The organism is Gemmatimonadota bacterium, from assembly GCA_021295815.1.
Taxonomy (GTDB): Bacteria; Gemmatimonadota; Gemmatimonadetes; order Longimicrobiales; family Gaopeijiaceae; genus JAGWBQ01.
This window is the reverse complement of the sequence record JAGWBQ010000002.1, coordinates 57672-115342: the sequence shown is the minus strand read 5'-3', so window position 1 is coordinate 115342 and position 57671 is coordinate 57672. Positions and strand designations below refer to the sequence as shown.

General features: G+C 66.1%; 49 protein-coding genes, 1 tRNA gene and 1 pseudogene (2 of these 51 cut by a window edge). 18 read left to right on the top strand and 33 right to left on the bottom strand.

All coding sequences use genetic code 11. The annotated features are described in order from the left end of the window. The 8 genes from J4G12_01120 to J4G12_01085 all read left to right on the top strand — a co-directional run. Nucleotides 1-435 carry the end of a hypothetical protein gene (locus tag J4G12_01120; GenBank protein MCE2454409.1) on the top strand. 690 nt of this gene lie to the left of the window's left edge, so the window shows 435 of its 1125 coding nt (coding positions 691-1125); the start codon falls outside the window, past its left edge; its stop codon occupies nt 433-435. 153 nt (nt 436-588) lie between these two features. Continuing rightward, the gene (locus tag J4G12_01115) at nt 589-1389 is read left to right on the top strand and encodes an enoyl-CoA hydratase/isomerase family protein (protein MCE2454408.1); all 801 of its coding nucleotides are present in this window, start codon (nt 589-591) and stop codon (nt 1387-1389) included. A 7-nt stretch (nt 1390-1396) separates the two neighbouring features. Beyond that, nucleotides 1397-2869, top strand: coding sequence for an aldehyde dehydrogenase family protein (locus J4G12_01110; GenBank protein MCE2454407.1), 1473 nt, complete (start codon nt 1397-1399; stop codon nt 2867-2869). 2 nt (nt 2870-2871) lie between these two features. Next, complete coding sequence (locus J4G12_01105; protein MCE2454406.1) at nt 2872-4074, top strand: thiolase family protein; 1203 nt, start codon at nt 2872-2874, stop codon at nt 4072-4074. Next, nucleotides 4071-4964, top strand: coding sequence for a 3-hydroxyacyl-CoA dehydrogenase family protein (locus J4G12_01100; protein MCE2454405.1), 894 nt, complete (start codon nt 4071-4073; stop codon nt 4962-4964). The genes J4G12_01105 and J4G12_01100 overlap by 4 nt, the downstream gene beginning before the upstream one ends. Then, the gene (locus tag J4G12_01095) at nt 4961-5743 is read left to right on the top strand and encodes an enoyl-CoA hydratase/isomerase family protein (protein ID MCE2454404.1); all 783 of its coding nucleotides are present in this window, start codon (nt 4961-4963) and stop codon (nt 5741-5743) included. Before J4G12_01100 ends, J4G12_01095 begins: the two co-directional genes overlap by 4 nt. Before the next feature lie 41 nt (nt 5744-5784). Then, complete coding sequence (locus J4G12_01090) at nt 5785-6069, top strand: hypothetical protein (protein ID MCE2454403.1); 285 nt, start codon at nt 5785-5787, stop codon at nt 6067-6069. 407 nt (nt 6070-6476) lie between these two features. Next, nucleotides 6477-7463: a hypothetical protein gene (locus tag J4G12_01085; GenBank protein MCE2454402.1), complete on the top strand. Its 987-nt coding sequence runs from the start codon at nt 6477-6479 to the stop codon at nt 7461-7463. Between the two features lie 131 nt (nt 7464-7594). Here the strand turns inward: J4G12_01085 and J4G12_01080 are convergent, their stop codons facing one another. The 7 genes from J4G12_01080 to J4G12_01050 all read right to left on the bottom strand — a co-directional run bounded on the left by J4G12_01080 (nt 7595) and on the right by J4G12_01050 (nt 16335). Further along, nucleotides 7595-8515, bottom strand: coding sequence for a squalene/phytoene synthase family protein (locus J4G12_01080; protein MCE2454401.1), 921 nt, complete (start codon nt 8513-8515; stop codon nt 7595-7597). Between the two features lie 102 nt (nt 8516-8617). Then, nucleotides 8618-9436, bottom strand: coding sequence for an ABC transporter permease (locus J4G12_01075; protein MCE2454400.1), 819 nt, complete (start codon nt 9434-9436; stop codon nt 8618-8620). An 80-nt stretch (nt 9437-9516) separates the two neighbouring features. Then, nucleotides 9517-10734, bottom strand: a complete 1218-nt coding sequence (locus J4G12_01070; protein MCE2454399.1) for an ABC transporter permease — start codon at nt 10732-10734, stop codon at nt 9517-9519. Next, nucleotides 10731-11789: an ABC transporter substrate-binding protein gene (locus J4G12_01065; protein ID MCE2454398.1), complete on the bottom strand. Its 1059-nt coding sequence runs from the start codon at nt 11787-11789 to the stop codon at nt 10731-10733. The genes J4G12_01070 and J4G12_01065 overlap by 4 nt, the downstream gene beginning before the upstream one ends. A gap of 55 nt (nt 11790-11844) precedes the next feature. After that, the gene (locus tag J4G12_01060) at nt 11845-12954 is read right to left on the bottom strand and encodes an ABC transporter ATP-binding protein (GenBank protein MCE2454397.1); all 1110 of its coding nucleotides are present in this window, start codon (nt 12952-12954) and stop codon (nt 11845-11847) included. Between the two features lie 40 nt (nt 12955-12994). After that, the gene (locus J4G12_01055; GenBank protein MCE2454396.1) at nt 12995-13459 is read right to left on the bottom strand and encodes an ATP-binding protein; all 465 of its coding nucleotides are present in this window, start codon (nt 13457-13459) and stop codon (nt 12995-12997) included. Then, a complete protein-coding gene (locus J4G12_01050) occupies nt 13459-16335 on the bottom strand; it encodes a S9 family peptidase (GenBank protein ID MCE2454395.1) in 2877 nt (958 codons plus the stop codon). Before J4G12_01050 ends, J4G12_01055 begins: the two co-directional genes overlap by 1 nt. Nucleotides 16336-16626: 291 nt before the next feature. On the opposite strand from J4G12_01050, the gene J4G12_01045 reads away from it, so the two are divergent. The 3 genes from J4G12_01045 to J4G12_01035 are packed head-to-tail and all read left to right on the top strand — an operon-like array spanning nt 16627 to nt 18682. Continuing rightward, entirely contained in the window at nt 16627-16866 is a 240-nt protein-coding gene (locus J4G12_01045) for a hypothetical protein (protein ID MCE2454394.1), read from the top strand. Continuing rightward, nucleotides 16866-18344 (top strand): sodium:solute symporter family protein, encoded by a 1479-nt coding sequence (locus tag J4G12_01040; protein ID MCE2454393.1) that lies wholly within the window; start codon nt 16866-16868, stop codon nt 18342-18344. The genes J4G12_01045 and J4G12_01040 overlap by 1 nt, the downstream gene beginning before the upstream one ends. Continuing rightward, nucleotides 18341-18682, top strand: coding sequence for a chorismate mutase (locus tag J4G12_01035; protein MCE2454392.1), 342 nt, complete (start codon nt 18341-18343; stop codon nt 18680-18682). Before J4G12_01040 ends, J4G12_01035 begins: the two co-directional genes overlap by 4 nt. Before the next feature lie 12 nt (nt 18683-18694). On the opposite strand, the gene J4G12_01030 is transcribed toward J4G12_01035, so the two are convergent. The 4 genes from J4G12_01030 to rplU all read right to left on the bottom strand — a co-directional run bounded on the left by J4G12_01030 (nt 18695) and on the right by rplU (nt 21731). Beyond that, on the bottom strand, nt 18695-19849 hold the full coding sequence (locus J4G12_01030) for a glycosyltransferase family 4 protein (protein MCE2454391.1): 1155 nt from the start codon (nt 19847-19849) through the stop codon (nt 18695-18697). Nucleotides 19850-19855: 6 nt separating this feature from the next. Then, a complete protein-coding gene (gene wecB / locus J4G12_01025; protein ID MCE2454390.1) occupies nt 19856-20989 on the bottom strand; it encodes a UDP-N-acetylglucosamine 2-epimerase (non-hydrolyzing) in 1134 nt (377 codons plus the stop codon). A gap of 133 nt (nt 20990-21122) precedes the next feature. Further along, the gene (rpmA, locus tag J4G12_01020) at nt 21123-21377 is read right to left on the bottom strand and encodes a 50S ribosomal protein L27 (protein MCE2454389.1); all 255 of its coding nucleotides are present in this window, start codon (nt 21375-21377) and stop codon (nt 21123-21125) included. Between the two features lie 21 nt (nt 21378-21398). Then, entirely contained in the window at nt 21399-21731 is a 333-nt protein-coding gene (gene rplU, locus J4G12_01015; GenBank protein MCE2454388.1) for a 50S ribosomal protein L21, read from the bottom strand. A 248-nt stretch (nt 21732-21979) separates the two neighbouring features. On the opposite strand from rplU, the gene J4G12_01010 reads away from it, so the two are divergent. Next, nucleotides 21980-23404: a Gfo/Idh/MocA family oxidoreductase gene (locus J4G12_01010; protein MCE2454387.1), complete on the top strand. Its 1425-nt coding sequence runs from the start codon at nt 21980-21982 to the stop codon at nt 23402-23404. Then, complete coding sequence (locus J4G12_01005) at nt 23404-24726, top strand: DUF1080 domain-containing protein (GenBank protein MCE2454386.1); 1323 nt, start codon at nt 23404-23406, stop codon at nt 24724-24726. Before J4G12_01010 ends, J4G12_01005 begins: the two co-directional genes overlap by 1 nt. Nucleotides 24727-24790: 64 nt before the next feature. Here J4G12_01005 and J4G12_01000 read toward each other — a convergent pair whose 3' ends face one another. Both J4G12_01000 and J4G12_00995 read right to left on the bottom strand, forming a co-directional pair. Further along, nucleotides 24791-26185: a hypothetical protein gene (locus J4G12_01000; protein ID MCE2454385.1), complete on the bottom strand. Its 1395-nt coding sequence runs from the start codon at nt 26183-26185 to the stop codon at nt 24791-24793. 144 nt (nt 26186-26329) lie between these two features. Continuing rightward, nucleotides 26330-26755, bottom strand: a complete 426-nt coding sequence (locus tag J4G12_00995; protein ID MCE2454384.1) for a hypothetical protein — start codon at nt 26753-26755, stop codon at nt 26330-26332. A gap of 533 nt (nt 26756-27288) precedes the next feature. Between J4G12_00995 and J4G12_00990 the strand changes: the two genes are divergently transcribed. Continuing rightward, complete coding sequence (locus J4G12_00990; GenBank protein MCE2454383.1) at nt 27289-29817, top strand: hypothetical protein; 2529 nt, start codon at nt 27289-27291, stop codon at nt 29815-29817. Between the two features lie 101 nt (nt 29818-29918). Here J4G12_00990 and murB read toward each other — a convergent pair whose 3' ends face one another. The 6 genes and pseudogenes from murB to J4G12_00960 all read right to left on the bottom strand — a co-directional run bounded on the left by murB (nt 29919) and on the right by J4G12_00960 (nt 37831). Then, complete coding sequence (gene murB / locus J4G12_00985) at nt 29919-30860, bottom strand: UDP-N-acetylmuramate dehydrogenase (protein ID MCE2454382.1); 942 nt, start codon at nt 30858-30860, stop codon at nt 29919-29921. Between the two features lie 78 nt (nt 30861-30938). After that, nucleotides 30939-31523: pseudogene (locus J4G12_00980) on the bottom strand (N-acetyltransferase). Next, a complete protein-coding gene (locus J4G12_00975; protein MCE2454381.1) occupies nt 31520-31777 on the bottom strand; it encodes a hypothetical protein in 258 nt (85 codons plus the stop codon). Before J4G12_00975 ends, J4G12_00980 begins: the two are co-directional and overlap by 4 nt. After that, nucleotides 31774-35220 carry an efflux RND transporter permease subunit gene (locus J4G12_00970; GenBank protein ID MCE2454380.1) on the bottom strand — a complete coding sequence of 1149 codons (3447 nt, stop codon included), beginning with the start codon at nt 35218-35220 and terminating at the stop codon, nt 31774-31776. The genes J4G12_00975 and J4G12_00970 overlap by 4 nt, the downstream gene beginning before the upstream one ends. A 2-nt stretch (nt 35221-35222) precedes the next feature. Then, on the bottom strand, nt 35223-36353 hold the full coding sequence (locus J4G12_00965; protein MCE2454379.1) for an efflux RND transporter periplasmic adaptor subunit: 1131 nt from the start codon (nt 36351-36353) through the stop codon (nt 35223-35225). Then, nucleotides 36350-37831 (bottom strand): TolC family protein, encoded by a 1482-nt coding sequence (locus J4G12_00960; GenBank protein MCE2454378.1) that lies wholly within the window; start codon nt 37829-37831, stop codon nt 36350-36352. Before J4G12_00960 ends, J4G12_00965 begins: the two co-directional genes overlap by 4 nt. Nucleotides 37832-38093: 262 nt before the next feature. Here J4G12_00960 and J4G12_00955 point away from each other — a divergent pair, with 262 nt between their 5' ends. Beyond that, nucleotides 38094-38300: a cold shock domain-containing protein gene (locus tag J4G12_00955; GenBank protein MCE2454377.1), complete on the top strand. Its 207-nt coding sequence runs from the start codon at nt 38094-38096 to the stop codon at nt 38298-38300. A 95-nt stretch (nt 38301-38395) separates the two neighbouring features. On the opposite strand, the gene J4G12_00950 is transcribed toward J4G12_00955, so the two are convergent. The 11 genes from J4G12_00950 to trxA form a co-directional block, all read right to left on the bottom strand. Next, the gene (locus J4G12_00950; GenBank protein ID MCE2454376.1) at nt 38396-38920 is read right to left on the bottom strand and encodes a hypothetical protein; all 525 of its coding nucleotides are present in this window, start codon (nt 38918-38920) and stop codon (nt 38396-38398) included. Between the two features lie 8 nt (nt 38921-38928). Beyond that, nucleotides 38929-40233, bottom strand: a complete 1305-nt coding sequence (locus tag J4G12_00945; GenBank protein MCE2454375.1) for an AI-2E family transporter — start codon at nt 40231-40233, stop codon at nt 38929-38931. Nucleotides 40234-40304: 71 nt separating this feature from the next. Further along, a tRNA-Ile gene (locus tag J4G12_00940) sits at nt 40305-40378 on the bottom strand. Between the two features lie 63 nt (nt 40379-40441). Next, a complete protein-coding gene (locus tag J4G12_00935) occupies nt 40442-41236 on the bottom strand; it encodes a fumarylacetoacetate hydrolase family protein (protein ID MCE2454374.1) in 795 nt (264 codons plus the stop codon). 138 nt (nt 41237-41374) lie between these two features. Continuing rightward, nucleotides 41375-43663, bottom strand: a complete 2289-nt coding sequence (locus J4G12_00930) for a hypothetical protein (protein MCE2454373.1) — start codon at nt 43661-43663, stop codon at nt 41375-41377. Continuing rightward, nucleotides 43663-44922, bottom strand: coding sequence for an asparagine synthetase B (locus J4G12_00925; protein MCE2454372.1), 1260 nt, complete (start codon nt 44920-44922; stop codon nt 43663-43665). The genes J4G12_00930 and J4G12_00925 overlap by 1 nt, the downstream gene beginning before the upstream one ends. Before the next feature lie 17 nt (nt 44923-44939). Beyond that, nucleotides 44940-45590, bottom strand: coding sequence for a hypothetical protein (locus J4G12_00920; GenBank protein ID MCE2454371.1), 651 nt, complete (start codon nt 45588-45590; stop codon nt 44940-44942). After that, nucleotides 45587-48916: a hypothetical protein gene (locus J4G12_00915; protein MCE2454370.1), complete on the bottom strand. Its 3330-nt coding sequence runs from the start codon at nt 48914-48916 to the stop codon at nt 45587-45589. Before J4G12_00915 ends, J4G12_00920 begins: the two co-directional genes overlap by 4 nt. Before the next feature lie 13 nt (nt 48917-48929). Beyond that, nucleotides 48930-49739 (bottom strand): DUF4159 domain-containing protein, encoded by an 810-nt coding sequence (locus J4G12_00910; protein MCE2454369.1) that lies wholly within the window; start codon nt 49737-49739, stop codon nt 48930-48932. Then, nucleotides 49736-50590, bottom strand: a complete 855-nt coding sequence (gene rsmI / locus J4G12_00905) for a 16S rRNA (cytidine(1402)-2'-O)-methyltransferase (protein MCE2454368.1) — start codon at nt 50588-50590, stop codon at nt 49736-49738. The genes J4G12_00910 and rsmI overlap by 4 nt, the downstream gene beginning before the upstream one ends. Nucleotides 50591-50774: 184 nt before the next feature. Then, entirely contained in the window at nt 50775-51110 is a 336-nt protein-coding gene (gene trxA / locus J4G12_00900; GenBank protein ID MCE2454367.1) for a thioredoxin, read from the bottom strand. Nucleotides 51111-51174: 64 nt separating this feature from the next. Here trxA and mce point away from each other — a divergent pair, with 64 nt between their 5' ends. Beyond that, nucleotides 51175-51648 carry a methylmalonyl-CoA epimerase gene (gene mce / locus J4G12_00895; protein ID MCE2454366.1) on the top strand — a complete coding sequence of 158 codons (474 nt, stop codon included), beginning with the start codon at nt 51175-51177 and terminating at the stop codon, nt 51646-51648. Here the strand turns inward: mce and J4G12_00890 are convergent. Together J4G12_00890 and J4G12_00885 are read right to left on the bottom strand one after the other, a co-directional pair. Beyond that, on the bottom strand, nt 51645-52178 hold the full coding sequence (locus tag J4G12_00890) for a hypothetical protein (GenBank protein MCE2454365.1): 534 nt from the start codon (nt 52176-52178) through the stop codon (nt 51645-51647). The genes mce and J4G12_00890 overlap by 4 nt on opposite strands. Further along, the gene (locus J4G12_00885; GenBank protein ID MCE2454364.1) at nt 52175-54784 is read right to left on the bottom strand and encodes an AAA family ATPase; all 2610 of its coding nucleotides are present in this window, start codon (nt 54782-54784) and stop codon (nt 52175-52177) included. Before J4G12_00885 ends, J4G12_00890 begins: the two co-directional genes overlap by 4 nt. A gap of 372 nt (nt 54785-55156) precedes the next feature. Between J4G12_00885 and J4G12_00880 the strand changes: the two genes are divergently transcribed. Continuing rightward, nucleotides 55157-55516: a hypothetical protein gene (locus J4G12_00880; protein MCE2454363.1), complete on the top strand. Its 360-nt coding sequence runs from the start codon at nt 55157-55159 to the stop codon at nt 55514-55516. A gap of 18 nt (nt 55517-55534) precedes the next feature. Here J4G12_00880 and J4G12_00875 read toward each other — a convergent pair whose 3' ends face one another. Further along, nucleotides 55535-56182, bottom strand: a complete 648-nt coding sequence (locus J4G12_00875; GenBank protein ID MCE2454362.1) for a hypothetical protein — start codon at nt 56180-56182, stop codon at nt 55535-55537. Between the two features lie 380 nt (nt 56183-56562). Between J4G12_00875 and J4G12_00870 the strand changes: the two genes are divergently transcribed. Then, nucleotides 56563-57671: the beginning of a prolyl oligopeptidase family serine peptidase gene (locus J4G12_00870; protein MCE2454361.1), read on the top strand. Its footprint extends 1123 nt past the window's final position; the window shows 1109 of its 2232 coding nt (coding positions 1-1109); the start codon lies at nt 56563-56565; its stop codon lies beyond the right edge, outside the window.

Genomic DNA, 57671 nt, shown 5'->3' with positions numbered 1-57671 from the left:
GCGGGATTGGCTCACGGGGTGGGGTTGAGCCGCAGTCAGGCGCGCGCGGTCAGCTTGGTCGGAGTGCTCGGAGGCGCGGTCGGTTTGGGTGTAACCCTCATCGCGCGACCGGAGGCCGACAGATCGTGGTTGGCACTCCCGCTTGCCGGCAGCGTGGCCGGCCTTGTAGGCGGCGCGGTTTTCAGCAGGTCCGATTCGGAGATCCTGCCGGAGGCGACGGTCCGGGCTTCCCTACTGTTGGATAGATCGAACCCGAGGGCGGCGCCACCCGCCTCCGGTGTCCTGGCCGCCGGCTCTCTCATCGCATGGCACGAAAACGAACTCTCCCTTGGGCTGCCGATTCCGACGCCGGTACGTCTGGAGAGCGACCCTCCACCCCACCTCGACGACGCAGGCGTTTCCTGGCGGATCTCGTTGGTGAACATCCGCTTCTGACGGTCCGTGGACGATCCGCGCGTGGAGTCGAGAACGGCTGAGAGGTTCGTCGACCTCATGGAGTCTTGACATCGATCAGGTGAACCAGCCGGGAACAGGTGTGTAAGGCTTCCCGACTCGCCGTCGGCGACCTCTCACCGCTACCCACGGACCATGGCCGAAAACACCCTAGTTCACCTCGATGTGAAGGACAGGATCGCCCTTCTGACGCTCGACGATCCTCCTGCGAACACCTACACCCACGAGATGATGCGTCAGCTCGACGAGCACATCGTGAGCGTGCGCTTCGACAAGGAGGTCGAGGTCGTGGTCATTACCGGCAAAGGCGACCGCTTCTTCTGCGCCGGCGCGAACATCAACATGCTCGACAGCGCCGATCCGGACTGGAAGTACTGCTTCTGCCTCCACGCCAACGAGACGCTCAACCGTCTGGAGCAAACGCCCAAGCTCGTGATCGCGGCTCTTAACGGACACACGGTCGGGGGCGGCCTCGAAATCGCGATGGCCGCCGATATCCGGCTTGCGCGCAAGGACGCGGGCAAGGCCGGTCTGCCGGAGGTGAACCTGGGTGTGCTGCCGGGAACGGGCGGCACCCAGCGCCTCGCGCGCATCGTCGGCAAATCCCGCGCCATCCAGCTCATGGCGGAGGGAAGCACCTTCCCGTTCGAACGGGCGGAAGAGCTCGGTATCGTCAACGAGGTGATCGAAGCCGATTCGACGGAGGCGTTCGTGGAGGCGGTCCTGAATTACGCCGCCGGCTTCACGACGCCCGGCAAGGCGAGCAAGGCGGTCGGGCTTATCAAGCGGTCGGTACAGACCGGCGCCGAGGTGCCCTTCGAACTGGCGCTCGCACTCGAACGTGAGCTCCAGGCCCAGCTGTTCGCGTCGAGCGACGCCGGCGAAGGACTCTCCGCCTACGTGCAGAAGCGAAGGGCCAATTTCACCGGGAAGTAACCGCCGCATGGACGAACCCAAGGCACCGGTCCCGGGCGACGGAAAGCTCTGGATCGCCAACGAGTGGCGCGAGGCGGTTTCCGGTAAGAGCTTCCTTACGCGCAATCCCGCCACCGGCGAGGTGATCGCCGAGGTCGCCCTGGCCGAGAACGCCGACATCGACAGCGCGGTAGAGGCGGCGAAGGCGGCCGCGGTCAGGGGAGGAGAGTGGGCCGCCGCCGAAGGGGCCGAACGGGCGGAGCTCCTGTGGCGACTCGCCGGCGCCATCGAGGCCGAGGCCGACCTGCTCGCCCGCCTGGAGACCTTGGACAACGGCAAGCCCTACTTCGAGTCGCGCTTCGTCGATATCCCCATGGTCGTCCGTGTCTTCCGCTACTTCGCAGGGCTCGCCGACAAGGTGCAGGGCGCGACCATTCCCGTGCAGGGAGCCTTCCTCAATTACACTCTCCGCGAGCCCGTTGGCGTGGTCGGGTGCATCGTCCCCTGGAATTTCCCGCTCTCGCTCGCGAGCTGGAAGGTCGCTCCGGCTCTCGCCACCGGCAACGCGGTGGTGCTCAAGCCGGCGGAGCAGACGCCGCTCACCGCGCTGCGTCTCGGCGAGCTCGCAGCCGAGGTCGGTTTCCCGGCCGGAACCCTCAACGTGGTGCCCGGCTACGGCGAGGGAGCCGGCGCGGCCCTGGTGGAGCATCCGCTCGTGGACGCCATCTCCTTCACCGGTTCCACGGAGGTCGGCAAGAAGGTCATGCGGGCGGCGGCCGAGACCCTGAAGAAGATCTCGCTCGAGCTCGGCGGCAAATCTCCCAACATCGTCTTCGCCGACTCCGATCTGAAGGCGGCTCTCAAGGGAGCGACCATGGGAGTCTTCTACGGCAAGGGCGAGGTGTGCGCCGCAGGTTCCCGCGTGCTGGTCGAGCGAGCGGTGTACGACGAGTTCGTGGAAAACTACGCCGGTTCGACGGCGTTCATGCCCGTGGGCGATCCCTTCGACCGCGCGACCCGCATCGGCGCGATAGTGAGCGAAGAGCAGCTCGAGCGGGTCATGGCTTATGTGGAGGCGGGAAGGAACGAAGGCGCCCGTCTAGTCGCTGGAGGCGAGAGGCGCACGGTGAACGGCAGGGGCAACTTCGTGGAAGCCACGGTGTTCGCAGACGTCGAGCCGGAGATGAAGATTGCCCGTGAAGAGATCTTCGGCCCGGTCGCCGCCGTGATCCCCTTTGACGATGTGGATGACGCCGTCGCGAAGGCCAACGACACCATCTACGGTTTGGCGGCAGGGGTTTGGACTCGCGACACGGGCAAGGCTCATCGGGTCGCGGCGGCCCTCGATGCCGGTGTGGTCTGGGTCAACGCGTACAATCGTTACGACGCCTCTTCTCCGTTCGGCGGCTTCAAGATGAGCGGTTTCGGGCGGGATCTCGGCTACGAATCGGCGCTCGAGAAATACACCCAGACCAAGAGCGTCTGGGTCGCGCTCGACTGAAGATGGGTGCGCGGGAGGTCTGGGTCCTGGCTGCGGTCAGAACCCCCATCGGCCGCCACGGCGGTGCGCTCGCCTCCGTGCGCCCCGACGATCTGGCGGCGGTCGCGGTGGAAGCCCTCGTCGAACGCTCCGGCATCGATCCCGCTATCGTCGACGACGTGATCATGGGCTGCGCAAACCAGGCCGGCGAAGACAATCGAAATGTCGCTCGCATGGCCGCGCTCCGCGCCGGACTCGGGGTGGGCGTCCCGGGCCAGACCGTGAACCGGCTATGCGGCTCGGGCATGCAGGCGATAATCGCGGCGGGTCACGCCATCGCGGCCGGAGAGGGCGACCTTTTCATCGCGGGCGGTGTGGAAAGCATGAGTCGCGCCCCCCTGGTAATGCTCAAGGCGGAGAAAGCGTTCGCAAGGGGCGTGCCTGAGTTCGCCGACACCGTGCTGGGATGGCGGTTCGCGAACCCCGCGTTCTCCTCCGATTGGACGGTGAGCCTGGGCGAGACCGCCGAGCGGGTGGCGGAGGTTCGCTCGGTCACGCGGGAGCTTCAGGACGAATTCGCGGTAAGGAGCCAGAAGGCGGCTCACGCCGCAATGGAAGCCGGGCGTTTCGACGCCGAGATCGTACCGGTGGAAATCAAGCGCCGGCGCGGAGTCGAGATGGTCGACCGCGACGAACACCCGAGACCTGGAACCGACATGGAGGAACTGGCCCGTCTGCGTCCCGTTTTCCGTGCGGACGGCTCCGTGACCGCCGGCAACTCCTCAGGCCTGAACGACGGTGCTGCGACCCTCCTGCTCTCCTCCTCGACTCGGGGGCGCGAACTCGGTCTCGAGCCGATGGCGCGCTTCGTCGGATCGGCTCTGGCGGGAGTCGAGCCGGACCTGATGGGACTCGGCCCGGTGTCGGCTAGCGGAAGGGCGCTTCGTCGAGCCGGCTGGGAGGCGTCGGAGATCGAGCTTGCGGAGGTAAACGAGGCCTTTGCGGCCCAAGCCGTCCCTTGCGTCCGAGAGATCGGCCTCGATCCCGATACCGTCAACGTGAACGGGGGCGCGATCGCGCTCGGCCATCCGCTCGGTTGCTCGGGGGCGCGCATCGTGACGACGCTCGTGCACGAGATGAAGCGGCGCGGCAGCGCCAAGGCCCTCGCGACCATGTGCATCGGTGTCGGACAGGGTATCGTCACGCTCTGGGAGGGTACGTCATGAAGATCGAGCGCGCGGCGGTCATCGGAGCCGGTACCATGGGTCACGGCATCGCGCAAGTGTGCGCGCAGGCCGGATGCGAGGTCAGGGTTTACGATCCCGCACCCGGCGGGTGGAGCAACGCTCGCGACCGCATCCGGGCCAACCTCGACAAGGGAGTCTCCTTGGGGAAGCTCAGCGAGACGGACCGCGACAAGACGCTCTCCTTGATCGAGTCCGCGCCCAGCGTAAGGGAAGCGGTCGACGAGGCCGACCTGGTCGTAGAAGCCGCGCCCGAGGTGGCAAAGGTCAAACGGCGCATCCTAGCCGAATTGAACGGAGCGTTGACCGATACCGCCGTCGTCGCCACCAACACCTCCTCGCTTTCCGTCGCCGGGCTGGCTCCTGGCGCGCCCGAACCGACGCGCTTCGTGGGGATGCACTTCTTCAATCCCGTCCACATCATGCGGCTGGTGGAGGTCGTGGCCGGCCCCGAGACCTCCCCCGACACGGTGGCGATCGCGGTCGCGTTCTCGGAACGCCTGGGCAAGGATCCCATAGTCGTCAGGGATTCCCCCGGCTTCGCCTCTTCTCGTCTCGGCATCGCCCTGGGCATGGAGGCCATTCGGATGGTCGAGGAGGAGGTGGCTTCGCCGGCGGACATCGACAAGGCGATGAAGCTGGGGTACGGCCATCCGATGGGGCCGCTTCGACTTACCGATCTCGTGGGGCTGGACGTGCGGCTCGCCATTGCCGACTATCTCCACGAGGAACTCGGTTCCTCAAGTTTCACGCCCCCGACGCTTCTGCGCGAGATGGTCGCCGAGGGCAGGCTCGGGAAGAAGTCGGGAAGGGGGTTTTACCATTGGCCGAGGGAGGAGGACGCCAAGACGACCGCAGGTGACGCCGAGTGACGGCCCCCACGGTTATCGTCGAACGTCCGCACGAGGGCGTCGCCGTGGTGACCTTGAATCGACCCGAGAGGTTGAACGCGCTCAACTCCGAACTGCGCGCGCGACTCTGCGAAGCCTTCGACTCCCTGGGCTCCGACGAGGAGGTCCGGACCGTCGTGCTTTGCGGCGCCGGCAATCGCGCCTTCGCCGCTGGAGCCGACATCCGGGACTTCGCGGCCCGATCGCCCGAAGAGCAGAGAGCGACCTACATGGCCAGACGGGTCTTCGAGACCGTTGCCGACTTCGAGCTGCCGGTAATCGCCGCCCTGCATGGATATTGCATCGGTGGAGGGACCGAACTCGCGCTCGCCTGCGACATGCGCGTGGCGGATTCCGGTACGCTCATCTCACAGGCGGAGATCAGGCTGGGACTCATTCCGGGCGGTGGCGGGAGTCAGCGTCTGCCCCGGCTAGTCGGGAGAGGCTGGGCGTCGATCATGTGCTTCACCGGCGACTTCGTGGGCAGCGACGACGCCCTGCGCATCGGCCTCGTCGACGAGGTTACGGCGCCCGGCGAGCATCTGGAGCGGGCGCTGGAGATCGCCCGGCGGATCGCGCGCTGGAGTCCGGTCGCGCTTCGGCTCGCGAAGCGGGCGCTCAGGCAGGCGTTCGAACACCCGCTCGCCGACGGACTTTTGCTGGAGAAGGATCTCTTCATGGAAGCCTTCGCCTCCGAGGACGGCAGGGAGGGCGTGCGCGCCTTCATCGAGAAGAGGAGACCGGAGTTTCGCGGAAGATAAGGTCGGCCGCACCCCGGCGACCGGCTCGGGGTCGGTTTCCAGTGGTCGCGCTCGGCGGAGCGGCGGTGTTCGGGGTCGGCCTGAACGAGCGGACGGCGCTCGTCATCCAAGGCGCCGCGGCCTCGGTCCACGGACCTGCGGTGCGGGGCGTCTATTTCTACGAACATCCGGGCTCGGCCGAGATGTTTCCCGGAGTCGCCCTCACCATGGACGTAATGCGACGGCTCCGGATAGCCGCTGGAGGTTCGGTCGCCTGGCCTCCGGATTTCGGCTCGGCCGGCACGGATGAGATCGCGGTTCGCGAGGGAGTCGTCGGAAACCTCTGAAAGCGGATGGCGACGCTCTCATGTCGACGTCGTCCCAAAACGCCATCCTTTTGCCCCGTTCCGGCATGTAGGTTACCGGATGCAGTCACGTCAGGCAGGTCTCACATCGAGGTTCGAATACCTCATCCGCTAGGCGGCGCCTCCATTCAGCCTTTTCAAAGGAACGACAAATGTGCCAATGCAACGTATCCGGCTGGGTGGCCCGCACCAGCGCGGCCAACCCCGTCCCCCCGCTCAACCCGCGACACCGGCGCCCTCGCCGCCGCTCGCGTTTCGCAGCGGCGAGATCGGATGGCGGAGCCCTTCCCTCTTCTCTCCCCACGCTCCTCGTCGGCACCCTCCTCCTGGCAAGCTGCCAGGCCGGTGACTCCAGGGGAGGTGCGGATGCCGGTGCGACCGATTTACCGATGACCGAGGTCAGCGCACCCCCCGAGGCCATCCTCCACGCGGAGGTGCTCTCGGCATCGGCGGCGGCGCGCGTGGGCGGCGACTGGTTCGTCCTCGACGGCTTGGCCGGACGCCTTCATCGAGTCGACAGCGATGCCGGTCTCGTGTCCAGTTTCGGCCGTAGCGGCGAAGGGCCGGGTGAACTGGAACTGCCGATCGATATTTCGTCCTACGGTCCGAATGTCGCGGTACTCGACGGCTTGATCATCGAGATATTCGACACGGAGGGCAATCATCTGGACGAGCGACGGTTCTCGATGAACGATTGTCCCATGCCCGCCCTCAGGAAGCTGGTCGAGCTCGACACCGGACTCGCGGTCCGTTACGGCTGCTACCCGGGCCGGGATGCCGATCGAGTCGCGATCGCGACGGACGAGGGCGGATGGCTGGAGGTGATCGGGGAGGATCCCTTAGGTATTCAAGAGGCGCTCGCAGGACTTTCGACGGACCTGAGCCGGTTCCATCCCGTCATGGCCGCGTACGACGGCGGCTTCGTAATGGGTTACGCGGAGGACGAATGTCTGACCGCCTACGCGCTCAACGGCGTCAAAACCGGGGATGTCTGCCACTCCCGCCTTCCTCGGCATCCTTTGCCGGACAACGCGCTCGGGGCGATCCAGACCCAGCTCCTGGAAGACCGAGAGGCGTCGGAAGGAGAATTGGCGGCGCTCGAAGAGATCATGGCCGACATGACTCTGCCGAAGAGCTTACCACCCTTCGATTTCGCGATCGGCGGCGAAGAGGGCCTCATCTACAGAATGCTCGTTCCGCGATCGGAAGATCCGCTGGATTCGGCCGCGACGCTCGGGGTTCTCTCGGAGGATGGATTCCTGCGCTGGCCGGTTCCCGCAGCCGATTACCTGTTCACCGACGGGATCTCCATCCTAGCCGGGTGGCAGGAGCTCGAGGGCGTGCGAATCGAGGTGTACGATGTCTCGGGGCTGTAGCGGCCGTCCGTGGAATATCCGGTCGCTTGCACCGTTCTCCGGGCTCGCGTGAGACTGTCCACGGGCTGCTGAAAGATCCGCGGATGCGGCGGTGCGACACGGGATCCTCAGCTCGCGTGCGGTCCACCCCATCATGACGGCCTGGGTCGGAGCAAACCCCGTGTCTTGCCACGCACCCAGGCGTTGGACCAGCCTAGTGCGAGAGTTTTCCTGACCAGGGCCGTCACCTCCGAGCGGGTCATCTTCACCGTTCCGTCGACCACCTCGCCCGGCCGCTCGCGGCAGAGCGCCAGGGTGCGCGCACCGAAGAGGAGAGGCATGACGAACGCGATTTTCAGCCGGGTGGCGGATAGCGGCAACGATGTGACCCAGGCGAGAGCTCCCTCCAGGTGGGCTTCGGCCTTGTCGGCGAGTTCCAGCACTGCGGAGACGGCGGTCTCGCGGTGCGCTTCGTCGAAGATCGAAGAAGGGGCCATACCGGGTGGGAGCATCGAGCGCGGCACGAAAATCCACCCTCGGTCGCGGTCCGAGCTCAGTCCACGCAGCACGTTTACGGTCTGGAGACCGAGCCCGAACTCTCTGGCGAGTCGCATTCGTTCTTCCAGGTCTCTGCACACCCCCTGCCAACGGAGCGCGGCTAGCGAGGTGACCAGGTGGCCGACCCGACCCGCGACCTCGTGCATGTAGTCGTCGAGGTCGTCCAGGTCGGCAAAATCGGGGCCTCGTTCGACCCAGCGCGCCATCCCGCGCGTGGTCGCGACCGTGTGGCGCACGATCAACTCCCGGGCCCGAGGCGGAAGGCGTCCGAGGCTGGCCGCTATCCTTCCGGCGGCCCGCGCCGCATGAAAATCGGGGATGGAATCTGAGGGAGAGTCGTCCAGGAGCTCTTCAAGTTCGTCGGCGTCCGCCCTCGCCTCCAGTACCGCAGCCCATAGGTCGAGAGCGCTGGTCTTGGCGGCGGCGCTCATCGCGGAGTTGTCTTCCAAATAATCCGAGACGCGGAGAACCAGGTACCCGACCGTGAGCTGCTTTCTCAATGGCCGGGGCAACATTTCGATGCTCAGCGCGAACGTTCGTGACGTCGCTCTGAGAAGGAGGCCGAGGTCGGGTTTTTCGGCTCCCGCTTGCTTGAAGGGGTCGGACATCGGTTGGACTCAGGTGGAGGCGGTCCGAGCGGCGAGCCAGCGGGTGGTCAGCAGAAGGCCGACCGCGAAGAGGATCAGCAGCGTCGCGGCGGCGAGGATGGCCGGGGAGATCTGTTCTCGGATGCCGGCCCACATCTGTCTGGGAACGGTGCGTTGGGAGACGCCGCCCAGGAAGATCACCACCACGACTTCATCGAAAGAGGTCGCGAAGGCGAAGAGTGCGCCCGAGAGGACCCCGGGAGCGATGAGCGGAAGCTGGACCTTGCGGAAGATGCGCCAGGAGCCGGCGCCCAGAGAGGCTGCGGCTCGGGTCAGATTGCGGTCGAAGCCCGCAAGTGTGGCCGTGACGGTAATGACCACGAATGGCGTTCCCAAGACGGCGTGCGCCAGGATGAGCCCTAGGTGCGATTGTCCCAGACCGGCGCGGGAATAGAAGAAGTACATGCCTGCCGCCGCGATGACGATCGGGGTGACCAGGGGTGAGAGCAGGATAGCCGTGACCGTCCTGCGCAGCGGCATGGCGGGGTTGGTGAGCCCGAAGGCGGCCAGAGTTCCCAGCGCGGTCGCCAAGAGGGTGGCGGAGCTCCCGATCACGACCGAGTTCACCAGGGCTCCGCGCCACATGCTGTCTTCGGTGATGGCCCGGTACCAGCGCAGGGAGTATGCGTCGGGGTCGAGAGCGAGCATGCCCTCGGAGAAGGTGAAGTAGGGTTCGGCGTTGAAGCTGAGCGGAACCACGACCAAGAGCGGTAGGACCAGAAAGCAGAGAACCGCCGCCGAGAACCCGAGGTAGACGCCTCTGCCGGCGCGGGCCGCCGCCCCGTTCATTCCTGCCCGCCACTCATCGCCGCCGCCGACCTCCGGGTCCAGCATCGTCGGAAAGCTGAAAGAGGTTCGTCCACGTGCCGCTACCGCAGCTCGATGCCGCTCATTCCCACGAGCCGGTCGTAAAGAACGAAGATCAGCGCCACCGCGACTAGGATGATCGCGCCCAGGGCGGCGGCGAGTCCCCAATTCAGGGATTCCTGCATGTGGTACGCGATCATGTTGGATATGAGCTGGCCCGAACTTCCTCCCACCAGCGCAGGTGTGATGTAGTAACCGGTCGCGAGCACGAAAACCAGCAGGGAGCCCGCCCCCACGCCCGGCAGGCTCTGGGGCCAGTAGACCCTCAGGAACGACCGTACCGGTCCGGCGCCCAGCGACGCCGCCGCCCGCATGTGACCTGGCGGAATGCGCTTCATCACCGAGTAGAGCGGGAGCACCATGAAAGGCAGCAGCACGTGGGTCATGGCGATGACCGTCCCGGTCATGTTGTAGACGAGCGCCAGCCGGCCGTCGTCGTCCACCAGTTTCGTCCAGACCAGAATGTCGTTGATGACGCCCTGCATCTGGAGCAGCACTATCCATGAGGTCGTGCGAGCCAGCAGCGATGTCCAGAAGGGCACCAGCACGAGGACCAGAAGGATCGTCGCCCTCCTGCCTTTCGAGTTCGCGATCAGGTGAGCGAGAGGGTAGCCCAACAGAAGGCAGATCGCGGTGACGCCCAGACTGACCGACAGGGTTCTTACAAAGAGTCGCGCATAGGCGCGCCGTTCTTCCGGAACTCGCACGACACCCTCGCCGGGCACCCGTTCCAGATCGAGAGCCGCGAGGAAGTTGCGGAGGGTGTAGCGCTCCCCTGCGACTGCGAGCGCCCGCCACGGTTCCGCTTCCGCCCATGCGGGGTCATGGGCCAGGAAGGCCGCGCGGTCGCGCGGTCCCTCGGTCTCCCGCAGCGCCCGTTCCGTCGACACGATGAGGCCGCGCGAACCGGAACGGACTCTATTCACCCGTCCCGCCACCCTGCCGATGGTCCGTTCCTCTCCGGCCTTGAAGAACTCGACGGCCAGAGCTGCGAATACCGAGTCCGCAGGCCCGTCGGCGCCGTCCCAGTCGTCGAGCAGCGAGAGTGTTTCCGGAAGCGCGTCGGCGACGACCGGGTCGTGGAAGCTGCGCACGAGTACCGTCGTGAGCGGGGCCGCGAAGGAGACCCCGACGAACGCCAGCAGCGGCAGAACCAGTAGCGCGGCCCTCGTTCGCGCGGAGAGGTCGGCCAGGGGGCGTCGGCGCCCGGGAACGATCATCGCGTGAGCCAGGCGGTGAAGCGTTCGTTCATCTCATCCTTGTGGTCCACCCACCACGAGGCGTCGAACAGCAGCACCCGCCGCATGTGGTCGGGGTGTGTGGGCATATGGTGAGCCATTTCCTCCCCGGTCTCGGCGTGGACCGAAATGAGCGGCTCCGCAGAACGACGCACCGGGGCGTAGGCGATGTAGCGCCCGACGCCGGCCTGCGAACTCGCCCGCGAGGAGAAGCGCAGGAATTCCTTGGCCTGCTGCAGGTTGGGAGTGCCGGCCACGATTACGAGCATCCCCAAGTCCAGTACCTGACCGTCCCAAATGATCGTGAAGGGCTGTCGCTCCAAGACCTGTGCGTTGAAGATGCGACCGTTGTAGGCCGTCGTCATCAGGACCTCTCCGTCCGCCAGCATCTGAGGCGGCTGGGCTCCGGCCTCCCACCAGACGACCTGGTCCTTGATTTCGTCGAGCTTGGCGAAGGCGCGCTCCACGCCACCCGGACCGCTCAAGACGGTATAGACGTCTTCCGGCGCCACCCCCGACGCCATCAGCGCGAACTCGAGATTGACCTCGGGCGTGCGCCTCATCCCTCTCCGACCCGGGAACGCCACCAGATCGAAGAAATCGTCGAGGCGCGCAGGTGGGCTGGCGCCCACGCTGGTCTCGTTGTACGCCACCACGGTGGAATAGAAGAGCGTTCCCGCACCGCATTCGGAAATGGTGCCTTCGTAGAAGTCGTCTTCGATGCTCTCTCCCCCGTCCGAAGGGGCGAGGTCTCCGGTATCGATCGGTTCGAACAGCCCCTCCTCGCAACCCCGCGTCGCGTCGGCGACGTTCATGTCCACCACGTCCCAGTGGACGCTGCCGAGGTCCACCTGCGCCCTTATCTGGGCGAGGCCGCCGTTGTAGTCCTCCAGGCTGATCGGAATCCCGGTCTCCGCCGTGAAGGGCTGATAGTATCCGAGAACGCAGGCACGGGCGTAAGAACCGCCCCAGGACACGACGGTGAGGGAGCCGTCGTCGGTGCCGCATCCGGGCGCTGCGGCGAGCAGCGCGATCATGATGCGAAGGTGACTCCGGCGGGCGGCATTTCGGTGCTCTCCGCCGGACCTCACGTCAATCGGCATCGAGAGCCCGACAATCGACGGCCGTCCATCCGATTCTCACCCGATCCCCGCCGAGGACCCTGCCTTGGCCGAGCTGGTTCGGAATCTTGGCGATGCAGGCGCCGCCAAACAAGGCGAGCCGGATGCGCAGGTGGTCGCCCAGGAAGGTGATGTCCTCGATCTCGGCGTCGAACTCGTTCCGGTAGAGACCTGCTTCGGGCGCGATGGCCATTCGTTCCGGTCGGATCGAGAGCGTGGTCTCGTCTCCGGGCGAGAGATCGGCGATCCGCATGGCGCTCACCTCGTGCGGGCGGCCATCGCCGCGACCGTGCAGGGCCACATCGCACAGCGTTCCGTCAACTCGTTCGACTCTCCCCCGGAAGGTGTTGTTTTCTCCGACGAAACGGGCCACGAAAGCGGTGTCCGGCTCCTCGTAGAGAGTTTCGGGAGCGGCTACCTGCTGGATCCCGCCGTCCTTCATCACCGCGATGCGGTCGGACATCACCATCGCCTCGCCCTGGTCGTGGGTCACGTATACGACGGTCACGCCCAGGGTTCGATGGATGCGTCTGATCTCGTACTGCAGTTCCTCGCGGAGCCGGCGGTCGAGCGCCCCCAGCGGCTCGTCCATCAGCACCAGGTCGGGCTCGAAGACGAGCGCTCGGGCTATCGCGACTCTCTGTTGCTGGCCGCCGGAGAGCTCCGCAGGTCGGCGGTCCTCCATCTTAGCGAGACGCACGAGGTCGAGAACCCGCCCGACCCGGTCGCGCCGCTCGGTTCGGGAGACGCCCCGGACCTCGAGCGGAAATTCCAGATTCGCGGCGACCGTCATGTGCGGAAAAAGGGCGTAGTTCTGGAAGACCATGCCGATCCCCCGCTTGCGAGGCGGCATACCGCGCAGGGAGCGTCCCCCCAGACGGATGTCGCCGTCCGTCACCTCTTCGAAACCCGCGAGCATGGAGAGGCAGGTGGTCTTCCCCGATCCCGAGGGGCCGAGCAGACTAAGAAATTCACCTCTTTCGACGGAGAACGAGACCCCGCTCACGGCGAGGGCGGTTCCGTCGTAGCTCTTGGAGACCTCGCGGAATTCGACGTGAGGGTGGTCCGCTTCCGCTTCCATTCGTGACACGACGTCCCCTGGGGAGTAGGTCCGCAGATTTCTACTTGCCGGCCAGCGCCATGCGTAGCAGGAGCCGGTTGTATCCGTCCAGCCGCTCGTAGCGGTACTCTTCGACCATGTTCTTGACCAGGTGAACTCCCAGCCCCCCTACCGGCTGCTCCTCGATTCCAAGTTCGAAGTCGGGCGCCGGCGCCTCCTCGAATGGATCGAAGGGAGCCCCATTGTCTTCGATGCAGACTGCGACCGTATCGGCCTCGGTGGCGGCGGCGACCCGGATGTCCGGCTTCGCCTCCGACTCGTTGAATCCGTAGCTGATCGAGTTGGTGACGAGTTCGTCGATGGCCAGCTCGAGATTGAACGACGCTGAGCGCGGCACGCCCCAGTCGGTGCAGATCTGCTCGAATTCCACCATCATCGCCGACAGCTTCGCCCGGTCTGCGGCTAGCGCCCAGAAACGGATCGCCTCGGGCGGCTCAGGCCTCAGAACCGGATGCGGCGCTTCCATCAACTGATTCCACTGCGACTCGTGAGCTCCGTTCCCAAAGTGACGCCTTTGAGGATCGCGGGCACGCCTTCCTCCATCCAGACCGGCGCCGGGGCGTCCATGAGATAGTGATCGAAGAACTGCTGCATCCTCAGGGCCCAGTCCTTGCGGTTGGGAAGGCGCGAGAGCCCGTGGCCCTCGCCGTTGTAGTTGAGCATCCAGACCGGCTTGCCCAACCGGCGCAGAGCCACGAACATCTCAATTCCCTGATACCACGGAACGGCGCCGTCCTCGTCGTTGTGCATCATCAGGAGCGGCGTCCGGACCTTGTCCGCGAAGAAGACGGGCGAGTTGTGCAGGTAGGTCTGGGTCTCCTCCCACAGGGTACCGCCGATCCGGCTCTGCGTGCGCTCGTACTGGAACATGCGGCTCATCCCCGACGACCAGCGTATGCCCCCGTACGCGCTCGTCATGTTGGAAACCGGGGCTCCGGCCTCCGCGGCGGCGAAGAGATCGGTCTTGGTGATCATGTAGGCGATCTGGTACCCGCCCCAGGAGTGTCCCTGCACACCGATGCGCGCCTGGTCCACAAATCCGCGATCGACCAGGGAGAGGACGCCGGGCACCACCGCGTCCAAGGCGCTCTCGCCGGGGTAGCCGACCTCGTACGGGATGTCGGGTATGAACGCCAGGTAGCCCCTCGATACGTAGAAGGAGATCGCCACCGACGAACCGCCCGGCGTCGGAGGCCGGTAGCTGTAGAGTCCGTCGGACATGCGCTCGTAGAAATAGACCATCATCGGGTAGTTGTCCGACGGGTCGAAGTCGTCGGGCTTGACGAGAATGCCCTGTAGGGGCGTGCCGTCGTTGGAACGCCACTCCACGAGCTCAGCGTCGCCCCAGGTGAATTCCTCTTGCTGGGGGTTCGCCTCCGAGACTTTGAATGCGTCGGTGAACGAACCGTCGGTGACCCAGAGATCCGGGTATTCGCGGAAGTCCTGTCTGGTCAGGAGCCAGCGCTCCGCATCTTCGGCCTTGCCGCGCAGTTGCAAACGCTTCTCGGCCATCACCACCTCGCTCGGCGCCGCCGCTCGATCCGTTCTCCCGCGGTAGAAACCCGAGCGTTTGTCGGTCTTGTGGAACGCGCTCAGGAGAGCCTCGCCTTCCTCGATCGCGAGCTGGTCGAAATCGGTACGGGAGTAACGGAAGCGAATGCCCTCCGCGCGCCCCCTGCCCGCCGTCAGATTCGTGGTTTCGCCCGAGGCCGGCTCGAAGCGCCAGATGTCGAAGTCGTCGTAGAAAAGAAAGGCCTCGTCTCCTTCGGTCCATCCTGCCGAGCCGTAGGAGGGAGGCAGATCCGGATGGTCGTCAAGTTCGTTCCAGACTGGATGTGGAACGCCGGCGCTCGCGAACAACGGACCGCCACCGTCCGTGGGCGCGACCACCCAGTGTCTCTCGACCCCATCCCACCAGGTCAGGTACCGACCTTCGGGCGAGATGGAGGCGAAAGACTTGACCATCTCCGCGACCTTGCGTCGATCGCCGGTGGCCATGTCCACCACGTAGAAGTCCCGGTAGGTGCCGTCCCACGATACCATCTGCCGGTAAGGCAGCGAGGACAGTCCGAGCGCGAACCCGGCGCCTGCGGCGTCGGCCATGGCGACATCGGGCACCTCCTTGGTCGCGAGCTGGACCAGGGAGCCGGTGGCGAGATGGGCCACCGCCCGGTAGGTCCGGTCGCGCTCCCGGTTAGCCTGCACGAGCTGCATGGGTTGGAGGTAGGGGTCCTTCCAGCTCCAAATGTCGATCTCGACCTTGTCGTCGTCGGGCGTGTCGTCCTCGACCTCGGGCTCGGGGCGTGGCGCCGTGCCGAAGTAGAGCCGCTCGCCGTCGTCGGAGTAGGACAGGAAGCCGTGCTCGCTCACCCACCATCCGGCCGGAATGCTGCCGCTTCCGGAACTCGCGACCGCTGTCGCCTCGTCCCATTCGGGAGCCGAGCTCTGGTAGAGAACGAACTCGGGCTGATCGGCCTGATAGTCGTCGCGGTCCGCCAGGAAGGCGAGCCGGTCACCGTTTTCGGAGAGGGTGAGTTCGCGGTAATGGCTCGCTCCCCGGAACACGGCGCCGGCGTCCGAGGAGCCGCCCAGCTCGAGCACGTACACGCCGTCCTCGCTTCCGTCCTCCGACGAGGTCGCGTAGGCGAAGACGCCGCCCTCGTCGGCGAAGACGAATTCGTCAACGAGCTCGAACCTGGTTTCGGAGCCGGATACCAGGTCGACCAGGACGAGAGCGTCTCCGGCCTCCTTGGTCTTGTCGTTCTCCTCGTCCTCCGCCTCGCCTTCCTGCTCGGCGGGCTCTTCTTCCCCCTTCTCCTCATCATCCGGGTCGTCCTCGCCCTCGCCCTCCTCTTCCGCGGGACGATAAGCGAGCCATGGACCGTACCCGGCCGTCCGGTAGCTCTCCACCGCCCCCAGTCTCCGCACCGCTTCCAAGCCCATGCCGGAAATCTCCGCCAGCTCCACGACTGCGAGCGAGTCCCCGGGCAGCTCGGAGTTGCGAACCCCTTCCCGCCGGAGAGAGTCGACGGTCGCCTCGACAGGTGGGATCGAGACTACCACGTACCTGGAGTCCGAAGTGAAGGCCGGCCGCTCGCCCCGGAACTCGAGCGAGACTCCGTCCTCCAGCGCCTGCCGGACGATCACCACGGGATCTCCCTCCACGGGGGAGAGCGCGTAGGTCAGCCACGCTCCGTCCGGCGAGAGCGACGGCGCCTGTATGGTGCGCCAGGTCAGGATGTCGTCGTGGTCGAGGGCGCGCTTCTGGGCGTCGACGCCGGACGGGATTGCGAAGGCGCCCAGGAGGACGAGCGCCGAAAGACGGATCGGGGTGAAAACCATGGAAGCCTCAGAGTTGGTAGAAGGGTCCACGACGTGATGCGGGTAAAGATAGCCTAACGACACAAGGTAGCTGACAGACGGCAGGCACACCACGAGAGCGAGACTCCCGGTGCGTCGCCGGGCGGGTGGGGCGGCGGCCGCAAGTGTCGCCGAAGGTCTTCGGCACCGTTCGAGCGCCCTCCGTGCGGACGGGTCGCCGCTCGGGCGGCATGGCGTCCGGCCCCCTATGTTGTATCATTCCAACCTCGTCGGACCCGGCTCCGGTCCGCAAAACCATCAACCCGTCGCTCTATGGCGCCTAAAGTCGTTCGGGGATTCGCCGTCGCCTACACCGGCCTTGCCCTCGTCGCCGTGACCTGGCCGGGCATCCTCCCCTTCTCCGCCGCAAGACCGCTCGTTCTCGGGCTTCCTTTCTCCATGGCGTGGATTGCAGGCTGGGTGGCCGGGTTCACAGTGGTCTTCGCGATCCTGGACGCCGTCGACCGTCGGGCACTTGCGGCCGACCCTCGCTCACCGAGAGGAGACGAGTGATGGAGCGCTGGCTGTGGATCACGTCCATCATCGTTCTCTATCTGGGTGCGACGCTCGCCATAGGATTCCGGGCCGGACGGCGGTCCAGCGAGAGCGTGACCGGATACGTGGCGGCGGACCGGTCCTTCGGTCTGGTCGTCATGTACTTCGTGACCGGGGCGTCGGTCTTCAGCGCCTTCGCATTTCTCGGCGGTCCCGGTTGGGCCTACTCGCGCGGCGCGGCGGCCTTCTACATTCTGGCCTACGGCGCCCTGGGCATGGCTCCGTTCTACTGGTGGGGGCCGAGAGTGGCGGCTCTGGGCAGACGCTTCGGATTCGTCACTCAGGCCCAGCTCGTGACGGGCAGGTTCCGATCGCGAGAGCTCTCCCTCCTGATGGCTCTGATCTCGATAGTGGCGTTCGTTCCCTACGTGTCCATTCAGATGCGGGGTGCGGGGATCGTCATAAACGCGGTCACCGACGGCAACGTCCCCCTGTGGGTCGGCGCCCTGGCCGCGTATGGGATCGTGACCGCATACGTGCTGCGCTCGGGGGCGATGGCGGTGGGGTGGACGAACACCTTCCAGGGCGTCTTCATGGTCGTGATCGCCTGGTCGCTGGGGCTCTACCTGCCCTACCATCTCTACGGGGGCATCGGCCCGATGTTCGAGGGCATCGCGGACGCCCGTCCCGAACTGCTGGCCATGCCCGGGTTGACGGCGAGCGGGAGCCCCTGGACCTGGGGCGCCTTCTCCAGCGTCATTCTGGCGAGCGCGGTCGGTCTGATGATGTGGCCGCACCTCTTCATGAAGGCCTTTACCGCCAAGGACGACGCCACTCTACGGCGCACTGTCGTCCTCTTCCCGACCTTCCAGCTCTTCCTGATTCCGATCTTCCTTATCGGTTTCGCCGGGGTGCTCTTCGCCGGTCGGCAAGGAGGCGGACCCGTCGACTCGGACTCGATCCTCCCATTCATGATTCTGGAGACCGGGATGCCTGTGCTGGTCGTTGGACTTTTCTGCGCGGGCGCTCTCTCGGCCTCGATGTCGACCGGTGACGCTCTCATGCATGCGGCCGCATCGGTGTTCGTGGAGGACGGAGTGGCTCTCTACCGGCAGATGGACGAACGCGCGCGTCGCAGCCTGATCAGAATAACGGTTCTCGTGACGGGGACCCTCGCATACGTGTTCGCTCTCCAGGGAGGCACGTCGCTGGTGCAGATTCTCCTCTCAGCATACGGCCCCATTTCACAGCTCGCGCCACCGGTATTCGCCGCGCTCTACTGGCGACGGGCGACGACGCCGGGAGTGGCGTTCGGACTTCTTGCCGGGGTGGCGACTTCCGTCTTCTTCTTCCTGAACCCCGACCTTAAGCCCTTCGACATCCATGAAGGCGTCCTCGGGCTGGCGATCCAGTTGCCGGTGCTCGTCGGGGTCAGCCTGACCACCAGGCGTCAGGATCCGGAGCATGTGGCGGACTTCGTGGAGGGCGGGCGGTGAGCCGATCCCCTGCGGATGGTGCGGTTTCGGATGCCGAAGGAACGGAAGCACGGGCAGCGACCGGACCGGCCGATCTCGACGTTCTGCGGCGGCAGGTCACTGAGACCGACAGAGAGCTCGTGGAGATACTGGGCGCGAGGCGGGAGCTCGTGCTCGCCATCGGCAGGGCCAAGACCGAATTGGGCATGCAGGTGCTCGACCCGGCGCGTGAAGCGCTGGTGATCCGCAGGGCGAGCGAGATCGCGCGAGAACGAGGGATCGACCAGGAGATGGTGCGCGACGTCCTCTGGCGGGTTATCGCCTCCGCCCGGGCCGCCCAGGAGAAGGGAACGGGATAGGCGTCCGACCGGCTAGCCCGGCGGCGCTCCCGGCGCTCGTGCGAGTTTCGCCGCACGCTGCCGGCCCGGGCGGAGGAGCTTCCGGTAGACCTCCAGGTGTCGATCCACCAGGCGGGCGTTGCTCCAGTGACGGGTCACCCGCCTCCGGCCCTCGGCCCCGCGGCGGGCGAGCTCTTCCACCGAGAGCAGTTCGAGGACCTTGGCGGCGAGACCGCTCGGATCCGCCGGCTGGAAGAGGCCTCCAACGGAGTCGTCGACGATCTCGGGCAGTCCGCCGACATCGGAAGCCGCCACAGGCAGGCCGCAGGCCATGCACTCCAGTGCGGCGACGGAGGTGGCTTCCATCAGGGACGGAAATACGGCGAGATCGGCTGACGCCAGCAACCCGGGCATCTCGGCGTGGCGACGCGAGCCGAGGAAGGTCATCCGGTCGGCGACCCCGAGTTCCCCGCCGAGCTCCTCCAGCCGCTTCCGCTCTGGCCCATCACCTACGAAAACCGCTTCGACGTCGGCTTCGGCGACTATCGACGGCATGGCGCGCACGAAGAACTCGACTCCGTTCTTGGAGAAGAGACGACGAGGCACCATCAGTCTCCACCTCCTTGCGCCGGGCGGCAAGGTCGCCGGGCCGGGCCGGAAGAGTTCGGTGTCCACGCCGTTCACGAGAGGCTCGACCGAGATGCCACGCCTGAGCCCTTCGCCCACCTGAGCGATCTCGCCGCTGGAGGCGAAGTTGTGGTCGCTCCTGGCGATCAGTGCGCCCAGAGGTCCAGCGACGAGCGGATTGGAGGCCAGCCGCAGAAAGTGGGAGGTGTGAAGCGTGCACACGAGCGGCGTTCCGGCACCGGCGAGGGCCAGATTCAGGGGAAGGATCGAGGGAAAGGCCTGGGCGTGGACGAGATCGGCGCCCCGTACGACCGCCCGCGTGCGAGGAGTGGAGCCGAGCGCGTGGAGGAACCAACCGACGGGAGTGCGGGTCGGGAGCGGCGTGCGCCACACGGAAACGCCGTCCTCCTCCTCGAAGACAGGCAGGCCAGGACGGGATAGTGAGGTGACGATCGAGATTTCGTGGCCCCTGCGGGCAAGCTCGCGGCAGAGGAAGCTGACGTGGCTCTCCAGGCCGCCGACCTCCGGCGGGTAGTAGACGCAGTGGAAGACGATCTTCAAGAGCGACTATGTTCCCGAGGGTTGCCAGTCGGTCGTACGTCGGGGACGGCCGGCGAGGCTGGAGAGGATGATGTCCGCTATGCGCTCTCCCGCCTTCCCGTCGCCGTAAGGGTTGGCGGGAAGTCCGGCGGCGACGTCGGAGAGTCTGCGCGTCGCCTCGGCGAGAATGAGTCTCGAATCGGTTCCCACCAGGGTGGCAACGCCGGCTCGTACTCCTTCCGGACGTTCGGTCACGTCGCGAAGCACAAGGGTGTGGACGTTGAAGGCGGGCGCCTCCTCCTGGATGCCTCCCGAGTCGGTCAGCACGAGCGACGCTCCCGAGAGAACCGCGAGCATGTCCCGGTACGAGAGCGAACCCGTGAGGTGGATGCGGCCGCTCCGCTCCGGTGTGCCCAACAGACGGTACGCAGGTTTCCGCACGTTGGGGTTGGGATGCACCGGGTAGAGGATGTTGAGATCGGGAAAGCGGTCGGAGAGCTCCGCCACGGCTGAAAACACCCGCTTCAGCGGTTCGCCGAAGGACTCGCGGCGATGCGCGGTCAGGAGCACAAGACGCCTTGGCGAGGCGAGCAGCTCCGCAACCGTGGGGTCATCCGGCACCATGCTGCGGGATTTGGCGCTCTCCACCGCATCGACCACGGTGTTGCCGGTCACCCAGATGCGCTCCTCCTCCACGCCCTCGGCCCGCAGGTTGTCGGCTGCGGCGGGAGTAGGCGCGAAGCAGAAATCCGAGATGGTGTCGGTCATTCGGCGCAGCATTTCCTCAGGAAAGGGCGACCATTTGCGACGGCTGCGCAGACCGGCCTCCACATGCGCCAGCCTGCCTCTCCGGAGGAAGCTCGCCACTCCGGCGAAAAAAACGGTGGCCGTGTCACCCTGGACGATGGTCACGTCGGGCCGGAATTCCTCCAGCACCCCACGCATGCCGTCGAGGCATCCCGTGCCGACGTCGAAGAGGCTCTGGCCGGGCTTCATCAGGTCCAGGTCGTAATCGCTGCGGATCCGAAAATGCGCGAGCACCTGGTCGACGAGGTCGGTATGCTGACCGGTGAGGAGCAGGCGGTGATCGCAACCGCCTCGGGCGGTGACGGCTTCGATCACCGGGGCCATCTTGACGGCCTCGGGACGGGTTCCGATCACGGACAGAATGCGAGGTGCCGGCCTGTCTGCGGACGAGGCGGTCACCGAATACCCGTCGTCGGAGGTGTGGGGCGGCACCTCGGCGAGCCGCCGAAGTTCGCGATCGGTCGGACCGTTTCCGGAAGGCCGTGGGCTAACCGGCGGCGTAGACCGACACCACCGCGCGCGACCGGATGCGCTCGAATTTCACCACGCCGTCCGCTTTTGCGAAAAGGGTGTCGTCGGACCCCTTGCCGACGTTCCGGCCAGGGTGGAATTTCGTTCCGCGCTGGCGCACGATAATGCTCCCCGCCGTGACCGTCTCTCCGGCGAAGGTCTTGACCCCCAGCCGCTTCGGGTTGCTGTCTCTTCCGTTCCGGCTCGAGCCTACGCCCTTCTTGTGTGCCATGATCCGTTCCTTTCGGTTCCGCTATACGACCTCGGCGGTCCGTAGAGCGATCTCTTCGACGAGGACCTCGGTGTACCCTTGCCGGTGTCCCTGCTTTCGGCGGTATCCCTTGCGCCGCTTGCGCTTGAACACCACGATCTTCTTGTCGCGTCCGTGGCGAAGCACCTCCGCTCGGACCGAGGCTCCGTCGATGACGGGATCGCCCACGCGAACCTCTTCCCCTGCGGAGGCGAGGAGGACGCGGTCGAAGGTCACGGACTCGCTGATTTCGGCATCGAGCGAGGGTACGCGAAGCCTGGCGCCCTGCGCGGCGCGGAACTGCTTGCCTCCGGTCTCGAACACTGCGTAAGTCATCGGCGCTTGCGGTTGTCGGACGCGGACGCTCCGACGAGGGGTGATGGTTTCGTGAACAGCATGGAAAGATAGCGTTGAAGCCGCCGGGAGGGAATGGCGACCGCGCACCGTCGCGTCCGTGCCCTGCTCCCGCCTTGCAAACCTCCGGTTTCGGGTGGAAGTTAGAATGCGACCCGCCGCCCAGGGTTCCGGGTCGTCGTTCTGGTGACCGCACGCCTTCCCTGCCCGCCCACTCGACCGAACTCAGCATGAAGAGAAAACCGCCCAGCGCTCCCGCTTCGCAGCCTAAGCGCCGGCCCAGACGTCACTTTCTCCGACGAATGGCACAGAGCTCCGCCGCCGCCGCTTTCGCGCCCGGTCTGATGGGCGGCTCGGTAGCTCCGGCCGGCACTGCGGTCTCCGGTTGGCTCTCTCGCAGCCGGAAGCCGGAGGCGGACCCGCTCCCTCCTTCCGACGTTCTCGGCTTGGCCGTCGTCGGAGCGGGCGGCATGGGAATGGCCGACGCGAACACCGCGCTCCACGTACCCGGTGTGAAGCTGGTGGCGGCGTGCGACATCTTCGACGGCCGTTTGAGTTCCGCCATCGAGCGACACGGCGAACTCTTCACCACGCGCGACTACCGTGAAATCCTCGCGCGCGACGACGTGGACGCCGTGATCGTGGGGACGCCCGACCACTGGCACACCCGGATCTCGGTAGACGCCCTTCGCGCCGGCAAGGCGGTGTACTGCGAGAAGCCGATGGTCCACTCCATTTCGGAGGGAGCCGAGATCATCGAGGCGGAGAGAGACTCGGGTCAGGTCTTCCAGGTCGGGAGCCAAGGCATGAGCTCGCTCGGCAACGAGAAGGCAAAGGAGCTCTACGAGGCTGGAGCCATCGGCGAGCTCAACTACGCCGAAGGTTACTGGGCGCGCAACGACCCGATCGGCGCCTGGCAGTATCCCATCCCCCCGGAGGCTTCCGAAGAGACGGTCGATTGGGAAGGCTTCCTGGGCTCGGCGCCGCACCGGCCGTACGACCCGCTGCGCGTCTTTCGCTGGCGGAACTATCGGGACTACGGCACCGGGGTGGCGGGCGACCTCTTCGTTCATCTCTTCTCGAGCCTGCACTTCATAACCGGCTCACGCGGCCCGGTACGCGTGCAGGCGGCGGGCGGACTCCGCTACTGGGACGACGGTCGCGAGGTGCCCGACGTGCTGATAGGCGTATTCGACTATCCGGAGTCGGATTCCCATCCCGGTTTCAACCTCTCGCTCCGTGTGAACTTCGTCGACGGAACGTCCGGAAGCACCTTCCTGAGGATGGTGGGAAGCGAGGGTTCGATGGACGTCACCTGGACCGAGGTGGTACTCCGCAAGAACGCCCCCGTCGATCCCATGGCCGACGCCTTCCTGCAGGAGAAGATGGCGGAGACGACGGGTGCGGTAACGGACATGCCTCCGCGGGCCCGGATGCTCCCGCCCGCCGAGGCGGTCTACCGGGTCGAAACGGGATACGGCGGCGCTCACCTGGATCACTTCTACAATTTCTTCCGGGCCGTGCGCGGAGGCCCTCCCGTGGCGGAGAACTCGGTGTTCGGCCTGAGGGCGGCCGCGCCGTCTCTCGCCTGCAACACGAGCTACTTCGAGGAACGCATGGTGCGCTGGGACCCCGATCGGATGAGGGAACGATGATGGCGACGAGAGGTCGCGCGCACCGACGCGAGCTGGCCGCGCTGGCGCTCGTCGCGGCGGCGTGCAACCCGGCGAACGACGTTCGGGACGAGGCCGGAGCGGTCCCCAACACGCTCACGCCCGACGAAGCCGAGGCAGGTTGGGAGCTTCTCTTCGACGGCGAGACGACCTCCGGCTGGCGCGGCTACGGTCGGGAGAACTTCCCCGACACGGGGTGGGCGGTGATCGACGGCGCTCTCGTCGTGGGCGCCACCGCAACCGACCCCGACGTCGCGGTCGGAGGCGACATCGTCACCACCGAGTCCTTCGCCGACTTCGACCTGCGCTTCGAGTTCATGCTCTCCGACATCGCCAACAGCGGCGTGCTCTACCGTGTGATCGAAAATGAAGGGGCGGCGATCTGGCACAACGCGCCCGAATACCAGGTCCTGGACGACGACGCCTACCTGGAGATGGGGACCATGGACATGAACACCCACCTCACCGGCGACAATTACGACCTGCACGCCTCCGGCCCCAAGACCCTGCACGGACCCGGAGAGTGGAACAGTGGCCGAATCCGAGTTCAAGGGGAGCTGGTGGAGCACTGGCTCAACGGCGAGAAGACCGTCGAATACGAGCTCGGTTCTTCCGAGTGGGAGGAGATGGTGGCCGCCAGCAAGTTCTCGCCCTATCCCGAATACGGCACGGCGGGGTCGGGACCGATCGGGCTTCAGGATCATGGACGCAAGGTCTGGTTCCGGAGCATCAGGATCCGGCGACTGGAGCCGGTGGCACTCTTCAACGGCGACGATCTTGGCGGATGGACGGTCCACGGCACCGAACTGTGGTACGTCGAGGAGGGAGAACTGGTCTGCGAGAGCGGACCGGATGCCGCCTACGGCTATCTCGCCACGGAGTACACGTTCCGCGACTTCGACTTGACGCTCGACTTCAAGCAGGAGGCCGACGGCAACAGCGGTGTCTTCTTCCGTTCAAGCGTGGAAGGCACGGTGGTGAACGGCTGGCAGGCCGAGGTCGCGCCGCCGGGGCTGCATACCGGCGGCATCTACGAATCCTACGGCCGAGGCTGGCTGGTGCGGCCCGAGCCCGAGCTAGACCGGGCTCTGCGCATGGGCGAGTGGAACACCATGCGGGTCCGCGCGGAGGGCTCCCGGGTGAGGACCTGGCTCAACGGGGTGGCGATGGTCGATTTCGAGGACGACCGCATCGGAGCCGGAGACGGTTCGATCGCCCTCCAGATCCACGACGGCGGCGGTATCAAGGTGAGGTGGCGCGATATCCGCGTCGTGGATTTGGCTGCAGAACGCCCCCGTCGCTAGCGGCTGCGGCGAAACTCGCACGAGCACCGAGAGCGGCGCGGCGCTATTCGCCCAACCGATCGCATCACGAACCCTCCACCAGCTCGTAGACCGCCACGCTCTGCTCGTCGAACTCGCCTCTCTCAAGCAGCAACACCCAGCCCGGGCCCGCGTCGAGGAGCGTCCGGCCGGACGGTATCATGAGGCGGTGGAGCCATGTGCCGTCCGCACCCAGGAGGTGGAACTCGTCGCGACCCCCCAGCTCTCGCCAGGGGTGCGGCACCACCAGCATGCTGCCGTTCGGTAGCGACAGGAGCCCTTCCGACACGTAGGCGGGAAAGCTCTCCGGCAGGTCGTCCCGAATGCTCGGCCACCTTTCCCTCTCGAAACGTCGGCGCTCCTCGGCCGTTTCGTACCGGGCCAGGTAGGCGTCGCGGTAGCGATCCAGGTGCTCGCTCGTGACCTCGAGGTCCGGTCCTGCCCACCTCGCGACATGCGTGACGCGGCCGGTCCAGTCGACGTGTTCCAGCTCGTAGTCATCCGCCGATCCGTACCAGACGCCGGTGGCCGTGACCGCGAGGGCCATGTCCCTCCCCCACGTCACCGGAGCGGAGGAACCATACTCGGTATGGATGTAGCGCTCCGTCCCGGGGATGCCCGAGCGCAGGGTGGCCACACTGTCGTCCCGCTCCAGGGTCAGCGACATTTCCCACCGGTACCTGGTACCCTCGGCCAGGGTGAGCTCCCATTCAGTGTCCGGCCAGGCAGTGAAGACCACGTGGCCGTCCGGCGAGCATGCGGGTACCCCGTACGGGCCGGCCCCGCCGAACCTCCGTGTGTCGGTCACGACGCCGTCCGAATCAAGTTCGGTGATTCGGTCCAACTGCCCGTCGTATGCCGTGACCGCCGCTCCGGGGCAGCCACGCATCAGCCGGAGCCCCTCGTATTCCCCCGGTCCCTCGCCTTTCCGCCCGCTCGACCACACGTGCCGCCCCCGGGCGTCGAACTTTCGGATCTCGAAGATCGACTGGTCCGCGACGACGACGCTCTCGTCCTCGAGGCGGACGGCACCGGTGATGTTGCCGAAGAGGAATTCGTCGGGCCCGTCGAGCAAGCCGATCCGCATCAGCGGCTCGTCGGCGAGCACAAGGTCGGCTCTGCCGGGGGAATCGCTTTCCACGATGGTTTGAGGAGCGAGTTGGGAAGCCGCCGGTGCCGTTTCGGTGTTCTGGCTCTCGTAGCGGTACATCGGCTGCTCCTGGTAGGCATTCACCCGTTCCTGCAGCTCAAGTAGCCCAAGCATTCGGCGGTAAGCCTGGACAAGATCCCAGGGCTCCCAGGGCGTCAACTCAGGCTCGGCATGCGTCAACTCAGGCTCGGCATCCGGGTTGTCAGCTGGGGGCCCTTCAACCTCCGTGATGTCGCAGGTCAGGACGAAGACAGCGAAGAGTGCGGTGGTGGCGAAGCGGGTCGCGGTCATGTCGGTGCTCGTGAATCGGCGGTCCGTGCAACGAGAACGACGCTCCATACCCTGAAGCCAGGAGGATGTCACCCTGGCCCTTTTATGAACCTATGCGGACGTGTCGGCGTTCGCCATGCCGTGCGGAGCTTGGTCCGCGTGACGCTAGGATCGGCCGCCGGGATCGGCCGTCGACTCTCCGCGACCCGACGGCGGTACCATCTTGCCGGTCAGGTCGTCGGGATCGTAGACGACCCGGTAGCCGGCGTCGAGCCAGGGCGGAAGAGAGGGAAGCAGGGCGAGCGCCCGGAGGGTGTCGGTCGCGTAGAGGAAAAAGACGATGGGCGGGCAGCCGTCGCAAATGAGGCGGCAGACCCCGAGCGGCCGCACGTGCGATCCCGGCGGGTCCGCCGGATCGGACTCGTCCGCGAGCGAGAGATGCTCCGCCGATACGTCTGCGCCCGGCTGCTCCCTTGCGCTCTCGATAAGCTCTCGCGGCCTGTCGGCGAAAACGGCTATCTCCAGTTCGGCTCCAGGCGCGGGACGGGCTCCCGGACGGACGTGTTCCCCCTTGAGCACGAGTGCCCTCACTCCGTGGGGAGACGACGAGGCCCAGCGAGTGAGCAGCGCGAGCGGACGATCGTTCAGCGGTCTTCAGGTTAGAGGCGGCGAGCGGAGACGCGCCCGCGGCGGTGTGGGGGATGCTTCGTAACGGGCGCGCCGATCTTGCGACGGCACTCGGAGGGAGTATCCTTCGTAATGTCGACTCGATCCGCAACCTGAACCACAGGTGACACGATGAGGATATGGCCCTTCAAACTACCCGACACCGGAGCCCCCAAGCCGCCCGGAAGCCCCAAGCCGATCAGACCGCCGAAACCGGTCGACAAGGTGCCCGGCCCGGATCCGCTGGCCTTGCTCAGGCGCAAGCGTCGACGTCGGCGGCGGCGCTGAGTCCAGGAAGAGGGTTCGCGCCTCCTGTTCGGGGGCTGCCTCGGGTTCCGCGGCCGAGCGTCAGGCCGACGATGCACGCGGTCTCATGCGCTATCTTACCGGGCGAACCTACCGTAATTTAAGGCGCACCGAAACTCCCTCCAACCCGCAGCGACCGCCCAGTGAAGACCGTGACGCTTCAGTTCGCCGGTAGAGACCACCGGAACCGACCCCTTCCCGTGGACCTCCCCGCCTACGACAAGGAGCGGTTCGAGGAAGTCTCCTTTCTCACGGCGATGCTACTGACCATTCTCGGAAACTACCGGGGATCGGGTCATTTCGGGGGACCTTTGGCATACACGCCGTACAACGTCGCGGCGCACCTGGCCGGCCCCGAGCTCGGAGGACTCTCATACGATCTCCGGGAACCCAAGCACCCGTTCGCCGACCGCTTCATGCTTTCCGGAGGGCACTGCATTCCCACCTGCTACGCCCTCTGGATGATCCTCTACGCCGCCCTGGGTCGTCAACATCGGGCCACGGGCGACCCGCGCTACGGCTTCGATCCCGAGGACGCCGTCCTGCCTGTCGACTGCCTCGGCTTCAGACGGAGTCCAGGGGCGGTGAAGACGCTTCTCGACGACCTGGGGCTTGCGGACCACCCGCTCTTCCGCGAGGCCGGAATCAGAGGCATCCGTCCGTTGATGGGCCACGCCGAAAGCACCGACGTCACCAACGACGTCAACGGCGGCCCGTCGGGGATAGGAATCTCCACATCTGCAGGCAAGGCGGTCTTCTGGGATTACGCCGGAGCGCCCGAGAGCCTTAAGATTCTCGCGCTCGAAGGCGAGTTCGCCATGACCGAGGGCCACGCCCAGGAGCTCAAGACCGCTGCGGTGGCGCAGAGGGTGGGCAAGCGGCTCCGCATCCTGCTCTCCTACAACAACGCCGGCATCGACGACGAACTCGTCGGCGGAGTCGTCGCCGACGTCGACGGCTACGATCTCGCTCAGCAATGGTCGTCGTACGGATGGAACGTGCTCAGCCTTGAGGACGGCAGCGATTTCGACCAAGTGCTTGCCGCGATGTTCGCGATGGAGCGCTGGCCGGCGGATGATCGGCGCCCGCACATCGCGATCGGCCCGACGGTCAAGGGATGGTGGCCGGCCGCCGAGAACGGCGGAATTCCCGGTTACGGTCCGCAGATGGTGAGCTACGACAGCCATCCGTACGCCATGGCGCTCAACGATCCCTACTTCGTGGCGCTCGCCGACACCTTCGAGAAGCGCTTCGGAGTCGATTTCGAGGGGCTCGGGGATCCGGCACCGTCGACCGAGGCGGAAAAGCTCGTTCAGTTCAAGACCAACGTCGATATCGCTCTTTCCACCCTGGACCGGAACGGACTGGGCGAGTGGATAGCGGAGCGCGTCGTCTCGATCGCGGACGGGCTCGAACGCTCGCCCAAACTCCGTTTCGACGTTACGAAGGATCCCTTCGTCGACGAACGGCTGACCCCGGGGGGACTGCCCGAGGAGCCGGTCGAGGTCAGGGCGACCGACCCCGCCACCGGACGCGAGGTGGAGCGGACGATCAGCCTCTTCATGCCGCCGGGCAGGAAGTGGGGTAGCCGCCGCGCGATCAGCGAGATCGGAGCGTGGATGAACCACGTGACCGAAGGCCGATTCCTGACCGTCGCCGCCGACCTTTCGGGATCGATCAACGTGGAGAAGGCCCACTTCTTCGGCCACTACGACCCCGTCGCCAACCCCTCGGGGACACGGCTGAAGGCGGGCATTCAGGAGGCGGTCAACGCCTCCACCATGATCGGCGTCGTGAACCAGACCGCATCCGCCGATCCCGATCTTCACTCCGGACTCTGGGGCATCTCGGGAACCTACGGGGCTTTCACGCCACTCATGTACACGCCGGCGCGAGTCTTCAGCCAGCAGAATCAGGACTCGCCCTTCCGGCTGGGCGTGCTGACCGTTCTGGCGGGTCACTCGGGGCCGGAGACGGCGGCCGATGCGAGGACCCATTTCGGCATCTTCGCCCCTCAGGTGTGGACGCTCTTCCCGAGAGACCAGGTCGTCAACCTCTACTTCTGGGACTACAACGACGTGGCGCCCGGTTATTTCGCTGCGGTCGCGAAAGCCGTGCAGGAGCCCAAGGTCGGCATCATCGTCATCCACGTGGCCCGTCCCGACTCGCCCGTTGCGGATCGCAGCCGCTTCGCCGACACCGATCCGCGCGCGTCCGCCAAGGGCATCTACCTCATCAGAGACTACGATCCCGACCTTCCTCCCATGGGGACCGTGTGGGCCCAGGGATCGAGCTCGACCGTGAACGTGGTTCGGGCGCTCGACCGTCTCGAGGACGAGGGGGTCAACGTGAGGGTGGCATCGGTGATCAGCCCGGAGCTCTTCGCGGATCAGCCCGAGGAGTACCGTAAGAAGATCTATCCGGCGTCGTCGCGCTTCGACTCCATGGTTGTAAGCACGATGACCAAGCGCGTGCCGCCGCTTCCCGATCTCGGTCCGCTCACCGAGGAATACTCACTTTATGGAGACGCGGACGATCGCTGGCTTACCGGCGGCACCGAAGACGATGTGATCGCCGAGGCCGGCCTCGACCCGGATTCGATCTTCTCGGCCATGAGACGTTTTGCAGCGGAGCGTGACGCGCGGCTCGAGCGGCAGCGGAGAGCTTTCGAGGCGCTCTAGCACCCCCGTGGGCCAACTCGCGAGGACGCCAGTGCGGATACGGTCGTCGACGAGCTTTCTACGGCGAGGGGGAGGGACCGCCCACCGAAGAGTTCCAGCGTTTAGAACTCCCCGATGAAGTCGATCTCGGTGACAAGCTCATGTCCCTGCTCTCGCGCCACGGTTTCGCGGGCCAGGTCGATCAGCCGGCGCACCTCGGCGGCGGTCGCGCCTCCCAGGTTCACAATGATGTTCGCGTGCTTGTGGAAGATGGCCGCCGCCCCGTCGACCCGACCCTTCAGGCCGCACTCGTCGATCAGCCTCCCCGCTCCGACGCCTTCGATCTTCTTGAAGATGGAGCCGGCGCTCGGATAGAGCCAGAGGTCGGGGTGGCGCTCGTCCCGCCACTCGAGATTCTCCCGCATCACCCGTCTGAGCTCCACCTTCGGAGCCGGCGCGAGTCGGAAAGTGGCCGAGAGGACGATGTCGTCGCGCTCGTGGAGAATGCTCCGGTCGTAGCCGAACTCGAAGTACTCCACAGGGACAGTTCGTCTCTCGCCCTCTTCGCTGAGTATCTCCGCCTCTTCCAGCACTTCTTCGATGAAGACGGTGCGTTTGCGAGCCGGTTCGGGTTCCAGGAAGTGCAAGTTCTGCCAAAGCGCTCCGCCGATGCTGCTCGGGATGCCCACGAAGTGGTGGAGCCCTCCCAATCCACGCTCGACGGTGGCGTTGATGAGGTCCGGAAAGGAGTCCACGCCCGCTCCCGCCCGCACGCGACCGCCGGCGAGGAAGTCGATCCCGGCGACCCGGTTGAGAATGATCAGGCCGCGGAATCCCAGATCACCCACCAGGATGTTCGCCCCCCGCCCCATGACGAAGTGAGGGGCGCCGAGACGGCGGGCCGCGAGAACCGAGGAAGCGAGCTCTTCGGCGGTGTGCGCTTCGTAGAGGAGTTCGGCGGGTCCGCCGATCCGGAATGTGGTCAGCGGAGCGAGAGCCGCTCCCCGCTTGAGGCGGTCGGCGCCCAGGTTGTCGACCAGACTGCGACGTTGGGCAGTCGACATGGCATGTGACCTGACAGCCTCTGAGCCAAGCCTGCTACGGCGGCGCGACGCCGCGCTCGGTGTGTCGCCGGTGCCGGAATCGACCCCGACGAGCTCGCTCCTGCGCTCGAGGAGGAGAGTGTCGCGCCAGCGTCCGTCGGCCATCCGACCGATCCGGCGGTGGCTTCCGATCAGCCGGAAGCCGAGCGCGTCATGAATTCTTACCGAAGCGGCGTTTTCGGGAAATATCCCGGCGAGCATCGTCCATATGCCGTTACGCTCACCGGATTCGATCAGAGAGCTTAGCAGTTTTCGTCCGAGGCCGCGACCTCGCCAGGGCGCACCCACGTAGACCATGACCTCCGCGACCCCTGCGTAGCAGCAGCGGCCGGATACCGGCGAGAGCGCGGCGAACCCCACGATCCTTTCCCTGCCTGAACCCGAATCTCCGCCGGTCAGTTCCTCGGCCACTGCAACCAGGCGTGAATGGGGCTCCTTGGACCGGTCCCATTCCTCCCATGCGGGCACCTCCGTCTCGAACGTCGCGTCCCCGGTCTCGATCCCCTGCCGGTAGATGTCGGCGACCTCCGACCAATCTTCGGGCAGGAGGGCTCGGATCGAGATCGTTCCGAGTGCGCGCTTCGAGTGCGCACCGGCCCCCTCACCGGCAGGCCGATCGCTCATTCCCCGGAAGCTTCGTCCTCGGGCGCGGCGCCGCCGTGCCAGCCCAGCCTGGGATAGTGCCAGGCGAAAAGCACCGCCGCCGCACCTCCCACCACGAGACCCCAGCCCACTAGCGTGTCGAAGCTCTCGGGAAGCACCAGCGCACGCCGGAGGAAGGACGCCAGCGGCAGGACCAGGAGAAAGGCGGCGACACAGTAGGCCGCCAGAACTAACGCGATCCGCAGCAGGCCGGCCTTTCCGCCGTCCGGGCTCACGCCTCTGGAGCCGAGCTCGGAGAGCGCATGACTCCGCCCGCCGGGACCGGCACCGGCGCCACCTGGCGTCCGCGGGTCGAGAAGTGCTTGGCGAAGAAAGCGCTCATGTCGTCGACCAGCGAGTACATGACCGGCACGAGCACGAGCGTGAGGAAGGTCGCGAAGAGGACGCCGGCGATGATGGCGACCGCCATGGGACCCCACCATGCAGCCTGCTCGCCACCCCAGTAGAGCTCCGGGGAAAGGGAGCCGTAAAGGCCGAAAAAGTCGAAGTTGAGGCCGACCGCGAGCGGAACCAGCCCGAGCGCGGTCGTGGTCGCGGTGAGCACCACCGGTCGGAACCGGGTCTTGCCTCCCTGCACCAGCGCCTCGCGACGATCGATACCGTCCCGGTTGCGCAGCACGTCGATATAGTCGATCAGGATGATGGCGTTGTTGACCACGATTCCAGCGAGCGAGATGATCCCGACCCCGGTGTTGATTATGCCGAAAGGCATGTTGAAGACGAGCAGCCCGATCAGCACACCCGTGGTGGACATGAAGACCGAGGTCATGATGATGACGGGCTTCACCACCGAGTTGAACTGCGATATGAGAATGAAGCTGATGAGCAGGAAGGCGATCATGAACGCGGTGAGCAGGAAGGCCGACGCCTCCTCCTGATCCTCGTTCTGGCCGGTATACCGTATGGTGTAACCCGGCGGCAGCCCTGCTTCGAAGTCGGCGAGCACGCCCTGCACTTCGCCGAGGACCGCGTTGTTGGCGTAGCCGGCCGCGACATCGGAGGTGATGGTGGCCAGGCGCGACCTGTCTCTGCGGCGGATGGATCCGGCTCCTTCCTCCACCGCCCAGGACGCGACTTCCACCAGAGGTATCTGCTCGCCGCCCTCGGTCATGAGGCTCAGGTCGCGGAGACCGTCGAGGTCCTGCCGGTAGGATTCGTCGAGTCGGACGACGATGTCGTACTCGTCGTTGCCGGCTCTGAATTTCGCCGCTTCGATTCCGTTCACCGAGCTGCGGATGGCCTGTCCGATCTTCGTGGTGTTGAGACCGAAAATGGCCGCCAATTCACGGTCGACGGAGATGGAGAGCTGTGGTCGGGCCTCGTCGAGATCGCTCTTGAGTCCCACGAGCTTCGGGTACGCCGAGGAAGCTTCGAGCACGTTGAGCACGCTGTCGGAGAGAGCCTTGAGGAGTTCCGGATCGTCACCGACGACCTCGATGCTCACCGGGGCGCCCTGGGCGGGGCCCGCCTCCACCTTGTCCACGGTGATCTCGGCTCCGGCGATCCGGCGGCCGATCCGAGTCTGGAGATCGGCCAGGAGCTCGAAGGAGTCCCGCTCGCGGAGCTGGTAATCGACCAGCGAGATGGTCACGCGACCTCCTTCGGGTCCCGTCGGACCGCCGCCGCCCAGCGGGTCCGCGCCTCCGCCTGAACTCCCCACGACCGCCACCATCGATTCGGCGTCGGTCACGCCGAGGTCGGCAAGTTCTCTCTCGACCTCCCTGCTGAGCGAGTCCGTGACCTCTAAGCGGGTCCCGACCGGCGCGCTCACGTCAACGAGCAGTTGCGCGGGCGGCATCGACTCCGGAAAGAGCTCGACTCCTCTGCTGAACATGCCCCAGAGCCCTGCGGCCGCTACGAACCCGACCAAGGTGAGCCCCAAGAGCGCCAACCGATGCGAGAGCGACCAGCGAAGCCCCAGTTCGTAGATCTCGAGAACGCGCACCAGAACCCGGATCCTGAAGAACACGGCCGCCCTCCTGAGCACCAGCCGGTACCCGCCCCAGACTCCCACGACCGTCGCCACGAGCAGTCCTGCGGCGAGAGGGTTGGCCGAAGCGACTGCCAGAACGACGAGCGCACCCGCTCCGATGAGGGTCCAGCGTCCGGCCGGCCGGAGCCCGGGCCTCCTGTCGCCGTCCAGGGTCATGAACATCGAGCACAGCGTGGGCACGATGCAGAGCGCGACGAAGAGCGAGCTCGTCAGCGTCACGATCAGCGTCTTCGGAAGATAGCTCATGAAGTCGCCGATGATTCCGGACCAGAAGAGAAGCGGGATGAAGGCGGCCAGAGTGGTGGCCGTCGCCGCGATTATCGGAATGGCGACCTCGCCCGTTCCCTTAATGGCGGCCTTCCTTCTCGACCAGCCCTCCTCGAGGAAACGGTAGATGTTTTCGACGACGACGATCGCGTTGTCGACGAGCATTCCCAAGGCCAGGATGAGCGAGAAGAGCACGACCATGTTCATCGTCAGCCCCATCAACCGAAGTACGATGAAGGAGAGGAACATGGAGGTGGGAATTGAGATCGCGACGAAGATCGAGGTGCGGGCCCCGAGGAAGAAGAGAAGAATTCCGACTATCAGAATCAGAGCCGAAACGATGTTGTTCTCGAGGCTCGAAACCATTTGAGCGATATCGGACGACTGGTCCGAGGTGATCACAGCTCTGGTGGAGGGTGGGAAGCCGGGCTCCATAGCCTCGATCTGGGCCTTGACGAGCTCCGACGTCTCGATGATGTTGGCGCCCGAGCGCTTGATCACGTCGAGGGTCACCACTTCCGATCCTTCCAGGCGGGCATAGCTCTCCCGTTCGCTGAAACCGAAGTCCACCGAACCGATGTCCCGCAGGTAGATCGGACGTCCGTCGACGATGGCGACAACGAGGTCCTCGATGAGTTCGGGATCGTCGAATTCGCCGTCCACTCTTAGGAGGTAGTCGTCGGCTCCCACGGGAAGGGATCCGCCCGGAAAGTTGACGTTCTCCTCGTCGATCCGGTCGATCACGTCCTTCAGAGCGAGTTCGTAGTAGGTCAGCCTGGCAAGATCGACATCCACCTTGACCTCCCTCTCCAGCCCGCCTCGCACATCCACCCGGAGCACCTGGGGAAGCGTCTCCAGCCGATCCTCCAGGTCCTCCGCAATCTCCTTAAGGCGCACGAGGTCGTAGTTGCCGGAGAGGTTCACCTGGAGAATGGGGACCTCCGAGAAGCTGAACTCGACGATCGAAGGCTCTTCGGCGTCGGTCGGAAGGTCGGGCTTGGCCAGATCGACCTTTTCCCGGACCTTCTGAACGGCGTACTCCAGTTCCACAGAGGGGTCGAACTCGGCGGCTATGCTCGAGTAGCCCTCGACCGAGGTCGAGGTCAGATCGTCGATCTCGCTGAGGGTCGAAAGATCTTCCTCGATAATGCGAGTGACCTGGCTCTCGACGTCGGCCGGCGACGCTCCCGCGTAAATCGTGTTGACCGCGATGATCGGTACCGCGATCTCGGGAAACGATTCCTTGGGAGTGACCCGATAGGCGAGGAAGCCCATGAGCACGATGATACCCAGCAGGACCAGAACCGAGGTCGAGTGCCTTACCGCGAAGACGGTGGGTGCGAACTCGCGGAACGATCTCCTCCCGGTCTTCTCGTGACCTCCCGTGTCTTTCTTCATCTTCACTCCCTTTCTCCGACCACGTTCACTCGGTCACCGTCCGCTAGAGCTCGATGGCCGACCACCACGAGCCGGTCTCCTTCGGCAAGTCCGGATTCGACCACCGCATGAACGTCACTCGAGGGGCCGACGGTCACCGACCGAGCTTCCGCGATCTCACCCCTGTCTTCGCCGGACACCGCGACGTATGCGATGTACCCCGTCTCGGATCTGAGGACAGCGTCCCGGGGCGCGACGATGGCATTCGGAATTGTCCGACGGTCGAGGACGATCCTGGCCAGCATTTCTGGGCGGATGCGTCCGTCTCGATTGGCGAGTCGCATCTCGACGTCGAAGGTGCGGTTTCCGGGATCGATCGATTGGCCGACCCGGACCACTGCGGCGTCGAAAGGTTCAGCAAGGACGTCGAAGGTGATGGTGGCCCTGCTACCGGGCCGTACGTCAGGGGCGAAGCGTTCCGGCACTCCGGCCACCACCTTGACCCTCGAGAGGTCGACGAGGCGTATGACGGGCTGCCCGGGAGACACCGATTCGCCGAGCTCTATGTCGAGTTCATCCACGATCCCGGCGAAAGGGGCGTGAAGGTTGGTCCGGTCCAAGCGTACCGCGAGCGCCTGCAGGGCCGCGGCGGCCTGTTCGGCCGCGAATTTCGCGTTCAGGTAATCGAGCTCGCTCCCGATCGATTCCTCTTCGTAGAGCCGCTCCGTTCTCGTCCAAGTCTCGGTGGCCAGCTCAGCCGCCGCCCGGGCCTGTTCGACCTGTGACGCCAACACCCGGTCGTCGATCTTGAGCAGGGTGTCTCCCGCTTCGACTCTCGATCCTTCCGAAACGAAGAGCTCCCGCACCGGCCCCGCTTCCTCAGCCGAGATCCGGGCGTCGCGGTTGGCTTCGGCCACCCCCGTGAAGGAGAACGTCTCGCTGAAATCCATGGGGACGAGCGTCGTGATCTCGACGTTGATCACCCGTCCGGCCGGGGCCTGGACCGATGCGGCTCCGTCGGTCGCCCCTTCCGCAGGAGGAGTCCCCCGGCAGGAGAGAAGGCCGGCGGCGAGACAAGCGACCGCGGTCCATCGGGCCGGAGCTCGTTTCGAATGAAAGGTCTTCGTCAGCCATTTCGCTGTTTCGGTGGTCATCGGTTCGATGTCAGGGGATCGGCGTTTACCAGGGGCACGGTTCCGGCGGCGTGATCGAGTTGCGCGCGTGCCACCAGATAGTCGTGCACGGCCTCCGCGTAGCTCACTTCGCTCTCCCGGAGCGCCAGTTCGGCGTCGATCAGATCGAGCCGGTCGGCCACCCCCTCTTCGTAGGAGTTCTGAGCGATCTCGAAGGCGAGTTCGGCCAGAGCGACTGCGGCGCGTTGCCCGATCGCCCTCGATCTGGCTCCGAGCTCGTCTTCATGCAGGGTGGTCAGTTCCAGACGGGCGACATCGACCGCCCGCTCGCGAAGCTCGTCCGCCTGCCTGACCAACGCGGCCTTCTGGTCGATGCGCGCGTCTCGGGAAAGCCCTCTGAATACCGGAATGCTCACGCGAATGCCCGCGAACTGCGACCAGGCGCGCTGACCGTCACCTCGGGCGAAGAAGTTCGGGGAGCCGTTGTCCTGAGCGCTCACGGCGTAATTCCCGAAAATGGTGATGCTCGGCAGGTACTTCAGCTTCTCCAGTCGGAGCTCGGCTCTCGTAAGGTCCCCGGTGATGTCGAGCTGCCGAAGGTCGGAGCGCAGTTCGCGTGAAGTGGAGAAAAGAGGCTCGATCTCGGAACCCGCTTCTGAGCCTGCGAACTCGAGAAGCGCCCGGTTCTCGGGCGTGTTCGCGTGGGGCGTTTCCAGGTCGATCTCGGAAAGCGATCCGGTGACGCCGAGTCCTCCGCCGAAGCCGTAGTCCATGGCCGCCGCGAGATTTCGCTCTGCGGAGTTTCTTTCGTTTTCGGCGTCCACGAGCCGAGGACGCAGCGTGGCCACTTCGACCTGAAGCCGGAGCACGTCGTACCGCTCGACGAATCCCGCCTCGAAGCGCGCCTGGGTCTCTTCGAGAGAAGCTTCCACCCGGGCGAGAGATTCCTGGGATAGGCGCAGCCGTTCCTCGGCGAGCAGAAGGGCGTAATAAGCCAATCTTACCTGCGTGACCACTGCCTGCTCCTGACCTCTGACCGACTCGTACTCCAGATCTTCGAGCCGCGACGCCGCTCCGATGCTGAGCAGCTCGGGACGAAAGAGCGCCTGTTCGACCGAGAGCCCGGAGCTCCACTGGTTGTCGGCGCCGAAGCGGACGGCCAGGTAGTCGTCCTCCCCTGCCGACGAATCGAAGACGCGAGCAGGCAGGAAATTGACTGCGGCGTTGATGTTGCGGGTGAAGCTCGAGTTGAGATCGACGGTTGGAAGCGCGGCGGACCACGCCTCCGAGACGAATCCGGAAGCTTCGGCGATTCCGAAACGTGCCGCCGCGAGCTCGCGACTTCCGTCGAGCGCTATCCGCACGGCTTCCTCGATACCGACGATCCGGCCGTCAGGAACGGTTAGTCGGTCGTCGTCTTGAGCCGACCCGGCCCGCATTCCCCCGCTTGCGGCCGTCAGAATTGCCGCGAGGGCCGCCCCCCTCGTCACGTGTCGCACGATGCCTATGTCCTCATGGTTGCTGGACTGAAATTATAACGGGAATCGAGTCCGGCGGATGGAACGACCGGGTTCCTTCACCCCGCTGGACGCACCTCGACCGTATGCCGGGGTGGTGGCAGTTGACCGCTACCCCGGTTTTCGGTTAGATTTCCCTGTCGTCACCGGGAGCGCTCTGCGAGCGGAGACGGCTTCATAACCCGGCGCGGCCACCCCGGCACGCCAAACCCAGTAACTCGAAGGAGCGGTACAGAACATGCGGATGAACGGAACAGTGAAGTGGTTCAACGACGCCAAGGGATTCGGCTTCATCGCCCCCGAAGGCGGTCAGAAGGACTGCTTCGTGCACTACTCCGCGATCCAAGGCGAGGGCTTCAGGACCCTGGCCGAGGGAGAGCGAGTCCAGTTCGACCTGACCGAAGGCCCCAAGGGCCCGTCAGCTGAGAACGTCTCTCGGGATGGTGCCTGAGCAACGCCGTTAACACGGTCGTACACCTGGAGCCGCTCCGAAGCTTCGGCTTCGGGGCGGTTCTGCCATTTAAGGGGCTGCGGAAGGGCCGCTGATCAGGTACCGGATCGGCCTCTTTCCCAGGCTCCGCGAGTCAGGCGGGCGTGCCAGCTCTTGCCTGCCGGGCGCTCGAGTCCGCGCGACCGCATGTCGCCGAGGTTGCTGAAGGTCGTATCGAAGACCGGGGTCTCCGGGCCGATCGCTCCGGACTCGGCCAGCATCCGGAAGCGGCTCCGGCTCACGCAGCGAACGATGCCCGCATCATCCCTGTACCACACCTTGGAGTGGTCCACGAGCGAACTACCGACCAGTCGGCCCAGTTCGCGCATCTTGCGGGTGAGGGCGTCGATCGAGCAGCCCGAAGCCGCACTGCGGTCTTCATCGACGGCGACCACCAGGAAACGGTTCTCGTAGAGCTCGCGCCCCGATCTTAGAGCACGTCCGTGGGCCGCCCACTCTGGAAGGAAGGCGTCCACCTCTCCTAGCAGGGCGGACGCCGCGTCCTCGCCCAGCCCGGTGTCGGAAGGGAAAACCCAGAGCCTTGATCGGGGAGACAGAGCGGAGAGCGGGAATTGAGGCATGTTCGGGCTCAGGAGTCTGCGGTATCGGAGTCGGTCGCGGCGACTCGCGCCGGGACCGGCAAGCTTCGGCCATAGGCTCCGCCACCCTCTTCCTCCGGTTCGGGAACGCCCTTGTCGAGGAGGATCGCCGCCCAGCGGAGGTCGGGCGTGTGCTCGAGCCAGATCTTGAGCATCGCCGTGAGCGGCACCGAGAGCAGCGCCCCCACCGGGCCCCAGACCCAGCCCCAGAAAAGCAGGGAGAGCACCACCGCCAGGGTGGAGATGTTCAGGCTTCTCCCTAGGAAATTGGGTTCGAGGATGCTGCCGATGATGGTGTTGACGACGACGTACCCGAGCGTTACCGTGAGTGCGTGGCCTATGCTTCCGTCGAGGAGGAGCGACAGCGCCACAGCCGGAACTGCCGCGATAATGGATCCGACTGTCGGCACATAGTTCATGACGAACGCGATCATGCCGAGAAGGATCGGGAATTCGAGGCCCATGAAGTGGGCGAAGGCTCCCATCGTGACCCCGGTGATAGCGGAAGCGGCGGACTTTATCCCGAGATAGGTTCGGATCTCCCGCACGATTCGCATCTCGCGACCGCCTGCGGCGGGAACCACGCCGAAGGCCAGTTGAAGCTTGCGCGGCAGCACGCTCGCCTCGACCAGAGTGAAGGCCATGATGATGAAGATCAGTACCGACATCGACACCACCTGGGCGGCCCGGCCCACGAGTCCGCCCACCAATTCCACCATCCAGGTTGGATTGAGCAGCCCCTCGACCGTGGTACGCACGTCGCCCGGTTCGAAGGGGAGATTCCACTCTTCCTGCACACGCGTGACCCAGCCGACGAATTCGTCGCGGCGTTCGGTCAGGCGGTCGATCAGTCCGTTGCCGTCCGCGACCGCCGGAGAGTCCGCGACCAGGAGACGCTCCGGCGGAACCGCTCCGATCGCGGGGGCTCCCGCGTCGGTGGCGACGCCCCCGTCGTCGGTTGGCGAGTCCAAGACGTTCGGGCTCGAGCCGATCGAACGTTGGAGCTCGGAGGCTGACATGCCCGTGAGGAAGATCATCCCGCTCACCGCCGCTACGACCGCGATCACCGTGACGATGGTGGCCAGCCAGTGCGGCATCCTCTTACGATGCAGCCAGAGCTTCAGTGGCAGGCTGAGTATGGCCAGAAAGAGCGCGAGAACGGTGGGAAGCAGGATTGGAGCCCCCAGTCGCAACCCCATGACGACCACGATGCTCGCTGCGGCGAGGTATATGAACTTCGTGCCCGTCTCGCTCGGGGTAAGGCCCGGCTCGCTCTGGGAACCGCTTGCGTTCATCGACTCGACGATCCTTCCAATGCGTCTCCCGGAGCGCACGGTCGGATGCCGCGTCGCGCGGAAGCGGATGATGGGCCCGCCAGGACTCGAACCTGGGACCTACCGATTATGAGTCGGCTGCTCTAACCGACTGAGCTACGGGCCCTGACCCCAATAAGGTAACCCGGTAGAGGAGCAGGACAACGTTCCGCCCGGGTATCCGAGCTTCCTACACCGCTCTGACTCCGTTGGTCACCGATCCCGCACCGCCGATCGAGACCTCGACGATGTCGCCGTCTCTCAAGGGACCGACCCCGGCCGGCGTGCCGGTGGCGACGAGGTCGCCCGGTTCCAGAGTCATGAAGCGGGTGACGTATTCGATCACCACCGGCGGAGAGAAGATCATCTCGCCGATCGAGCCTCGCTGCCGTTCCCGTCCGTTCACCGTCGTGGTGACCGTCAGTTCGGCGCGGTCCACCTCCGCCAGCGGCGTCATTTCGCCGAGAGCGCAGAAAGTGTCGAAGCCCTTCGCCCGGCTCCACTGGCTGTCGGAACGTTGGAGATCGCGGGCGGTGACGTCGTTCACCGGGGCCACGCCGGCTACGACGCTCCAAGCCTCGCCACGCTGGACGTGTTTCGCCTCCTCTCCTATTACGAGTCCGATCTCACCCTCGAAATCCACTCTGCCCGCCCAGCCGGGGGCGACTATTTCTTCGCCGTCGGCGATTAGAGACGAGGAGGGTTTGAGGAAGATCAGCGGTTCGGCGGGAAGATCGTGGCCGAGCTCCCTGGCGTGCAGCCCGTAGTTGCGTCCGACGCAGACGATCTTGCCCGGCGGCGGAAGGCTCAGCCGTCCACCTCGCGACGTCCTTCCCTCATGTGGACGACCGTCCCGATGACGGCGCCGCCGGCGGCTATCAGCAGCAGCGCCGCGATCACGGTCCACCACAGCTCGAGATCCCCGTGTCCTCCCTCGCGGCCAGCGGCTGCGTGGGTGAGCGCCATCCAGGCGATACCCGCCCATACGATGGCGACGATGAAGCCGAATACCTTTTTCAACATTGCGTCGGTCCGGTAAGAAGGTGGTCGCAGTCAGGTCAATTTAGCCGCACGGCGGGCGGCAGCGCTGCTCGCCACCGCGCCGCTCTCTGTTTCGCGGAGCTCATCTACCGTAGAACATCTCCAGTTCGCGCCGCACCCGTTCCCACGGACCGACGGTGGCGGGAGCTTCGGGCAGCGATCCCGCCAGGTAGCTGCCGTAACGTCTGGTAGTGATGCGGTCGTCGAGGATCAGGACGGCCCCGCTGTCGCTCCTTCGGCGCACGAGTCGACCGAACCCCTGCTTGAGCCGGAGCGCGGCCTGAGGAAGAAAGAGCTCGACGAAGCCGTTGCCACCCGCCGCCTCGATCGCCTCCGTGCGCGCCTCGGTCACCGGTTCGTTCGGCCGCGGGAAGGGAAGCTTCTGGAGGACGAGGGCACGAAGCGCGTCGCCGGGAACGTCGACTCCCTCCCAGAACGAGGAGGTACCCAGCAGCACGGCGTCGCCGTCTCGCTTGAAGTCGCTCAGGAGGCGGGAGCGGGAGCGCTCTCCCTGGACCAGGAGCGGGAAGCGCCAGCGCGGGTGATGGCGTAGCGCATCCGCCACACGGTTCATCGCCACGTAGGCGGTGAAGAGGACGAAGAGTCCGCCGCCGGTGATCTCGGCCAGTTCGGCGACAAGCGCCGCCGTCCTGTCGTTGAAGGCTCTGGAGTTCGACTTCGGAGACGGGAGTCCGGTGGGGAGGCCGATCATGGTCTGGCGCTCGTAATCGAAAGGAGACGGCGCGACGAGCTCGTTCACCGAGGGAGCGTCCTCGCCGAGGCTGTCGAGCGAGTCCTCTGAAAGTCCGAGGCGGTCTCGCAGGTAGGCGAAACTGCCGCCGGTCGTCATAGTGGCCGAGGTGAGGACGACCGAGTCAAGCTTACTGAAAAGCGTTTTCGCCAGAAGGTCGCCCGGACGGAGCGGGGCCGCCCGCATCACCGGATAGCGGTGCGCCGGACTGCGCCCTCTCAGCTCGAGCCAGCGTACGTATTCCTCTTTGCGTTCGTCGAGCCCGAAGACGACGCCCAACCCCTCGGCGAATGCCTCCAGGCGGCGCACGGCAGCGCGAATGTCGAGCTGACGCTCTTCGAGCCGGCCCGGGGGGGCGGCGGACGGGAACGGCGAACCGTTGCCCTCAGGGTCGAACTCGGCGTTCCTCTCCTCCAGTTGATCGACGATCCGTTTTCCGAGGGTGTCGAGCTCGAGAGCCAGCGAGCCTAATGTTTCGCTCAACCTGACGAGCCGTCGGTGGAGTTCGGTCCCGGGTTCGGCCGGCTCCCCGATGCCCCGGCCGCCGAGCCGAATCTGGGTGGGCTGAGCCCTGCCCGGGCCGCTTCCTCCGAACGGAGTGTCTTCGAGGCGGACGCGGCCGAAGATCTCCCTTACCGCGTCGACGAAGCCGGAAGTCGCCGAACGGGCGTCCTGGAGGGCGGGTCTGATCTTGTTTTCGACCCGTTCGCGCAAGATGGCACCCCACTCGACCTCATCCAAGGCGAGGTGAAGGGCGCCGAGCACGCCCTTACCGCCGCGGTCGAGTCGGTTGAAGGTCCGATTCATGCCGAAGCCGCTGACCTCCACACCCAGGTGGGACGTGGCGGCGTCTTCCAGATTGTGGGCCTCGTCGACAATGAGCTTGGTATGGGACGGGAGCACCGCCGAGCCCTTCCAGTTGTCGGAGTCGATGCGCGCCGCGACGTCGGTAAGCAGAAGGGCGTGGTTCACCACGAGCACCCCGGAGGCCCCCGCGCGGCGGCGAGCCTTCTGATAGTGACAGCGCTTGAAGAACTCGCATTCGACGTTGAGACAGATGTCCGAGTCGCTCCGAACCTCCTCCCAGGCGTCCATGCTGGGCGTGAAGTCGAGGTCGGAGCGGCTGCCTTCTTCGGTGTCGAGGCTCCATTCGAGGATCCGCGCCAGTTCCTCGCCGAGCTGACCCCTCCTCTCGTCCGGCAGAAGCAGTGTCTGTTCGTCGACCGCGAGGCGGGCGCGTCTGATGGACACGTAGTTGTGGCGGCCCTTGAGGACGGCCCAGGGCACCTGGGATTCCATCAGGGTCGAGGCCAACGGCAGGTCCTTGGTGCCGAGCTGTTCCTGGAGGTTGATCGTATTGGTGGAAACGACCGTAAGCCCTCCCCCCCCGTCCGCCCAGCTCAGGGCCGGTATCAGATATGCGAGCGACTTGCCGGTTCCGGTTCCCGCTTCGACCAGCGAGACGCCGCCTCGGTTGAATCTCTCCACGATCTCCGCGAGCACCTCTCGCTGCGTGGGTCGGTCCTCCCAGCTGGCGTAAAGGGACGCCATCGGCCCCTCGGGTCCCAGCAGTTCCTCCAGCTCGGCGCTTCTAAGACGAGGACGCGCTTCGGCGTCCATCAGGTCTTGTGCTTCTTCTTCCTGGCCGCAGGGAAGAGGACGTTGTTGAGGATGAGCCGGTAACCTGCGGAGTTGGGATGGAGGGCCAAGTCGGTCTTCGCGTCTCCGATCTGATGCTCCCGATCTTCCGGATCGTGGCCGCCGTAGTAGGTCCAGGTGCCTTCGCCCACGTTGCCGTGGACGTACTTGGCCCAGTGCGCGCCCCCTCGCACCTCTTCCGCCAGGACCACGACCTCGGGTTTCAGCAAAGAGCGCCGGAAGGCCGTCGTGAGACCATAGAAATCAGGTACCGCAGCCTCGTGGTTCTGGGTCAGCATGGCGGGTACCGGGTCGAACTTGGCCGAGAATTCGAAAAGGGTGAAGTAACCCAGCTCTCTTCGCCATGGGGTGTTCACTTGGTGGGCGTCGATGTCGGAGAAGGCGTTCACCGAAGGAGAGGTCTGAATCTGCGCGCCCGTGAAGGCCAAGGAGCGCTGCCAGTCCATGAGGCGGTCGGCGTCCGGCGCCACCGCGGTGCCGTCGGCGTAGGCGGCGGCGATGTCCACGTCGTGGGCGGCGAGAGCGAGCTCGAGGGTTTCGGTCGCGGCGCACATGGCGAAGAGGAAACCACCCTCCGCCACGTATTCACGCATCCTGGAAGCGACCGCCTTCTTCAGCGTCGGAACGTCGGGGTATCCGAGCCGGGCGGCGACCTCCTCGTTGCGCGCGACCTCCTCCTGGAGCCACGGCGAACCGGCGAAGGTGATGTAGAACTTGGAATACTGCCCGGTGAAATCCTCGTGGTGGAGATGGATCCACTGGTATTCGGAGAGATCCCCGTCGAGGACCTCGTAGTCCCAGATCTCGGCGTAGGGTATGTCGGCGTATTCTAGCACCATCGTCACGGCGTCGCCCCACGGCACCGAATTGGGCGGAGTGTAGATTGCCACCTCGGGAGCGCGTTCGAGCGGTATCGCTTCCATGTTCCCGTCGGCGATGGCGGCGCGGATCACGGCGAGATCGCCGGCGCCCACGTTCTCGGTCGAGACTCCGCGCAGAGCCGCTTCGCGTCTTACCGATGAAAGGTCCGGCAAGAGGAAGGAGCCGCCGCGGTAGTTGAGGAACCACTCCGCCGCCTCCTCCTGTTCGAGAACCCAGTAGGTCAGTCCGTAGGCGCGCAGGTGATTCGCCTGATCTCGGTCCATCGGGACGAGGAGATGCTGGGCGGTCAGGCCGGTTCCGGCAGAGAGGAGGAAGGCCTGCAGGACCAAGGCGAGCAGCGGCCGGCGCCCGCCCGTCACGAGCCGCCCCTACGCAGCCGCTCGAGCTCGACTCGCGCCGTCGGCGTGACGGCTGCGTTGGGACGGCTCGTGATCAGCTCTTCGAGAACCTCGACAGCCCGCGCCACTCCTTCCGGCCGCAGGGCGAGATGGCGGGCCAGCTCGAGCGCCGCCTCGCTCGCTTCGGGCTGTTCCGCGAGCTCCTCGAGGAGTCGCTCGCGGAAGCTCGCGGCGAGTTCCGCCCGGTCAGCGCGGTCGGCCATGCGCGCCGCGTGGGCGAGCAAAACCGCCCGCGTGGGGTCGGGAAACGAGTCGGCGGCGGCCAGCGCCTGCGCGGCCGACGCTCCCCCGCCCTGCCGAGCCGCGAGCTCGGCGGCGGCGAGGACGCGGCCGGGCTCGGGCGGGAGGCGGAAGAGCAGATTGGCGAGCTGAACCACCTCGGTGGCCCGTTCCGGCGGAAGCAGGCGGGCGGCTGCGATGAACGCCGACTGGGCTTCTTCGACGTCGGTTACGAGCAGCTCGAAGGCCTCGTCAAGCAAGGCGTCCGGGTCGACTTCGGCGACCGACGGCGGCGCGGCATCCTGAGCGACGGCGGGAACCGGCGCAAGGAATGTCGCGAGGGCAAAGGAGGCGAGGGCGTGGAAGAGGGAACCGACCGACGTTCTCATCGGTCGGGCTCTCCGCCGCCACCCCGGTTGAGACGCTCGAAGTAGCCGAGCACGAGCGCCCGCAAAGCCGGCGGCAGCGCCGAGAGCTCGTCCGCGCTCGGCCCCGGAAATCTTGCCAGCCCCATCTGGTCGGCGGAGAGCGGATTGACGGTGCCGCGTTCGTACTCCTCCGGTTCTTCCGACTCGCGTTCTTCCGAATACTCCTCCCGCTCAAGGGACCGACCCGCGTCGAGAAGCCGGTGGAAGAGACGCTCCTGACGGCGGGAGACCTCAGCTGTGAGCCGATCCGCCCGGGCGAGCATCTCCGCTATCTGCGCCGCCTCCTCGCTCAACCGATCCAAGTCGCCGAGGGCCTCGGATGCGGAGGGGGCGTCGGCAAGTTCACCGAGATCGTCGGATATCGCCTCCTGGCCCTGCGCCATTTTCCGCATCTGTTGCGCCATCGCCTCTTCACCGAGTTCGAGCGGCATCAGTTCGGCAGCCTGATTCATCATTTCACCCTGCCGCTGAGCCAGGTCTTCGAGCTGATCCGCCATCTCCTGGCTCGAACTGCCCGACTCGCCGAGCTGTTTCGCCAGCAGTTGCGCGACGAGGGCGAACTGGTTCAGCTCGTTCACGGCGCCTTCGGCAGCGACCTGGGGCTGCTGCGCACCGCCCCGTCGCACCTCCATCGTGACCAGGGTGCGGCGGATGGCGTCGATGGCCAGTCCGAGCTGCTCCCAGACCCCCGTACCGGGCAGGATCGTCCCCTGGGAGGCGAACTGGAGGTTGCGGGCCAGATTGTCGACTCCTTCGAGAACGCCGGCCTCGTTCACCCGCATCCCGGCGATCCGGTCGGGGCCGGCGCCGATCATCTCCTGACGCAGATCGGACTGCCGCCGAGCGAGCGCGAGCGCGTCGTCGGCTGCGACCGTGAGGGCCTCCTGCACTCTCGCGCCGGACATGTCCGCCATTTCCTCCTGCGCGCCGGAGAGTTCCCGCACCAGCTCTTCCAGCTCCTCTCGGGCCTTTTCCGCCTGGGCGGCGGCTTCCTCCGTCTCAGATTTCCGCGCCGCCCGCTCGGCGGCATCCATGCGCTCCTGAGCGCTCTCAAGAGCTTCGCCGGCTCCGCGAACCCTCTCGCCCGCGCGCTCCTCCTCGATCTCGGCGAGCGACTCGGCCAATCGCTCCAAGCGCGCTTCGAGGTCGGTCGCCCGCCCGGCGAGCTCGGCCTGCTGCTCGGCCCTCGCTTCCGGTCGGTCGCCCTCGCGCATGGCATCAGCAAGCGCCTCCTGGAGACGGGCGAGCTCTGCCGCTTCCTCCCTCGTCGCCCGGAAGTCCTGATCCACCGCCGCGCGCCGGAAGCGTTCCACGGTCTCCATGAGCCGTTCGCGCAGGGCTTCCTGCTCTTCCGCAAGCGACTCCAGTTCCTCGGCGGCGCTGGAAACGTCCTCGGCGGACAGCGTTTCGGCCACCTCGTCCATCCGCTGCTGGAGGTCGCCGCTGCGCATGAGTTCGCGCAGGAAATCCTGAAGCTCCTCCAGTTCGGCGTCGAGTTCGGGATCGCCGCTTCCGGTCTCGCCAATGAGCTCTTCCAGGTCGACCAGGTCCTCCCGAAGAGCCTCTATCTCGTCGGCGATCCGCTCCTGGTCCTCCAGCGACTGCCGCAGCGCCTCCCTATCGTCGAACTCCCCGGTGTCGGCTTCGGACCGCCGGGCCGCATTTCGGTTCTTCCGGGCCTCGGCGGCGGCCTTCTCCGCTAGCTCGCCGAGATCTTCGCCGGCCTCGGCGATCATCTCCTCGGCCGTTCGGTGGATCTCTGCCGAGCCCGGCATCACCAGCACGTACTCTCTCGACTCCGCAATTTGCGCCGCAGGGGAGCGATCCACCACCCGAGCCCGGTATCTGACGGTGTCGTTGGGCATGAGCGACCATGATCGCAAATCGAGGACCGGCTGCGCTCGGGCCGCTCTCAGCCCTTCCGCGCTTACTGCAGTCACCACCGGTTCCGTTCTTTCGCCCAGCGCCGTGACCCGATACGCGATCAGTTCCAAACGATCGAGGCCGTAATCGTCGGCTGCGTCGATCACCAGAAGCTGGCGCAGGTCGGGGGAGACGACCGTATCGCGACCCGGGACGGGAATGTCGACCTGAGGCGGCTGATCAGGCAGCAGGGTGATCGTCAGGGGAGGCGGCGTCAATGCGGCGTCGGTCCCGCTCTCATCGGTGAGCGCCCAGGAGTATGTGCCGGTCGCGGAAGGTCGCCAGGTTCCGGAAAGACCTGCACCGTCGATGCTCAACTCGACGGCCGTAGAGCCGCCGGAGTCGACGAGCTCGGCCCGGCCGAAAGCCCTGCTGCCCCTTCCGTCGAAGCTGAAGCGCGTACCCGCCGGGACCACGAGCTCCCCCACGTCCGCAGCCACTTCTTCGGCTTCGAGTCCGGTGTGGGGCGGATAGTCGATAGCGATGCTCACCTGATTCACGAAGAGCGGATCCACCGGAACGATCAGGTAGCTCTCGCTCTCGCTCCCGTCGCTCGCTCTGGCGCGGTAGCGGATAGGGGCCGCGATCTCACTGAAGCGGTGCTCGGCACGACCATCGCTGTCCGGTATCAGGACGGCGGAGCGAGCGATGTCGCCTTCCTCCTGCCAGAAGACCTCCAGAGCCCCTGTGCGCCCCGGGGCCGAGACGACGACCGAGAGCGATGCCCCCCGTTCCACCTCGAAATCGCCGGGCTCGATGGTCACCGGTTCCAGCTCGGGGTCGCGGAGCATCGAGATCGGATTCGTGAGCGGGGCCCAGGCGGCGGCCGTGCGGACGGGTTCGTAAATGGTCAGGGCGCAAAGAAGTCCGACGACGAAGCCGGCGCAAACGATGCCTCGCTTCGCCCACAGACGAACTCGCGACCCCAGCTTGCCGACCAGTTCGTCCCGACTTCGGTCTTCGAGCGCGGCTACCATCCTCCTGGAAGCCATTTCGGCCAGGGATGGCGAGCAGTGCGGTCCCACCCCATCTCCCAGTTCGAGGGCGCCCCGCAGTTCGCCCGCTCTAAGTTCGAGCGATTCCTCGAGCGCCTCCGAAAGGCCGGGGCCGCTCAGCCACCGCCTGATTCTCAGAGCGAGCCAGGCCGCCGAACCCGCCCCCAGCGTCAGGAGCCCCGCATCCACCAGCGCCGGTAGGTCGCTCCCGGAGCGCCAACCGTCGGCGCCCACTGCGAACCAGACCACGACGAGGGCCGCGGCTACCGCCGAACCGAGCCAGAACGCGAAGGCGGTCCACACCCTTCGGCTCAGGTACGCTCCGACATCGCGAACGCGGCTGCGAAGTTCGGTCGCAGCGGGTCTCACGGGCGACACTCGGTCACGGCCTCCTTACCGTCTGACCCAGAGCGTAGACGAAGAGGTTGACTCCCATACGAACAGCGGCTTCCCGGAGTTCGGGAGAGTCCCCGTGGATCGAGGAGTCCTCCCAGCCGTCTCCGAGATCGGATTCGAAGGAATAAAAGAGCGCGAGCCTGCCATTCAGAAAGATGCCGAAAGCCTGCGGCGGTTCTCCGTCGTGCTCGTGGATCTTCGGCAGACCGTCGGGAAAGGTGTAGAAGGCGTGGAAGACGGGATGGTCGGGCGGGATTTCGGTGAGCTCGGTTTCAGGGAAGATATGAAGGAGTTCTTCGCGAAACGACTCGTCGAGCCCGTAATTGTCGTCGACGTGCAGGAATCCTCCGGCCTCGAGGTGGGCGCGCAAGGCCGCCCGTTCCTGAGGCGAGAAGCGAACGTCGCCATGACCCGTCATGTAGAGATAGGGGGAGTCGCTCAGCGCAGGGTCGAGAGGTCGAACGACGGTCTCGCGGCTGGAAACCGGGATACCGGTGCGCGTGCGGATGGCCAGGAGAAGGTTGGAGAGCGAGGTGGGATCGGCGTACCAGTCGCCTCCGCCGTCGTACCTCACACGCGCGATGGTGATGGTGTCGCCGGACACCGGGTTCGCCGAGATCGCCGGTTCGGCCAAGGACGCCGGTCCCGTGGGGATCGAGGCCGAATGCTCGGGAGCGCGCAGGGCGAGAGTTGCGGCGGCGGACGGCGTTGCGAGCAAGGACGTGACGGGCGGCGCGGAAATCGGCAAAGACGCGCCGAGCGCCGCCAGGGCGAGCGAAGGTGCCCGGACCCTCATGCCGAGCGATCCTCGGCGGACGCAAGCTCCTGGGCAAGCCGGTAGGCGGCGTTCCTGCTCATGCCGCAGCCGGCGGCGATAACGCGGGCCACACCGGAGGGCGGCAATCCCTCATCGAGCATGGCCCGGGCCAGCTCCTCGGACATCTCCCTGTCGGTCGCGACCTCGCCGGTGGCGGCTTCGACGGCTCCGACCACTACCGTCACCTCGCCCCGAGGCGGATGCTCTCGGAAATGCGCGGCGAGTTCGCCCAAGCCGTGTCGGCGAATCTCCTCGTGCACCTTGGTCAGTTCGCGGGCGACCGCCGCCGGCCGGTCGGACCCGCAGAGCCCCGCGAGTTCGTCGAGCAGCGCTGCGAGCCGCTTCGGCGATTCGAAGACCACGACGGGCTCTTCGGCGTCGCGCACCCGGCGGAGCCAGGCGCGGCGCTCCCTGCCCTTGCGAGGGGCGAAACCCAGGAAGAGGAAGCGGCCGGTCGCGAGTCCGGAGGCCGCCAGCGCGGTGGTCGTCGCCGAGGGGCCCGGGATCGGAATCACCTCGTGGCCCGCGCGGATGGCCTCCCTCACCATCACCCCGCCCGGATCGGAAACGAGCGGCGTGCCGGCATCCGAGACCAGGGCCAGCGACTCTCCCGCAGCCAGCCACTCGAGCACGCGGCCGGTCCGTGCTCGTTCGTTGTGCTCGTGGATTGCGGTCACAGGTGCTCCAGACCCGACATGTTGGGCGAGCACGCGGGTACGGCGCGTGTCTTCCGCCAAGATACGGTCCGCCCCCGCCAGCGTCGCCGTCGCCCTTGGTGAAAGGTCCTGGAGATTGCCGATGGGGGTCGCTACCAGATAGAGCTTCCCCAAGCGAAAAACGTTGACCTCAGCGGCCTGCGGCGAAACCCACGCGAGCGCCGAATGCGACGTGGCATCCGGGCGCGGCGCGACAGGGGACGAAAAGCACCGATGTTCGCCCGAAGAGCAACGCCGAGCGCGACGTCCGGCGCGGGTGCGTCATCGTTCTACCGCAGGGAGCTTTGTCCACGGGCAGCTAAAGGAAGCTCTCGATCTTCTTCGCCAGGTTCTTCTTGGGCGCGAGCCCGACGTGACGGCCCACCTCTTCGCCGTTCTTGAAAAAGATGATGGTCGGGATCGAAAGCACGTTGAACCGGGATGCGGTCCTCTGGTTGGCGTCGACATCGAGCTTGCCGACCTTTACTCCCTTGTCGGAGTAGTCGGATGCCAGATCCGCGACGATCGGACCGATGATTCGACACGGGCCGCACCATTCGGCCCAGAAGTCGATCACGCGCAAACCTTCTCCCGCCTCTACTTCCGACGCGAAGTTGTCGTCGGTAACTTCGAGCAATCCGTTGTTTCCTGCCATCTCTATGCACTCCCACTGAAGGATGATCCGGCCGAGGGCGATACCGCCGGCACAAAGTTAATCCATGATCGAGATTCGTGAAGGTTCGGACGCCCCAGGAGCCGGTCGGGCGGGCTCGGAACCGTCGGCCGGAGACGCCCCGACTCATCCCGTCGAACGCCCCGTGGATCACGTTGGGATCGCGGTCCCTTCCATTTCGGAGTCGCTCGCAGCCTGGGAGCTGATCGTCGGAGACCGAGCCGAGCCGGTCGTCGAGATCGCCGACCAGGGCGTCAGGGTGGCCTTCGTCGGTGGCGTGGAGCTTCTGGAACCGCTCGGTCCCGATACGCCGGTCGGGCGCTTCCTGGCGAGACGCGGGCCTGGGCTTCACCACGTGGCTTTCCGCGTGGAGAACATCGAGAAGGAGCTCGGGCTCCTTACCCGGAAAGGAGTTAGGCTGATCGACGAGAAGCCGAGGCCGGGAGCCCACGGTCTGGTGGCGTTCGTGCATCCCGGGAGCGCAGGTGGCGTGCTCGTGGAACTGGTCGAACGGGATTAGCTCCTCCCGGCCATCACGAGGGCCAGGTCCACCTCGCGCACGTACCAGCGTCGATCGACTCCCAGCACGGCTACGAAGGGCACGGCGTTCACAGTCCCGGTCTCCCGCTCCAGGTCGATCAGGAATCTGACGGCGCCGCCGAGCTCCCCGGCGACCTCCTCGCTGCCGACGACGTGCCACGACTCGAAGGTGAGGATGGAAGCCATCGCCTCCATGCGCACCTGGGCGTCACGATCTCCGTCCCGGTTGGTGATCGACCCTGCTCGGGTTCCGAAGAGCTCTCCCATGACGGCCAGGTCGCGCTCCCTGGTCGCGGCGAGGAAGGAAAGCACGGAGCCCTCGGCCGTCCTCCTCCTGGAAAGGGTGCGGGCCGCCGCCAAAGGCGGAAGGTCGGTGGACCGCGGCCCGGCCGCCGGGGGCCGGCTATCCGCAGGCGTCATGGCCTCCGTGCCGGTCTCTTGGATTCCGGCGGCTGCGCAACCGGCGAACCAGGTCGAGAGCAGAACGACCAGGAGCGGCCCGGGCTTCATTCTTTCTCTCCCGAAACCCGCAGCCGCAGCGCATCCCCTTCCGTTTCGACGACGACGCGCGCGTTTTCGGGAAGTTCGCTTTCGAGCATGAGGAGGGCGAGCGGATCCTGGACGGATCGCTGGATCTCCCTCCTCAAGGGACGCGCTCCGAAGGCGGGATCGAAGCCTCGGACCGCGAGCCGGCGGCGCGCTTCGGGGGTGGTCTCGAGTTCGATGCCCGCGCTCCGCGCCAGCTCGGCGACTTTTGCGAGCTGGATCTCGACTATCTCGGCGAGCGCCTCGACTCCCAGCGGTCGGAAAACCACGATCTCGTCCACCCGGTTGAGGAACTCGGGTCGGAAGCGGGAGCGGAGTCCGCTCCGAACATCCCTTTCGATCGCTTCCCACTCGGTCTCGACGGTTCCTCGCTCACCCGCTTGGAGAATGCGGTCGCCGCCGATGTTGGAGGTCATGATGACCACCGCGTTTCGGAAGTCGACCGCCCGTCCCTTGGCGTCGGTGAGTCTGCCGTCGTCCAGAAGCTGGAGCAGGACGTTGAAGATTTCGGGATGGGCCTTTTCGATCTCGTCGAAAAGGATGACCGCATGCGGCCTGCGCCGGACCGCCTCGGTAAGCTGCCCGCCATCTTCGAAGCCCACGTACCCGGGCGGCGCTCCGATAAGCCGCGACACCGCGTGCTTCTCCATGTACTCCGACATGTCGATGCGCACCATGGCGCGTTCGTCGTCGAAGATGAAGTCGGCAAGAGCGCGGGCGGTCTCGGTCTTGCCCACCCCGGTCGGCCCAAGGAAGATGAAGGAGCCCACCGGACGATCCGGATTCTGAATTCCGGCGCGGGCCCGTCGCACCGCGTTGGATACGGCGGCGAGAGCGGCGGGCTGGCCGATCACGCGACTCCCGAGATGGACCTCGAGATCGACGAGGCGATCGCGTTCGCTCGACACCAGGCGGGTGACGGGAATGCCTGTCCATTCGGCCACCACCGCAGCGATGTCGTCGGCGCTCACCTCCTCGCGCAGGAAGGATTCCACCGACTGGAGCTCGTCCAGACGAACGGTCAGCGACTCGATTTCGCCTTCGGCCGCAGGGATCTCGCCGTAGCGTATCTCGGCCACGCGGTTGAGCTCGCCCGTGCGCGTCGCCCGCTCGGCCTCCAGGCGCAGATCGTCGGTTCGCGCCCTGAGTTCGCGGATGCGCTCGATCAGATTCTTCTCCGCCTGCCAGGCCGCCTTCCGGCTCTGGCTCAACTCGCGCAGTTCGGAGAGCTCGGTCTCGATCGCACCTGATCGCTCCTTGGACTCCTTCCCTTCCTCGCCCTTGAGGGCCTGACGTTCGATCTCGAGCTGGGTGATGCGGCGCTCGATCACGTCGATCTCGTGCGGAAGCGAGTCGATCTCGATCCGCAGCCGGCTCGCGGCTTCGTCTAGGAGGTCGATGGCCTTGTCCGGCAGGAAGCGTCCGCCCACGTAGCGGTCGGAGAGCCGGGCGGCGGCAACCACCGCCTCGTCGCGGATGCGGACCCCGTGGTGGATCTGGTAACGCTCCTTGAGCCCGCGCAGGATGGCGATGGCGTCTTCGACCGAAGACGGGGCCACGAAGACCGGCTGGAAGCGGCGCTCGAGGGCGGGGTCCTTCTCGATGTGGTTCCGGTACTCGTCGAGCGTTGTGGCGCCGAGCATGCGCAGCTCTCCGCGAGCGAGGGCGGGCTTGAACATGTTGCCGGCGTCGACCGCGCCCTGGGACGCTCCCGCCCCCACGATGGTGTGGGTCTCGTCGATGAAGACGACGTAGCGACCCTCGGCCTCGGTGATCTCCTTCAGCACCGTCTTCAGACGCTCCTCGAACTCGCCGCGGTATTTTGCGCCGGCGAGCATGGCAGCGATGTCGAGCTGGAGCAGCTTCTTGTTGGCGAGGGTGGTGGGAACGTCGCCCGCCACCATCCGCTGGGCCAGCCCCTCGGCGATGGCGGTCTTGCCGACGCCGGGCTCGCCTATGAGGATCGGGTTGTTCTTGGTGCGACGCGCGAGGACCCGAATCACGCGGCGGATCTCGGTGTCCCGACCGATGACCGGGTCGAGCTTGCCGCTGCGAGCGATGCGGGTGAGGTCCCGGGAGTACCGCTCCAGGGCGCGAAAGGAATCTTCGGGGGTGTCGTCGAGAACCCGGTGCGAACCGCGCACGGCCTCCAGCGCCGTCCGGAGCTCCCTCGGCTTCGCGCCCAGGCCCTGGAGGATGCGGGCGGCGTCTCCCTTGCCTTCGGCGAGGGCGAGAAGGAGGTGTTCCGTGGAGACATACTCGTCTTCTAGTTCGGCGGATACGGCGAGTGCGCGATCGAGCGCGCGCCTGAGATCACGTGACAGGGTCGGATCCGATCCGCCCCGGACCTTGGGAAGGGAGTCGAGGGCGTCGGCCAACCGCGAGCGCAGCAGGGAGGCGTTGACCTCGAGCTTGCTGAGAATGGGAAGCACGATGCCTCCCTCCTGTTCGATGAGCGCCGAAAGGAGATGCAAGCCGTCGACGGAGGCGGAATCGCGCGTTCGAGCTTCGGCCTGCGCCGCTTGCAGCGCCTGGCCGGCCTTCACGGTGAGCCGTTCGGGAGTGAGCATGATCACAGCTCCTTGGTTTTGAAATCAGGTTGGGAGGCCGGGCGCCTCCGGCCGCAAGAGGTCCGGGACGGAACGAACCTCCGGGGACGGACATCAGGCGAGGAATCTCACTCGCCACCCGGGACATTACAATGTCGTATCGGGACAGCGAACTCCACCGTGCTCAGGGACGGTGAATCCGCCGCCGAATCGGACAGTCAAGATCCGGACCCGGTCGAATCCTGCAAGTTCGGGGGAGGGCGGCGGAACCACGGCCGCTTTGACATGTAGAGTCTGCCGTGAAGGCAGACGGGCGCACGCCTGCAGCGCGGGCGCGCTCGCAGCATTCAGATCCGACCCGCAGTCACCTCAGGACGAGAGCCCGGACCCCTGTTGAAGAGCGTCAGAACACGGAAGACCCGAACCCTAGCCGCGCTCCCGCTCGTGGGTTCGCTCGCCCTGGCCGCCTGCGGGTCGCTCTCCGGCCCGGATACCGTCGATCGTGAGACCTTCGTCACGACCTACGTCGAACTCAGGACGGCCGCGCTGACTTCGGGCTCGGAGATCAGCGATTCCACCAGATCGGCGATCCTGGGAGCCAACGGGGTGACCGAAGAGGAGCTCGTCGAGTTCGTCGAGCTGCGCGGCGAGGATCTGGCGTTCATGCGCGAGGTGTGGGACGAAGTGGAGACACGGCTGGGAACGCCTATCGAGGGGGAAAACCGACCCGCGTCCGGCCGTTCCGGGCCGTGATCCGCTAGCCGGTACCGACTAGCCGCGCTTCAATAGTCCGAGATGGATCCGGGCCTGTTCCAGCCCGCCCTCGCCCTCCTGCCATCCTATGCGTCCGTCACCGTCGGCGTCGTGGCCGGGGATGAGCATCGAAGAGAGTTCGGCCAGCTCGGCGACCAGCTCAGTGGCGTCTCCGCCCTCGATCTCGGATATCGCAGAGGCTATCTCCATCATGCGTCGGGCCCGTTCCAAGGTGTTGCGCGCCGAGGTGGCGACGTGGTTGGCGTGGTTCACGACACCGTCGGAAGCTCCCTCCGAGCCGGCGGCGAGCTCGATGTGACGGACCACGCCTTCCGCAGCCCGAATAAGGCCGTAGCCCTTGCCCGGTCCGCGCTCCTGGGACTCGGCGACGAGGGCGTGCTGAACGTGAGCGACGTGGCGCTGGACCGAAGCCAGGTCGGACGGATCGACGGCGGCAAGAGCGGCGTGCTGAGCGGCCACCTCCGCCTCGACCATCGCCGCAGGCAGGAGACCGACGCCATCCGGCGTGCCGCGGAAGCCGTCCGCCACATGGCCGACGTGGGCCTGTGACGGCGACACGTCCTGGGCGGCCGCCGCGGAGGCGGAGAGAGCGGCCAGGAGGACCGGCAGTGTGAGGACGAGGCGAGTACCGAGAGAAATCAGCATTAGCGTTCCTTGGTTACCAGGGGGCTGACCGTCGAAGACGACGATTCAGGGTGTGGGACGGACAGCCTCCACGTCCGGTGGACCGAGAAAAACTGCCTGACGCCCGAAGAATTACACGCCGCCGCCGGTATGCGTGCCGTTGAGCGGTCGGCGGAAGAGTGACGCACGAGTCCGATCTCGTGCGTATCGCTCCAACCGCCAAGGACACGGGGGACGCAACTGACGCGAGCAGGCGGAAGAGACCTCTCGGCGAGGAGCGGAGCAAACTCCTATAATATCATGGGTGCTCAACTCCTTCCCTCGAACCGGTACTGAACACGATGTCGTCACAAACCTTTCTTCGATCGGCGAAACCGGGCGCGCTCGTCTTACTCCTCGCGTTGGCCGCACCGAAGCTCCTCTCGGCGCAGCAACCCTTCACTCCGGAGATCGCGCTCGAGGTGCGCAGCCCGGGCGTAGCCGCGCTGAGCGCCGACGGGCGTTTCGCGGCGGTCACCTACCGGAGTCGGATGGACCGGACCGGTACCGACCACGGACGTTTCGGCGACCCCACATACGTGTCGTCGTCAGGGACGAGGTTGGCCGTGATCGAGACCGCCTCGGGAGACGAGAGGTGGGTGGAGCCGGAGCCGCTGCCGCTGAGGGGCTTCTCGTGGTCCCCCGACGGTCGCTACCTGGCCTACTTCGCCTCGGAACGGATCGTGGACGACCCTGAAGGCGAGCACGGTCCCTACAAACTTCGGATTTATGACGCGCACGAAGACGAGAAGCGGACGGTCGGGCTAGGCACCGAGCGCGAGGTCGCGTCGACTTCACCGCTGGATTGGTCGCCGGAGGGCGCCGAACTCCTGATCGGCCTCAGGCCGGAGGGCTGGGCGGAAAGAGCGCGCGAGGCCTTCCGGGGACTGACCACCGCAGCGGTGATCGTGCAGGATTCGCGGAACGACTTCCTGGCCTGGGACCGGGTGCGCAATCTGGCGAACCTCCAAGAGACCGTCCTGGTCTCGGTCGCGGACGGGGCGGTGCGCGACCTGGTCTCCGAGCACACGCCGCAGGGCGTCGGGTTTTCGGAGGACGGATCCTACGTCACCTATTCGACGACGACCAGAACCCGAACGTCGTACACGCGCCGCGACGGGACCGAGTACGAGCTCTTCCGTCTCGATCTGGCCGCGGGCGCGACGCCCGAGTCACTCCGTTCCACCGGCGAAGAGAGGACGAGCGTCAGCTGGAACCCGGCGAGAGACGCGTTCGCCTTCACCGAGAGGGGCTCCGTCTTCGTACGGCGGCTGGACGAGCCCGAGGCGGTTGACGTGACGGCCGCGCACGGGAGTATGCCCGCCGAGGAAAGGGGAGACGAGGCCGGTGACGACGATCCGGAGAGCGAGGCCGACTCCGCCCGCGTCCGCTACTCGGTCGAACGCTGGAGTCCGGGTGGCGGCTCCCTGCTGCTCTCGTCCGAGGACGCCTGGCACCTGCTGGACCTGGA

Coding starts and splice junctions, on each gene's coding strand:
- J4G12_00970 (MCE2454380.1), bottom strand. CDS start 35,220: ATGAAGAAAGACACGGGAGGTCACGAGAAGACCGGGAGGAGATCGTTC.
- trxA (MCE2454367.1), bottom strand. CDS start 51,110: ATGGCAGGAAACAACGGATTGCTCGAAGTTACCGACGACAACTTCGCG.
- J4G12_00930 (MCE2454373.1), bottom strand. CDS start 43,663: ATGGACGCCGAAGCGCGTCCTCGTCTTAGAAGCGCCGAGCTGGAGGAA.
- J4G12_00890 (MCE2454365.1), bottom strand. CDS start 52,178: ATGAAGCCCGGGCCGCTCCTGGTCGTTCTGCTCTCGACCTGGTTCGCC.
- mce (MCE2454366.1), top strand. CDS start 51,175: ATGATCGAGATTCGTGAAGGTTCGGACGCCCCAGGAGCCGGTCGGGCG.
- J4G12_01040 (MCE2454393.1), top strand. CDS start 16,866: ATGGAGCGCTGGCTGTGGATCACGTCCATCATCGTTCTCTATCTGGGT.
- J4G12_01100 (MCE2454405.1), top strand. CDS start 4,071: ATGAAGATCGAGCGCGCGGCGGTCATCGGAGCCGGTACCATGGGTCAC.
- J4G12_01070 (MCE2454399.1), bottom strand. CDS start 10,734: ATGATCGTTCCCGGGCGCCGACGCCCCCTGGCCGACCTCTCCGCGCGA.
- J4G12_00950 (MCE2454376.1), bottom strand. CDS start 38,920: ATGCCTCAATTCCCGCTCTCCGCTCTGTCTCCCCGATCAAGGCTCTGG.
- J4G12_00955 (MCE2454377.1), top strand. CDS start 38,094: ATGAACGGAACAGTGAAGTGGTTCAACGACGCCAAGGGATTCGGCTTC.
- J4G12_00965 (MCE2454379.1), bottom strand. CDS start 36,353: ATGACCACCGAAACAGCGAAATGGCTGACGAAGACCTTTCATTCGAAA.
- J4G12_01080 (MCE2454401.1), bottom strand. CDS start 8,515: ATGTTGCCCCGGCCATTGAGAAAGCAGCTCACGGTCGGGTACCTGGTT.
- J4G12_01060 (MCE2454397.1), bottom strand. CDS start 12,954: ATGGAAGCGGAAGCGGACCACCCTCACGTCGAATTCCGCGAGGTCTCC.
- rplU (MCE2454388.1), bottom strand. CDS start 21,731: ATGACTTACGCAGTGTTCGAGACCGGAGGCAAGCAGTTCCGCGCCGCG.
- J4G12_01055 (MCE2454396.1), bottom strand. CDS start 13,459: ATGGAAGCGCCGCATCCGGTTCTGAGGCCTGAGCCGCCCGAGGCGATC.
- J4G12_01105 (MCE2454406.1), top strand. CDS start 2,872: ATGGGTGCGCGGGAGGTCTGGGTCCTGGCTGCGGTCAGAACCCCCATC.
- J4G12_00910 (MCE2454369.1), bottom strand. CDS start 49,739: ATGAGGGTCCGGGCACCTTCGCTCGCCCTGGCGGCGCTCGGCGCGTCT.
- J4G12_01045 (MCE2454394.1), top strand. CDS start 16,627: ATGGCGCCTAAAGTCGTTCGGGGATTCGCCGTCGCCTACACCGGCCTT.
- J4G12_00920 (MCE2454371.1), bottom strand. CDS start 45,590: ATGAGAACGTCGGTCGGTTCCCTCTTCCACGCCCTCGCCTCCTTTGCC.
- J4G12_01075 (MCE2454400.1), bottom strand. CDS start 9,436: ATGAACGGGGCGGCGGCCCGCGCCGGCAGAGGCGTCTACCTCGGGTTC.
- J4G12_01085 (MCE2454402.1), top strand. CDS start 6,477: ATGACCGAGGTCAGCGCACCCCCCGAGGCCATCCTCCACGCGGAGGTG.
- J4G12_01005 (MCE2454386.1), top strand. CDS start 23,404: ATGGCGACGAGAGGTCGCGCGCACCGACGCGAGCTGGCCGCGCTGGCG.
- rpmA (MCE2454389.1), bottom strand. CDS start 21,377: ATGGCACACAAGAAGGGCGTAGGCTCGAGCCGGAACGGAAGAGACAGC.
- J4G12_01115 (MCE2454408.1), top strand. CDS start 589: ATGGCCGAAAACACCCTAGTTCACCTCGATGTGAAGGACAGGATCGCC.
- J4G12_00875 (MCE2454362.1), bottom strand. CDS start 56,182: ATGCTGATTTCTCTCGGTACTCGCCTCGTCCTCACACTGCCGGTCCTC.
- murB (MCE2454382.1), bottom strand. CDS start 30,860: ATGTCGACTGCCCAACGTCGCAGTCTGGTCGACAACCTGGGCGCCGAC.
- J4G12_01110 (MCE2454407.1), top strand. CDS start 1,397: ATGGACGAACCCAAGGCACCGGTCCCGGGCGACGGAAAGCTCTGGATC.
- J4G12_00885 (MCE2454364.1), bottom strand. CDS start 54,784: ATGCTCACTCCCGAACGGCTCACCGTGAAGGCCGGCCAGGCGCTGCAA.
- J4G12_01050 (MCE2454395.1), bottom strand. CDS start 16,335: ATGGTTTTCACCCCGATCCGTCTTTCGGCGCTCGTCCTCCTGGGCGCC.
- J4G12_01065 (MCE2454398.1), bottom strand. CDS start 11,789: ATGATCGCGCTGCTCGCCGCAGCGCCCGGATGCGGCACCGACGACGGC.
- J4G12_00945 (MCE2454375.1), bottom strand. CDS start 40,233: ATGAACGCAAGCGGTTCCCAGAGCGAGCCGGGCCTTACCCCGAGCGAG.
- J4G12_01010 (MCE2454387.1), top strand. CDS start 21,980: ATGAAGAGAAAACCGCCCAGCGCTCCCGCTTCGCAGCCTAAGCGCCGG.
- J4G12_00935 (MCE2454374.1), bottom strand. CDS start 41,236: ATGGGCGGGTATCGCCTGGATGGCGCTCACCCACGCAGCCGCTGGCCG.
- J4G12_01000 (MCE2454385.1), bottom strand. CDS start 26,185: ATGACCGCGACCCGCTTCGCCACCACCGCACTCTTCGCTGTCTTCGTC.